A 57,671-nucleotide genomic window follows, 5' to 3' on the forward strand; every position below is an offset into this window, starting at 1 on the left:
AAAAACTGGCGAGAACAAAAATACCAAGGCGAAACCATGGGTAGCGCATCAGTAGTTCTTCCTCAGATCAAGGCCACTATAAAGAGAAGCGACTTCCTCTGCGTACCCATTGAACATCTGCGTGTCGCGCACATTCGGACTGAACAGCCCACTCGGCAACCGACGCTCACGCGCCTGCGTCCAGCGTGGATGATCAACCAGAGGGTTCACATTGGCATAAAAGCCGTACTCATCCGGCGCAATGCTTTGCCACGTGGTTTTCGGCTGCTGCTCAACGAGACTGATGCGCACGATCGACTTAATGCTCTTGAAGCCATACTTCCACGGCACCACCAACCTGAGAGGCGCACCATTCTGATTAGGGAGCTCCCGCCCATACATACCAACAGCCAGTATGGCCAACGGATTCATGGCCTCATCCAGACGCAACCCTTCTACATAAGGCCAGTCAATCAAGGCAAAGCCTGAGCGTTGGCCAGGCATGCTTTTCGGATCCTGCAGCGTTTCGAAGCGGATGTAACGCGCTTTGGATGTTGGCTCCACCTGCTTGAGCAGAGCGGACAACGGGACCCCCAACCAGGGGATCACCATCGACCAAGCCTCTACACAGCGCAGCCGATAGATGCGCTCCTCCAACTGATAGGGCTTGATGAAGTCTTCCAACGCATAACGACCGGGCTTTCCGACCTCGCCATCGACTACTACCGTCCAAGGCGCCGTTTTCAGCACAGCCGCGTTTTGCGCCGGGTCTCCTTTATCAGGGCCGAACTCATAGAAGTTGTTGTAGTGGGTTGCATCTTTGAATGGCGTAATGGCCTCGCCTGGCGCCGTCACCGCCTGCCATTGAGTTCCACCAAGTTTCTCGCTGAACCAACCGGGCGCGGAACCGGCATCGACATCCGGGTAACGCGAAACATCGGCGGCACTGGCCAAACGCGGCAGGGCTGAAACAGCCAACGCAGCCAAGGACCCGCCCAGCAGTTGACGACGAGAGACATAGATAGATTCGGGGGTGACCTCTGACGCTTTGCAGTCAGAGGCCTTGGACATCTTGATCAGCATGATGACTCCGTAGAACGGGTGGACTGATGCACCAGTAGACTACGGAGTCTTGCAGAAATTACATCACTCGGCGCCTTTACGCCGACGCATGCGCAACAGGTACTGGATAGGGCCCGAAGCGGCATAAGCAAGGAAAATCAGCAGCAGAATACGTGGCGGATCACTGAAGACCACAGCAAACACGAGCACCACGGCGAGAATCGCCACGAAAGGTACACGCCCCTTCAGGTCGAGTTCCTTGAAGCTGTTGTACTTGATGTTACTGACCATCAGCATGCCGGCGGCAGCAACCAACAGCGCCACCAGGAATGACAGCTTGGAACCCTGGATACCGTAGTCACTGAATGCCCAGACAGTACCGGCTACCACACCCGCCGCAGCCGGGCTGGCCAAACCGATAAAGTAGCGCTTGTCCGCCTTGCCGACCTGGGTATTGAAACGCGCCAGACGCAACGCGGCACCAGCCACATAAATGAAGGCCACCATCCAGCCGACTTTACCCATGTCGCCCAGCGCCCAGCCGAACGCCAGCAATGCCGGGGCCACACCGAAAGCGACCATGTCGGACAGGGAATCGTACTCGGCACCAAAGGCGCTTTGAGTGTTGGTCATGCGCGCAACACGACCATCAAGGCCATCGAGCACCATGGCAACAAAAATGGCGATGGCGGCGAAGGCAAAATACTTGCTCGCTTCGCGAGGATCACCAGCACTCAATGCGCTTTGTGCGCTCATCGAGCTGATGATGGAATAGAAACCGGCAAACAGGTTGGCGGTAGTAAAGAGATTGGGCAGCAGATAGATACCACGATGCCGCACCTTGCGTCCTTCGGCATCATGCCCTTCTTCAACATGCTCATCGATCGGTAGCAGGCTTTCGGCGTCGGAGGCCTTACTGGGCTCTTCTGGACGTTCGCTCATGGACATTACCTTGCAACGGTTTGGAAAGTTTCGGCTGTTGTTTGCAGCGAGAGATCGTGCACACAGTGAGCTTTATACCAGAAGCTGACCCTCTAAACGAAAAAACGCGGCCGAAGCCGCGTTCTTATCGCATCAAGGCAAGATTAGTTCTTGGCTTTGTCTACGATTTTGTTCGCCGCGATCCAAGGCATCATCGAGCGCAGTTGCTCACCGATGACTTCGATACCGTGTGCAGCGTTGTTACGACGACGAGCAGTCATCGATGGGTAGCCAGTGGCACCCTCGCTGATGAACATCTTCGCGTACTCGCCGTCCTGGATGCGCTTCAGAGCGTTGCGCATGGCCTGACGGGACTCAGCGTTGATAACCTCTGGGCCAGTTACGTACTCGCCGTACTCGGCGTTGTTGGAGATCGAGTAGTTCATGTTGGCGATACCGCCTTCGTACATGAGGTCAACGATCAGCTTCAGCTCGTGCAGGCACTCGAAGTAGGCCATTTCTGGCGCGTAGCCAGCTTCAACCAGTGTTTCGAAACCGGCTTTGACCAGCTCAACAGTACCGCCACACAGAACAGCCTGCTCACCGAACAGGTCGGTTTCAGTCTCGTCCTTGAAGGTCGTTTCGATGATGCCGGTACGGCCACCGCCAACGCCTGCGGCGTAGGACAGGGCAACGTTCTTGGCGTTACCGGAAGCGTCCTGGTAGATCGCGATCAGGTCAGGGATACCGCCGCCCTTGACGAACTCGGAACGTACAGTGTGGCCTGGTGCTTTAGGGGCGATCATGATCACGTCCAGGTCAGCACGTGGCACAACCTGGTTGTAGTGAATCGCGAAACCGTGGGAGAACGCCAGGGTAGCGCCCTTCTTCAGGTTAGGCTCGACTTCGCTCTTGTACAGCTGAGACTGGAACTCGTCTGGGGTCAGGATCATGACCAGGTCAGCAGCGGCAACAGCGCTGGCCACGTCAGTGACTTTCAGACCGTGCGCTTCAGCCTTGGCAACAGTAGCCGAGCCTTTACGCAGACCAACGGTAACATCCACACCCGAATCTTTCAGGTTGCACGCTTGGGCGTGACCCTGAGAGCCGTAACCGATGATGGCAACTTTTTTGCCCTGGATGATCGAAAGGTCGCAGTCTTTGTCGTAATAAACTTTCATGAAACACCCCTTATCTCGGCCTTTCGAGGCCATTCGCTAATTTTTTGAGTTAGATGCTAAGAACTTTGTCGCCACGGGCAATGCCGGTGACGCCACTGCGTACGGTTTCGAGAATGGACGCGGTACCGATAGCCTGAATGAAACTGTCCAGTTTGTCGCTGGTACCGGTCAGTTGAACGGTATAGACACTGGCACTGACATCGACGATCTGCCCCCGATAGATATCGGTGGTGCGTTTGATCTCGGCACGCTGTGCGCCCGTGGCCTTGACCTTGACCAGCATCAGTTCACGCTCGATATGCGCGCTTTCTGAGAGGTCGACCAACTTGACCACTTCAACCAGCTTGTTCAGGTTCTTGGTGATCTGCTCGATCACTTCATCATGGCCGACTGTTGTCAGCGTCAGACGCGACAAGGTCGGGTCTTCAGTCGGAGCAACCGTCAGGCTTTCGATGTTGTAGTTGCGCTGGGAGAACAGGCCAACCACGCGCGACAAGGCACCAGGTTCGTTTTCCAACAGCAGGGAAATAATGTGCCGCATGATTAGGTACGCTCCGTCTTGCTCAGCCACATATCGCGCATCGAGCCATCCTTGATTTGCATCGGATAGACGTGCTCGCTGTTGTCGACCTGGATATCGATGAACACCAACCGGTCTTTCATGGCAAAGGCTTCCTCGAGCTTGGGCTTGAGGTCCTTCAGGCTGGTGATGCGGATACCCACATGGCCATAGGCTTCGGCCAACTTGACGAAATCAGGCAGCGATTCCATGTAGGAGTGCGAGTGACGGCTGTTGTAGGCCATGTCCTGCCACTGGCGGACCATGCCCAATACACCGTTGTTCAGGTTGACGATCTTCACCGGCAGGTCGTACTGCAGGCAGGTCGACAACTCCTGAATGTTCATCTGGATACTGCCCTCACCGGTGACACAGGCAACATCCTGGTCAGGGAAGTTCAGCTTGACGCCCATGGCGGCAGGGAAGCCAAAGCCCATGGTGCCCAGGCCACCGGAGTTGATCCAGCGGTTTGGCTTGTTGAAGCGGTAGTACTGCGCCGCGAACATCTGGTGCTGGCCGACATCGGAGGTAACGAAGGCATCGCCTTTGGTCACTTCGCAGAGTGTCTCGATAACGGTCTGTGGCTTGATGACACTGCCATCACCCTTGTCGTAAGGGAACATGCCGCGGTCGCCACGCCACTCTTCGATCTGCTTCCACCAGGCATCCATTGCCGCCTTTTCAGGCTTCTCACCGATTTCCTTGAGGATCGCGACCATCTCGGTCAGAACGCTTTCGACAGGCCCGACAATAGGCACATCGGCCTTGATCATTTTGGAGATCGACGCAGGGTCGATGTCGATATGGATGATCTTGGCGTTCGGGCAGAACTTCGCCGGACCGTTGACGACCCGATCATCGAAACGCGCGCCAACAGCAAGGATCACGTCGGCATGGTGCATCGTCAGGTTGGCGGTGTAACTGCCGTGCATGCCCAGCATGCCGAGGAATTGACGGTCAGTACCCGGATAGCAACCCAGGCCCATCAGGGTATTGGTGACCGGCAGGTTCAGCATCTGCGCCATTTCAGTCAGGGCTGCGGAGCCACCGCCGAGGATGACACCACCACCAGCGTACACAACCGGACGTTTAGCCGAGAGCAGCATTTCTGCGGCTTTGCGGATCTGACCCGAGTGCCCACGAACCGCCGGGCTGTACGAGCGCAGCTTGACCTTCTTCGGATAGACGTACTCGAACTTTTCAGCCGGGTTGGTCATGTCCTTCGGAATGTCGACGACAACCGGGCCTGGACGGCCGGACTGCGCGAGGTAGAAGGCCTTTTTCAGAACTTCAGGGATTTCCGATGCATGCTTGATCATGAAGCTGTGCTTCACGATCGGCCGGGAAATACCGATCATGTCGGTTTCCTGGAAAGCATCCGTACCAACCATGGTGCTAGGCACCTGACCGGAAAGGATGACCATCGGAATGGAGTCCATGTAAGCGGTGGCAATACCGGTAATGGCATTGGTCGCCCCAGGACCGGAGGTCACCAGAACTACACCAGCCTTGCCGGTAGCACGGGCGTAACCATCCGCCATATGGGTTGCAGCCTGCTCATGACGGACCAGAATGTGACTCACTTCCGGTTCTTTGAACAGAGCATCGTAAACATGAAGAAGAGCACCGCCTGGGTACCCATAGATGTGCTTAACGCCTTCGTCACGCAAAAAGCGGACGACCATTTCAGCGCCAGATAAAAGCTCCACGTTGTTCACCTCTAAAACGCCAGAATACCGTCCGATGGGAACGGGTCTTAATAGGTTTACTGCCAAGCAGAGCATGAGCGACGAAATCGCCGACTACGTCAGCACTGACTGAGCAAGTATTGGGAGCGCCCCAGAGTGTTGCGGGGTTTTCCCACCCAGCGCGAGGTAACGCGTTGCGGGGTGTAACAGGTCGGCGCGGGTGTGCGCCTCATGATCTGCTTAGCGGGTCTGCTTCTGGCAGTCCCTCTACAGCGGACTTTGGATTGTTCTGATTCGAACTGCTCAAGTCAAGTGATCTTCGCGGTTAATTCACCATAAGCCACTCTTGAGCAAGCAGAAAAACGTTTGCCTGAGCATCTGAAGCATCAGGCAACGAGCGTGCGGGGCAGACGAAGCTGCCCCGGAAGGAGAAACTCAGGAACTCAGCGAGATGAGCGAATCAGTTCGTCAAACTCGGACAACAGTCGACGCAGCCGCGTACTTTCCTGCACCCGATCCACATAAACCATCTCGGCCATCTCGAGAATACCGGAGGCGTTAGGCAGCGGCAGGTCATGCTCAAGAATCATCTTCATGCGTTGAAGGAAGATCCACTGCAGCCACTGCTCAAAAGACAGCGTATCGACCGCAAAGGGTTCAACACTGGCCAGCGCCTCGGCACTCGGCGCCCTCTCCTCCCACCATCCAAGCGAGCGCAGTTCCTGCTCGATCAACAATAGATGGTCGGCGACTGACGGAACCCGCTTGTCCATTACGAGCTCACCCGCGCTTTCTGACGGGCCAGCGCAGCGCCAGCAGCGTCACCTTGCTTCTCCCGTGACTGGGCGATGATGTCCCACAGCCCGGCTTGCAAATCAGGTCGACCATTGGCATAGGTCAGCGCTCGTCGAGCCAGTTGCTCGGATTGGGCGGCATCCCCTTGGGCCAGGCGCACTTGGGCCAAACGGTAAAGCACTTGCGGCTCACGCGGTGCAATGCGCTGCGCACGCTCCAGGCTGGACGAGGCACCGTTGTAATCACCGCTGCCTTGTTGTTGCTGCGCAGTGGTCAGCAACGCCAGCACCGGACCATCCAGTTGTTCATCTGCGGACAAGCCACCCCCATTGCTGCGCGGGATGCCTGTTGGCGCACTTGGCATGCTGTAACCGCCAGAGCTGATTGATGCGGTCGTCATCGGCTCCGATGTCACCGGGCCTGGCGTAATCGGCCCCGGTGTAATTGGTGCTGCGCTGGTCGACGCCGGGAACGTCTGGATCGGCGCCGCACCAGCCCCCTGCGGCACCATGACGGTTACGGCATCGTTCTGAGGTATTGCTTGAGCCTGACGCGCACCGCTGGCGGCAGCGTTATAGCCACCGCGGCTGGCCGTTACTCGCTCACTGTTAGAAACACGCGTGCCTGACTCGACAACAGGGATCGAACCACGTTGCACGCTGGCACAGCCATTGAGTAGCGCCAGTGCCGTCAAGGCAGGAAACCACCACTTATTCACTTCACACCCTCTTCGCTAGTGCTCAATTCATCCAACCCTTGACCCAGTCCATTACCGATTCGGCTGGCGCGGATTCACCACCACAGGCAGGACCGGGGGGCGGTTCGCTGCCGCGAATATACGGCATCTGGACCGCGCCCGGGCAGCTTGCGTCCGACCCTTGCCCGGAATGGGCATCAACCCAGGCCAGCACCACATTATCTGGCTGCGGCATATCCAGAGGAAGCGGGTCGGCCTTGCGCATGAAACTGGTCCAAACCTGCAATGCGCCGGTGGCCCCCGTGAACGGCGTCTTGCCATTGTCGTCACGCCCCAACCAGACGACTGCCAGCAGGTCCTGACTGAAACCTGCGAACCAACTGTCTCGCGAGTCGTTACTGGTACCGGTCTTGCCGGCCAAAGTCAGAGAGCTTGGCAAGACACTGTAAACCGAACGTCCGGTGCCTTCACGCATGACCCGTTGCATGGCGCTCTGCACCAGATAGATGGAGCCTGGATCAAAACGCTGCTGGATCTGGAACGGGTAGCGCTTGAGTGGCTCACCCTCAGCCGTCAGTACGCTGCGAATACCGCGCATCGGCGTATTGAAACCACCATTGGCCAGGGTCTGGTACATGGTAGCAACCTGCATCGGCGACATGCCGCCCGCCCCCAGCAACATCGACGGGAACGCCGGCCAATCGACTTCGACACCCAAACGGCCAATGGTTTTCAACACATTGGGTACACCCACTTCCAGACCAAGTTTGGCCGTGGAAAGGTTGTAAGAGTTCGCCAGCCCCTGATAGAGGTAGATGGTGCCATGGGATCGCCGATCGTAGTTCTGCGGCTTCCATACCTGGCCGTCGGCACCTTTGACCGAAAAGGGCTCATCCTGGACCCAGCTCGTGAGCGTGTACTGGCTGGGTTTTTCCAACGCGGTCAGGTAGACGGCCGGCTTGACCAGAGAGCCAATCGGCCGAACAGCATCCACAGCACGGTTGAAACCGGCAAAACCGGGCTGGCGACTGCCTATCAGCGCCTGGACCTCACCGGTTTCCGGATTGGTCACCACCATGGCTGCCTCGACTTCATCCGCCCCCTTGCGCCCGGCAAGGCGCTTGAAGGTGTCAGTGACCGATGCCTCCGCCTTCATCTGCAGAATCGGATCGAAGCTGGTAAAGATCCGCAGGCCTTCTTCGGTCAAGTCTTCGTCACGATAGTCCTGACGCAGTTGGCGTTTGACCAGGTCAAGGAAGCCCGGGAAGGAACTGTCGGCCAGGCTGCCACGCTTGGTAACGCCCAACGGCATTTTCTTCGCAGCCTCGACGGCCTCCGGGGTTGCAACGCCCTGCTCGGCCAGCAAGTCGAGCACCAGGTTACGCCGCACCGTTGCACGCTCGGGGTAGCGCCGCGGGTTGTAGTAGGAAGGCCCCTTGACCATGCCCACCAACAACGCGACCTGATGCAGCTTGAGCTCTGACAACGGCTGACTGAAGAAAAACTGGCTGGCAAGACCAAAGCCATGCACCGCGCGCTGACCATCCTGGCCAATGAACACCTCGTTGAGGTAGGCCTCGAGGATCTCGCGCTTGTCGTAATGCAGCTCAAGCAACATCGCCATCAGGGCTTCCGTCAGCTTGCGACTGAGGCTGCGCTCATTGGTCAGGTAGAAGTTCTTGACCAACTGCTGGGTCAGGGTACTGCCACCCTGACGCATGGCACCGGATGAGGTGTTGACCCAGATGGCCCGTGCAATCGACTTGGGCGAAACACCAAAGTGCGAATAGAAGTCGCGGTCTTCCACGGCAACCAGGGTTTCAAGCAGGTACGGGGGCACCTGATCGAGTTTTATCAGGATGCGGTCTTCAAGGTTCTTCGGATACAACCCGCCGATCAGCAGCGGCTCCAGGCGAACCACGGCCAGTTTCGAGCCATTGGCTCCACTCAACCCGGCAACGTAATCGCCCGAGAAACGTACTTGAACCGCCTGGGCCTGCTCCAGACCTTCATAGAACTGGAAGCCACGGGTATTGATATCGACGGTATTACCACTGACAGCAGCGGCACCAGGCCCATTGGCGACGCTCTCGCGCCGATAGCCCAAGGCATCAAGCTCGATAAGGAAGTCGTCCTTGCTGAGTTTCTGGCCGACGAACAGCTCCAGCGGCCGGGCATATACCTTGGCCGGGATCGTCCAGCGCTTGCCAGAGAATTTCTCCTGGACTACCGCATCGAAATAAATCGCAAAGCCCGCGAGCACGACGAGACCGACAAGGCTGAGCTTCAAAGCCCAGCCCAGCAGGGCGCGCGCACGGCCAGAGGGACGTTTTTTGGGGGTACGGGAAGATTGGGTACGAGTCATGGCCGCGGATTATACGCACTTTATTGTTCGTCGACAGGCGCCCTCCGGCGGTTTGCACGGGGGCCGCTTGTCGCCATAATGGGCGCTTAGACTCTTCACGACTCCAAAGGATCGCCCGTGAGCCAAGCCTTGATTGCAGCCCTGCAAAACCCAGCCCTGTACCCTCATCCGGTGAGCGGTTTCCAGGTTATTGAGACACACATTTCCTGGGTTCTGCTCACTGGCGAATTCGCCTACAAAATCAAGAAGCCGATGAACTTCGGCTTCCTCGACTTTACCGAACTGGCCCAGCGCAAGCACTTCTGCAATGAAGAGCTGCGTTTGAACCAGCGCCTGACCCAGGGGCTGTACCTTGACGTACTGCCAATTACCGGAAGCGCCGAAGCCCCACAATTGGGCGGCACAGGCGAGCCGATCGAGTACGCCCTGAAGATGCGTCAGTTCCCGCAGAGCCAGATGCTTAACACGCTGCAGGCCAATGGCGAGCTGACGGCAGAGCATATCGACCAGATGGCCCACCAGATTGCCCAGTTCCACCTGAGCGCACCGCGCGTGGCCGTGGATCACCCGCTGGGCAGCCCGGAAAGCGTGATGGCCCCGGTTGAGCAGAACTTTGAGCAGATACGCCCCTTCCTGAGCGAAAAGGCTGACCTGCAACAACTCGATGCCCTCCAAGCGTGGGCACGCAGCAGCTTCGACCGCCTTCATGGGTTGCTGGAAGCTCGCAAGGCCCAGGGGTTCATTCGTGAGTGCCACGGTGACATCCACCTGGGCAACGCCACCCTGATCGATGGCAAGGTGGTGATCTTCGACTGCATCGAATTCAACGAGCCGTTCCGCCTGACCGATGTCTATGCCGACGCCGCGTTCCTGGCGATGGACCTGGAAGACCGTGGCCTCAAGTCGCTGTCCCGCCGTTTCATCAGCCAGTACCTGGAACTGACCGGCGACTATGAAGGCCTTGAGCTGTTGAACTTCTACAAGGCCTACCGTGCACTGGTGCGTGCCAAGGTTGCCCTGTTCAGCATGCCGGCCAATGCCGACGGCGTGCAGCGTGCCACAACCCTGCGCCAGTACCGCAACTACGCAACCCTGGCAGAGAGCTACAGCGCTATTCCTTCGCGCTTCCTGGCGATTACCCACGGTGTGTCGGCCGTTGGCAAAAGCCATGTCGCCATGCGTTTGGTCGAAGCACTTGGCGCTATCCGCCTGCGCTCGGATGTAGAGCGCAAGCGCCTGTTCGGCGAGCAAACGCCCGAAAATGCAGGCAACTTGCAAGCTGGCATCTACAACCAGGACTCCAGCCAGGCGACCTACGCACGCCTGCATACACTGGCAGGCATTGTCCTGCGTGCAGGCTTTCCGGCTGTCATCGATGCCACCTACCTCAAGCACGCACAACGTCAAACCGCCGCGGGCATTGCGGGTGAAACGGGCGTACCGTTCCTGATACTCGACTGCAATGCACCTGATGCGGTCATCGCAAGCTGGCTCAAGCAGCGTCAGGCCGACCAGAATGACCCGTCCGACGCCACGCTTGAGGTGATAGCCGCACAGAAAGCCAACCGTGACCCATTGAGCGCCGAAGAACTGCTACACAGCAAGCGCGTAGAAACCAACGAAAGCGGCAGTCTCGACGAACTGGTCAAGCAGATTCGGCAAAAACTGCCTGGCTTGTAAGCAACCCCCGGACGTGAAGCAGTCGACACTTCTCGGCAGTGGGTTCGCGCCTCCCAAGTGATGGCACTATAGTGTCATCACAATCACATAAGGAGGCCTACCATGAACCAGCCCCGGCAAATCGACTCTGCGCTGTATGCCTTGGTGCGTAACGAAGAGGTAGCGGCTTTCAATCAGGAAAGGCCGAAAGACGCCAGCATCGATTTTAGTCATGGCGACTTTCGCGGTCTGGACCTGCGCGAATTGGACACCACAGGCATAGATTTCACTGGTGCCTACTTCCGGGCGGCCGACCTGCGTGGCCTGGATCTGCGAAACTGCTCCATGGAAGGCGCCAGCCTGGCCCATGCCCAGATTTCCGGCGTGTACTTTTCACCAGACCTGAGTGCTGACGAAATTCTCATGTCAGTTAATTTCGGAACGCGTCTGCGCTACCGCACACGTTAACAGACTGTAACCCTAGGGCCCGCCGACTCACACTTGACGGGCCATAGGGCGCCGCCGCCCCCCATAAGCGCCAAAATGCCGCTTATTTTCCAACTGCCGCTACACTCCCCTTGGTATGCCTGCGATTCCCCTCGACCCGTTCAGCCGTCGCAAGGAGGCTTGATGAACGACGAACTCCAGCATCTGAAGAATCTTGGCAAGACTTCTGCGCAGTGGTTGCATGCAGTCGGCATTCACAGCGCCTCTGACTTGCGTCGCATGGGCGCGGTCAATGCGTATCAGGCCGTGCGTACTCGTGGCTTCAGGGCATCGAAGGTACTGCTCTATGCCATCGAAGGCGCCTTGCTCGACATGCACTGGAATGACATTCCAGTCGAGCGCAAGGAAGCCCTGAACCAGCAACTCGACGCAAGAGCGCCGCGGAAAAACAACTGAGAGCCGATACAGCAGTTGACATGCAAATGATAATTGTTATTATTGGAACCACTGGCCGCAAGGCTGGTTGGATAAGCTGAAAAGCCTCGGTTCGGGCTCTCAAATTATCTCCTCATCAGGCTAATCACGGTTATTGACCCGGCACATTTTGCCGGGTCTTTTTTTGCCTGCTCACTCAGTGTTTCTTGCGCAAACTCGCGCAGTAGTCCTGAGCCGGCAACGCTGCGGTAAACCAGACATAATCCGCCATGCCCGGCTCAACCACCTCGCCTACCTGGGCCAGCATCAGCACCTGCGGTGCGTCTTGCACGCCAAGGTCAGCCAAGTGCTGCGGCACACCGATATCTTTGCGCACGTGATAGCCGCCCGCGAACAACAGGCTTGGCGTCGGCGCCGCAAGCAAGCGCTCGGCTATTCGTCGGTCACGCTGCTGCTGCACCGCAAGCATCGCTGGCAATTGCGAGTCTGGCAGCAAGCCACAATGGGAGTCGCGTACCTGCTCAAGTAGCGCCTGACGAACAGCCGTTGATGTCGAACGATTTCCAGACAACACCGGCGGCTGTCGATAGATCCGTCCCACTTCATCATCGTCAAGATTGGCGGCCAGCAGTGCATACGGTTGTCTCAGGGCCTCCTCTACGATCGGCCCATACAGGGTCCAATCCCAACCTTTTTGCCAACGCAAAGCCCCGGGTACATCAGCAGGTAATGATGCTTGCTGGCGCACTACCTCGACCCGCGCCTGCTGTACAGGCTGAAGCATCTCCAGTAGCAGGCTACCTTGGGGGCGGTATTGGCCGAGAGCCTTTAACAACCACAACTGCAGCGCATGATGGTCAGGATTATCGTGTTGCTCTCCCACCAGCACACGGGACGCACCCGCCAAGCGAGCGACCAGTTGCTCAGGGCTCAGGACTCGACCACTGGCCAGCTCACGTATCTGCCCCAGCTCAGCATGCCCCAGCCCCTCAGGGCTCTGCCAGGCCGGCAATGGCGGCAGCGCTACGCGGGTCTGGCAGCCTGACAGGCACAGAAGCAGTGCGAGTACGGCATAACACAGCAGTCGGGGCATCAGCAGTTCTCCTCTCGAGCCAGCATCAGCAGGCGACTGCTGGCCAGCGGCGTCGGCTTTCCTAGGGTCAATCTGCACGGTATAAAACGTGCCTCAGGGTTGAACGCTCGTGTCAGTCGAGCCAAGCCCATCATTTTGAGTAAGCCATGCGCATGCACTTCCTTTGCCCGTCCTCCGACCTTCGTGAAGGCCACAGTCGCGGCTTTAGCCTCGACAACACCCACCTGCTCGCCGTTCGCCGGCAGGGTAAGGTCTACCTCTATCGCAACCGCTGCCCCCATCGAGGCATTCCATTGAACTGGCAGGCTGACACGTTTCTCGACAGCAGTGCCCAATTGATCGCCTGCGTGCATCACGGCGCACAGTTTCTGATCGAGTCAGGCGAGTGCGTGGCAGGCCCTTGCGAAGGCGACGCCCTGGAAGCCCTCAACTGCCACGAAGACACCGGGGGCATCTGGCTCACGGATTGATCAGTACCGGCAAGCGACGATCGACTTCAATCTGCTCACCCTCCAGACGCACTCCGTACGCCAGCACTTCCACACCATCCGCAACGGCCTCACGCAGTGCTGCCGCATAAGCAGGGTCGATTTCCTCGGCCGGACGAACCGCATCAACACCACTGAGGTTCACGCAATATAGCTGTACGGCGCGCACACCTTGACGAGCCAATGCGGCGAGCTCACGCAAGTGCTTGGTGCCCCGTTGAGTCACCGAGTCGGGAAACGCTGCAGTAGTCGAATCAGAAAAACCCAATGTCACGCTTTTGACTTCGACATAAGCCGGGCCGTCAGGAAACTCCAGGCGAAAATCCACTCGACTGTTTTCTTCACCGTAAGGCACTTCGCGCCTGAGCGCGCTAAACCCGGCAAGCTCCTTGATCCGCCCGGCATGCAGCGCTTCTTCGACCAGTGCATTGGCGCGCCCCGTATTCACGCACGCCAGCCGTCCCTGAGGCGTTTCGCTGATTTCCCACGTGCCAGGGAGCTTGCGCTTGGGGTCATTGGAGCGGCTGAACCAGACCTTGCCACCCTCGATCATGCAATTGAGCATTGAGCCGGTGTTGGGGCAGTGGATCGTCAGTTGCTCACCACTGGCCAGTTCTATATCTGCCAAGAAGCGTTTGTAGCGACGCAGCAAGCGCGCTTCCTCAAGTGCCGGTGAAAAGCGCATCAGCCTTGCCAACTCCGCAGGCCACGCTCAATTCGCTCTACAGCCTCCTGCAAGCGCGGCATGCTCTGGGTGTAGGCAAAACGCACATGGTGCCCGGCCTGATAGCGCCCGAAATCCAGCCCCGGGGTAAACGCGACATGCTCGGTTTCCAGGAAATGACGGCAGAAAGCGAACGCATCGCCGCCAAACGTGCTGATATCGGCATAGAGATAGAAAGCACCCTGAGGCTCGACTGCGATACCAAACCCCAGCTCACGCAGGGCTGGAAGAAGAAAATCACGTCGCCGACCAAATTCCTCGCGACGCTCTTCTAAAATAGCCAGCGTTTCCGGCTCAAAGCAGGCCAATGCAGCATGCTGAGCCATGCTCGGCGCACTGATGTAAAGATTCTGGGCGAGCTTTTCCAGATCAGCCACGGCTGCGGGAGGTGCGACCAGCCACCCCAGACGCCATCCGGTCATGCCGAAATATTTAGAGAAACTATTCAGGACGAAGGCCTGGTCTTCAACTTCAAGCACGCTCGGCGCGTCCATGCCGTAGGTCAGGCCATGGTAAATTTCGTCTACCACCAGATGCCCGTGACGCTCCCGAACTGCCTGCGCGAGGCTGGCCAGTTGCTCACGGTCGAGCACCGTACCTGTTGGGTTTGCCGGTGAGGCAACCAGTGCACCAACGCTGTCCTGATCCCAGTAACGCTCTACCAGATCAGCGTTCAGTTGGTAGTTGACCTCAGGGCCGACCGGCACCAACTGTGCAGCCCCTTCTACCAGGCGCAGGAAATGCCGATTGCATGGATACCCTGGATCGGCCAGCAACCAGTGCTTACCAGGGTCGACCAGCAAGCTGCTGGCCAGAAGCAGCGCGCCAGAGCCTCCCGGGGTGATCAGGATACGCTGAGGATCAATGCTCAACCCGTAACGCGTGGCATAGAAGCCCGCGATCGCCTCGCGCAATGCCGGGAGGCCACGCGCGGCGGTGTAACGGGTTTCCCCATTGGCAAGCGCCGCCTGCCCCGCCTTGATGATCGGCGCCGCCGTGGTGAAGTCCGGCTCGCCGATTTCCAGATGGATGACGTCATGGCCTGCAGCTTGCAGTTCGTTGGCTCGCGCCAGCAAAGCCATCACATGAAAGGGTTCGATGGCGCGACTACGCGCACTGTAGGGCTGAGCCATTAGCCTTCTCTCAAATGGGGTGTAAACTAAAGATTCTACCCAAGAGCCGGAACTAGCGGGTGGTAAAACCTGCAATCACGGGGAGTAGCATCCCCTGATTCTATCTGGTAAGTTCGGCGGCTCGCAGTCGCAGGGCCGGCGGGCGCCGGAGATGGAGCAGCCTGCGCAATGGATTAGAAGAGTGAGAGGCGGTCAATTCATGCCCACCAACGAAAAGCAACAAAGTAGTCAACTTGTTCGCGGCTTCGAACCCTATAGAGAAACCCAGGGCGAGGAGTACATGGGCAAGCCCATGCGTGCTCACTTCACCGAGCTGCTGAATAAATGGAAGCAGGAGCTCATGGTCAGCGTCGATCAGACCGTGGACCACATGAAAGACGAAGCGGCCAACTTCCCTGACCCGGCCGATCGCGCCAGTCAGGAAGAGGAGTTCGCCCTGGAGCTGCGCAATCGCGACCGCGAGCGCAAGTTGATCAAAAAGATCGACAAGACGCTGCAGCTGATCCAGGACGAAGAATACGGCTGGTGCGAGAACTGCGGCATCGAGATTGGCGTACGCCGCCTGGAAGCCCGCCCTACCGCCGACCTGTGCATCGACTGCAAGACACTGGCGGAAATCAAGGAAAAGCAGGTCGGCAAAGCCTGACCTGAAAAAATGGGGCGCTTATAGCGCCCCATTTCAATTATGGTTGTACGACTTTTCCTGATTACCCGCGCGTTACCATGAACAACCCCAGCTATGTCGGGCGCTTCGCCCCCACCCCCAGCGGTTTTCTTCATTTCGGCTCACTGGTAGCCGCCCTGGCCTCCTACCTGGATGCCCGTGCGGTTGGCGGTCGTTGGCTGCTGCGCATGGAAGACATCGACCCTCCCCGTGAAGCGCCTGGCGCACAGGCAGCTATCCTGCGCACCCTGGAATCATATGGTCTGGAGTGGGATGGCGAGGTGGTTTATCAAAGCCAGCGCCATGATACCTACGCCGAAACGATCCAACGCCTGTTTCAGCAAGGCCTGGCCTATGCCTGCACCTGCTCGCGCAAACAGCTGGAGCCTTATCATGGAATCTACCCAGGCCTGTGCCGGAACCTTGGCCATGATCAGCACGATGCGGCCATCCGTGTACGCGTGCCAGAGCTTGCCTATCACTTCATTGATCGGGTGCAAGGCCGTTTTGAACAACACCTGGGCCGCGAGTCAGGCGACTTCATTATCCGTCGTCGAGATGGGCTGTATGCCTATCAACTGGCCGTGGTGCTAGACGATGCCTGGCAGGGCGTTACCGACATTGTGCGAGGCGCCGACCTGCTCGACTCAACACCACGCCAACTGTATCTTCAGGAGTTACTGGGGTTACGCCAGCCGCGCTACCTGCATGTACCGCTGATTGTGCAACCCGATGGTCATAAGCTGGGCAAATCCTATCGCTCCGCCCCGCTGCCCACAGACCAGGCCACCCCGCTACTGCTACGTGCCCTGCGTGCCCTGGGGCAACCGACCGATCCGGCTCAGGCGTACGCCACCCCGCAAGAGGTGCTGACACATGCTTGCCGGCACTGGAACGTCGACGCAATCCCCAAAAGCATGACCCTGGCCGAGGCAACGCTGCGCTGAAGCCTTGCCGAACGCAAGAAAGCCCAATAGATTCAATTCCTTGGGGCAGAATGCGAAGTCCATTTGCAGCCTTGTCGCCATCCGCTACCATCGCCACCGCCGATTTGCGCCAATAATAACTTCAGGCACGCAGCGGTTTAACCAGTGAGGCCCACATGTACATCTATCGTTTGGTCCTGCTTCTGGTCGTGGGGATCTATTTGTTCTCCCCTGCCATCATGGACTGGTGGATCGAACCGACCGGGGCCTGGTATCGCCCGTACCTGCTCTGGCTGATCCTGATCGTCGTGACCTTTATCCTGCAGAGCCAACGTGATGCCGATGAGCTTTAGCCTGACCCAGATGATCCTGATCAGCGCCGCCTACCTGCTGGTGCTGTTCGGCGTGGCCTGGATCAGCGAACGCGGCATGATCCCACGCGCGATCATCCGTCACCCGCTGACCTACACCTTGTCACTGGGTGTTTATGCCAGTGCCTGGGCGTTCTATGGCACGGTCGGGCTTGCCTACCAGTATGGGTACGGTTTCCTGGCCTGCTACCTGGGGGTTTCCGGGGCCTTTCTATTGGCGCCCGTGCTGCTTTACCCGATCCTCAAGATCACCCGCACCTACCAGCTGTCATCCCTGGCCGACCTGATTGCTTTTCGCTTTCGCAGCACCTGGGCCGGCGCGCTGACCACCGTTTTCATGCTGATTGGCGTACTGCCTCTATTGGCGCTGCAAATTCAGGCGGTGGCCGACTCAATCGGCATTCTCAGCGGCGAACCGGTTAAAAACCGGGTGGCACTGGCCTTCTGCGCAATGATCACACTGTTCACCATTTTCTTTGGCTCGCGGCATATCGCGACCCGTGAGAAGCATGAAGGACTGGTGTTCGCCATTGCCTTCGAATCGGTGATCAAACTACTGGCGCTAGGGGGGATTGGCCTCTACGCGCTTTACGGCGTGTTCGGCGGCCCCCACCAACTGGAAGTCTGGTTGCTGCAAAACCAGACAGCCCTCGCTGCATTGCACACGCCACTACAGGAAGGCCCGTGGAGAACCCTGCTGCTGGTGTTTTTCGCCTCGGCAATCGTCATGCCGCACATGTACCACATGGCCTTTACCGAAAACCTCAATCCGCGCTCACTGGTCAGCGCCAGCTGGGGCTTACCGCTGTTTCTGCTGCTGATGAGCCTGGCGGTCCCCCTGATCCTCTGGGCGGGCCTGAAACTGGGCGCCAGCACCAGCCCGGAGTACTTCACCCTGGGCCTGGGCATTGCCGCGAACAACAAGCTATTGGCACTGCTGGCGTACATCGGCGGGCTCTCAGCCGCCAGTGGCCTGATCATCGTGACCACCCTGGCGCTGTCCGGCATGGCCCTGAACCATCTGGTACTGCCGCTATACCAGCCACCAGCCGAAGGTAATATCTACCGCTGGCTGAAATGGACCCGACGGGCACTGATCGTCGCCATCATCAGCGCAGGTTTCGGCTTCTATCTGTTGTTGGGCGCTCAGCAGGACCTGGCCAACCTCGGTATCGTCGCCTTTGTCGCAACACTGCAGTTCCTGCCCGGCGTGCTCTCGGTACTCTATTGGCCAACCGCAAACCGACGTGGCTTCATCGCCGGATTGCTGGCGGGGATCAGCGTCTGGCTGGTAACCATGCTGCTGCCACTGGTTGGCAATCTGCAGGGCTTTTACATCCCGCTGCTGAACATGATCTATGTGCTCGACGACACCAGTTGGCACATGGCAGCCATCGCTTCACTGGCAGCCAACGTCCTGTTGTTCACGCTGATTTCGCTGTTCACCAATGCCAGCCCTGAAGAGGTTGGCGCCGCGGAAGCCTGTGCGGTGGACAATGTGCGCCGGCCGCAGCGTCGCGAACTGCATGCGGCCTCGCCGCAGGAGTTTGCCACCCAACTGGCCAAGCCCCTGGGTGCCAAGGCCGCACAGAAAGAAGTTGAACAGGCACTGCGCGATCTCTACCTGCCCTTTGATGAGCGCCGGCCTTATGCGCTACGCAGGCTGCGTGATCGAATAGAGGCGAACCTGTCTGGCTTGATGGGGCCTAGCGTGGCTCAGGACATGGTCGAGACCTTCCTGCCCTACAAGTCCGGCAGCGAGAACTACGTTACCGAAGACATCCACTTCATCGAGAGCCGCCTGGAAGACTACCATTCGCGGCTGACCGGCCTTGCCGCTGAACTCGACGCCCTGCGCCGCTACCATCGCCAAACCCTGCAGGAACTGCCGATGGGCGTCTGCTCGCTGGCCAAGGATCAGGAAATCCTGATGTGGAACCGGGCCATGGAAGAGTTGACTGGCATTGCCGCCAAGCACGTGGTGGGCTCCCGCCTGACAACCATCAGCGAACCTTGGCGCGGCCTTCTGCTCGGCTTCATCAATGTTCCGGATGAACACCTGCACAAACAACGGTTGGCGCTGGATGGCCAGCCGCGCTGGTTGAACCTGCACAAGGCGGCCATCGACGAACCGCTGGCACCGGGTAACAGTGGCTTGGTACTGCTTGTTGAAGACTTGACCGAAACTCAAGCGCTTGAAGACAAGCTGGTGCACTCCGAACGTTTAGCGAGCATCGGCCGGCTGGCCGCCGGGGTGGCCCATGAGATCGGCAACCCGATTACCGGCATCGCCTGCCTGGCGCAAAACCTGCGGGAAGAACGCGAGGAAGACAGCGAGATCACCGAGCTGAGCAGCCAGATCATTGAACAGACCAAGCGTATTTCGCGCATCGTTCAGTCACTGATGAGCTTCGCCCACGCCGGCGGTAGCCAACAGAACAATGAAGAACCCGTATGCCTGGCAGAAGTGGCACAGGATGCAATCGGCTTGCTGGCCTTGAACCGGCGCAATTTTGAAGTACAGTTTTTCAATCTGTGCGACCCGGAGCACTGGGTAGACGGCGACCCCCAGCGGCTCGCCCAGGTATTGATCAATTTACTGTCCAATGCCCGCGACGCCTCGCCACCCGGCGCTGCCGTGCGGGTCAGAAGCGAAGCGAATGAACACACCGTCGACCTGATTGTCGAGGATGAAGGGAGCGGAATCCCGAAGAACATCATGGACCGATTGTTCGAACCGTTCTTCACCACCAAGGATCCGGGTGAAGGGACAGGACTAGGGCTCGCTCTGGTCTATTCCATCGTGGAAGAGCATTATGGACAAATCACCATCGACAGCCCGGCCGATATCGAAAGCCAGCGTGGCACCCGGATCCGAGTGACCCTACCGCGCCATGTCGTAGCGACGTCCGCTGTGAACTGAGACCGTCGAGAGAATTGAATCAATGCCGCATATTCTGATCGTCGAAGACGAAACCATCATCCGCTCAGCCTTGCGTCGCCTGCTCGAACGGAACCAGTACCAGGTCAGTGAAGCCGGCTCGGTACAGGAGGCTCAGGAACGCTTCAGCATTCCGACCTTCGACCTGATCGTCAGCGATCTGCGCTTGCCAGGCGCCCCGGGTACCGAACTGATCAAGCTTGGCCAAGGAACGCCTGTGCTGATCATGACCAGCTACGCCAGCCTGCGTTCTGCGGTCGACTCCATGAAGATGGGGGCGGTCGACTACATCGCCAAACCCTTCGACCATGACGAGATGCTGCAGGCAGTGGCGCGCATCCTGCGTGATCGGCAGAGCGCTCCGGCGGCACCTTCCGAACGTGTAAATGGCAAGCCAGCCGCCAGTGACAAGGCCGGCAGTGAAAGTGCCAATGGCGAGATCGGCATTATCGGCTCGTGCCCACCGATGCAAGATCTCTACAGCAAGATCCGTAAAGTCGCGCCCACCGACTCCAACGTCCTGATTCAAGGCGAGTCGGGTACTGGTAAAGAGCTGGTCGCTCGCGCCCTGCACAACCTGTCGCGACGCGCCAAGGCGCCGATGATCTCGGTAAACTGCGCAGCGATTCCGGAAACCCTCATCGAGTCCGAACTCTTCGGCCACGAGAAAGGCGCGTTCACCGGCGCCAGTGCCGGGCGCGCAGGCCTGGTTGAAGCCGCCGATGGCGGCACGCTTTTCCTGGATGAAATTGGCGAGCTGCCGCTGGAAGCCCAGGCTCGCCTGCTGCGTGTATTGCAGGAAGGCGAAATCCGCCGGGTCGGTTCGGTACAGTCGCAGAAGGTTGATGTGCGCCTGATCGCCGCTACCCACCGCGACCTGAAGAACCTGGCCAAAGTCGGCCAGTTCCGTGAAGACCTTTACTACCGACTGCACGTCATCGCCCTGAAGCTGCCTGCGCTGCGGGAACGGGGTGCCGACGTCAATGAAATTGCCAATGCCTTCCTCGCTCGGCAGAGCGCACGTATCGGCCGCAATGACCTGAGGTTTGCTCACGACGCAGAAATGGCGATACGTCACTACTCCTGGCCAGGTAACGTGCGTGAACTGGAAAACGCCGTGGAGCGTGCCGTCATCCTTTGCGAGAGCCCAGAGATTTCTGCCGACCTGCTGGGTATCGATATCGAGCTGAGCGATCTGGAAGACGACGATGAGAACTTCGGTGGCCTGCCAGCAGCCGGCACGCAGGCCAACAACAGCCATGAGCCCATGGAAGACCTGTCGCTGGAAGACTACTTCCAGCACTTCGTGCTCGAGCACCAGGACCATATGACTGAAACCGAACTGGCACGCAAGCTGGGGGTCAGCCGCAAGTGCCTGTGGGAACGACGCCAGCGCTTGGGAATACCTCGACGCAAGAGCAGCGCAACCAACGAGGGCTGATACGCTTCAGCTGTCACCGTGCCATTGGGCAGGTAACATAAGATTCACGTGACAGACTGTTACCGCAACATGAAGACGTAACAAAAACCGGGGCTTACGGTAACGAAACCCCGGTTTTTTTTCGGCGGCAAAACGGACCAAAACCGGCGTAAGCCCTTGTTTTACTGGGTTTCACAAAAGTTGGCACGGCACCTGCTATATGTTTGGTACAAGAACAATAACAAGCACTGCAAAAGACAATAAAAATAAGACGAATCGGCTCACGCACAATAAGAACAAGACGGCGGAGGCGCAGCTAACTGATTCTTTTGGAGAGGAGTTGTGTTTTGGGGCTTGCCCCACAACCAGGCAGAGAACAACAAAAACTGCACTAAAGCAGCGCCTACACTGGTTGGATCGACAGATCACCGCAACCTCAGCGACCAAAGCAATCCGTTTGCTCTTGGCCCCCGAATAGGGGGACGCTCTACAAGCCTCGGCTTTGTAGACAGGGCACTCAACAAAAACAAGAAGCCCAGAAGAAAAATAAAAAGAGCACGCAACTACATTCCAGGGGAGCTTCGGCTCCCCTTGTAGTTTTCCTACCTGTCCCCCCTCATGCTGTTGCCTACACCATTCCCAGAGTAAATGCTAGAATCCCCGCCTATCATGCGGCCATTCTTCGTTTATGGCTGAAAATTCCTTCAAACAGTGCATCCCATGCTGAAGAAGCTGTTCCAGTCGTTCCGTCCCCCCGTTCGTGGCCCGCACCACCAGCGCACCACGCCTGAAGTGATTAATAGCAGTCAACATTCGCTGCAACGTGGCCAATTCAGTCGTCATGCGGTGAGCATCGTCGAGCGTCTGCAAAACGCCGGCTACCAGGCCTATCTGGTCGGCGGCTGCGTGCGCGACCAGCTTCTGGGCATTACGCCGAAAGACTTCGACGTCGCCACCAGCGCCACCCCCGAGCAAGTGCGTGCGGAGTTCCGCAACGCCCGAGTCATTGGCCGTCGCTTCAAACTGGTTCACGTCCACTTTGGCCGTGAAATCATTGAAGTCGCGACCTTCCGCGCCAATCACCCCGAAAGCGAAGAGGAAAACAGCCACCAGTCCTCACGCAACGAGAGTGGGCGCATCCTGCGCGATAACGTCTACGGCACATTGGAAGAAGACGCGCAGCGCCGCGACTTCACCATCAATGCGCTGTACTACGATCCGATCAGCGAGCGCATTCTCGATTATGCCAACGGCGTACACGACATTCGTAACCGCTTGATCCGCCTGATTGGCGACCCGACCCAGCGCTACCAGGAAGACCCGGTACGCATGCTGCGCGCGGTGCGCTTCGCCGCCAAGCTGAACTTCGGCATCGAGAAGCACACCGTCGCACCGATTCGCCAACTGGCGCCGATGCTGCGTGAGATTCCGTCTGCACGCCTGTTCGAGGAAAGCCTCAAGCTGTTCCTCTCCGGCCAGGCCGCCGATACGTTCGAGATGCTGGTCGACCTGCAACTGTTCGATCCACTGTTCCCGGCCAGCGCCCAGGCACTGGAAGACCATCCGACCTACACCCATACGTTGATCAGCCAAGCGTTGATCAACACGGATCTACGGGTCAAACAAGGCAAGCCGGTAACCCCGGCCTTCCTTTTCGCTGCCATGCTCTGGCCTGCCCTGCCAACACGTGCGCTGCATTTGCAGAGCCGAGGCATGCCGCCTATCCCGGCCATGAACGAAGCGGCGCACGAACTGATCAGCGAACAGTGCCAACGCATCGCAATCCCCAAGCGTTTCACCATGCCCATCCGTGAAATCTGGGACATGCAGGAGCGCCTGCCACGGCGCAGCGGCAAACGTGCCGACCTGTTACTGGACAACCCGCGCTTCCGAGCCGGCTATGACTTCCTGCTGCTGCGCGAAAGTGCGGGCGAGGACACCGATGGTCTTGGCCAATGGTGGACTGACTATCAGGAGTGCAACGAAAGTGAGCGTCGCGACATGATCCGCGAACTCGGCAGCCGCGATGAGGGGGCTGGCGCAGGCCCACGCAAACGCAAGCGCAGTGGCAGCAAACGCAAGCGCGCCGACGGCGCTGCGGGCGAGTAAACATGCCTCGCGTCTATATTGGTCTGGGCAGCAACCTGGACGATCCCCGCCAGCAGCTTGAGAGCGCCCTGCAATCGCTCGAGCAGCTGCCAGCGACTGATCTGGTTGCCGTGTCCAGCTTCTACACCAGCGACTCGCTCTCACCAGGCCAGCCACGCTACACAAATGCCGTGGCGGCACTGGACAGCGCGCTGGAGCCTATTGCCCTGCTCGATGCCCTGCAATCCATAGAAAACGCCCAGGGCCGCGTTCGTAAAGAGCGCTGGGGGGCACGAACCCTTGACCTGGATATCCTGCTCTACGGCGACCAGGTTATCGATGAACCACGGCTCAAGGTGCCGCATTACCACATGCAGGCGCGTCCGTTCGTGCTCTACCCGCTGGCAGAACTGGTACCTGCCGACTTCCTGCTGGCCGACCAGCGCCCGCTCGCCCAACTGCTGGCCGATTGCCCGTTCGTCGGTCTGGAGCGCCTGTAACCGGGCGTTCCCCCACACGGTAACGCCCGTAACAGTGCATTCGTAACAATGCGGTAACAGGGTAATTGACTTAAGCCCCCTCGCTCACGACTATAGGCGTCCCGTGGCGCCCAAGCGCCGCAAAAAGGCGTATATAGGCCTGGAACAGGTCGTATTTCAAACACCACAATCGATGATGTGCTGTTCCAGAAGATGAATACACGCGTTGTACGCAGTCGTTTTTCACAGCGCCTGAACGAGGATTCCTTTTCATGCCAGATGTAACCCTGACCACCCTGCAGAGCCTAAAGCTCAAGGGTGAGAAAATTGCCATGCTGACGTGCTATGACGCAACGTTCGCCCAGGCATGCTGCCGCGCCGGCGTAGAAATACTGCTGGTAGGCGACTCGCTGGGCATGGTCCTGCAGGGCCACGACAGCACCTTGCCCGTCACCAACGCCGAAATGGCCTACCACGTAAGCAGCGTCAAACGTGGTAACGAAGGCGCACTGATTCTGGCCGACCTGCCGTTCATGGCGTATGCCACCACTGAACAGGCGTTCGCCAACAGCGGCGCACTGATGCAGGCCGGCGCCCATATGGTCAAAATCGAAGGCGCAGCCTGGCTGGCTGACACCATTCGTCTGCTGGCCGAACGCGGTGTACCTGTGTGCGCACATATGGGCCTGACACCACAAGCGGTGAACATACTCGGCGGTTACAAGGTCCAGGGTCGCCAGGAAAACCAGGCCCGACAAATGCGTGCCGATGCCATTGCCCTGGAACAAGCCGGCGCCGCGATGCTGCTGCTGGAGTGTGTCCCAAGCGAACTGGCCGCCGAAATCACCCAGGCAGTAAAAATACCCGTCATCGGTATTGGCGCAGGCAGTGCCACCGACGGCCAGGTACTGGTCATGCATGACATGCTCGGCCTATCCCTCAGTGGTCGTGTACCCAAGTTCGTGAAGAACTTCATGGCTGGCCAGAGCGATATTCAGAGCGCCTTGCAGGCGTATGTCAAAGAGGTCAAGGACGTCACTTTCCCAGGCAGCGAACACGGGTTCAGTGCATGAATACAGTCAAAACCGTCCGCGAGCTGCGCGCCGCCGTAGCGCGGGCACGCAGCGAAGGCAAACGCATTGGCTTCGTACCGACCATGGGCAACCTGCACAGCGGGCATGCTGCACTCGTGGCCAAGGCTGCTCAGCGGGTTGATTTCGTGGTTGCCAGCATCTTCGTCAACCCGCTGCAGTTCGGCGCGGGCGAAGACCTCGACAAATACCCTCGCACGCTTGCCGCCGACCAGGAAAAGCTGCTGGAAGCAGGCTGTCATCTATTGTTTGCCCCTTCCGTCGAGGAAATGTATCCCGAGGGCATGGCAGGACAAACCCGTGTTTCTGTTCCACAGCTGTCAGAAGGCCTTTGCGGCGCAAGCCGACCAGGGCACTTTGAAGGTGTAGCCACCGTGGTCAGCAAGTTGTTCAACATGGTTCAGCCAGACCTGGCGGTGTTCGGCCAGAAGGACTTCCAGCAACTGGCCGTGATCCGCGCACTGGTCCGTGATTTGAACATGCCGATCCAGATCATCGGCGAACCCACTGTGCGTGCCCCTGATGGCCTGGCGCTGTCGTCACGCAACGGTTACCTGAACGATGAACAACGCGCCTGTGCACCCGCGCTGTACCGCACCCTGACGCAGATGGCCGAAGCCATCAAACAGGGCTCGTGCGATTTCCAGGCCCTGATTGCCCAGGGCCAGGAGCAACTGCAAAAGGCCGGTTTCCGTCCCGATTACCTTGAAGTTCGCCATGCGATCAGCCTGCGCCCTGCCACCGCTGAAGACCGTGACCTGGTGATCCTGGTCGCTGCGTTTCTGGGCGCAACCCGCTTGATCGACAACCTGCACCTGAATCTCGACGACAAGCCTTAGCGCCATGTTGCCCGGCCCCCTGGGTTCGGGCACACTGCCGCCGCTCGCGGGGCCGGGAGGCTCCGTGTACCCGCGCGAGAACCTGACCAAGGAATCCCCCCCATGCACGCCATCATGCTCAAGGCCAAACTGCATCGCGCAGAAGTCACCCATGCCGTACTCGACTACGAAGGCTCCTGCGCCATCGACGGGCTCTGGCTGGACCTGGCCGGTATTCGTGAGTACGAACAAATCCAGATCTACAACGTCGACAACGGCGAGCGCTTCACCACCTACGCCATTCGCGGCGAAGAAGGCTCCCGGATGATCTCGGTCAATGGTGCAGCTGCACACAAGGCCAAAGTCGGCGACCGCGTAATCATCTGCGCCTATGCCCATTACAGTGAAGCAGAACTGCACAACTTCAAACCGCGCATGCTATACATGGCGCCAGGGAATGAGCTGAGCCACACCAGCCATGCCATTCCGGTTCAGTTGGACTGAGCCACCGGCTCAGCCAGGCCAACGGCAGGTTCGTGTGCAATCTTTTCAGACGAACCTGCAAACGGACCGACCTTTTCAGTGTCCAAGGCAGTTCCAGCAATAAGGAAAATCTGCAGCGATGGCGTACTACCGCACCCCTCATGACGTTACCGCCCTGCCGGCCTGGCAGGCGCTCCAGCAGCACCGCGAAGCCATGCAGAATTTCAGCATGCGCGAGGCCTTCAACGCCGACCCACAGCGCTTCAACCAATTTTCTCTGAGCTGTTGCGGGCTGTTCCTCGACTACTCGAAAAACCTGATCAACGCCCAGACCCGCAACCTGCTGGTAGGGCTGGCCGATGAAGTGGGCCTGCAGGATGCGATAAAGTCGCTGTTCGCCGGCGAGATCCTCAATGCTTCGGAGGGTCGTCCAGCGCTGCACACCGCGCTACGCCGTCCGGTAGGCGACAAATTGAGCGTCAACGGCGCCAACATCATGCCCGAGGTGCATAAAGTCCTTAACCAGGTAACCGAACTGGTTGGGCGGATTCACGACGGCTTGTGGCGTGGTTATACCGAAAAGCCGATTACCGACGTTGTGAACATCGGCATTGGCGGGTCCTTCCTTGGCCCCGAACTGGTCTCTGAAGCCCTCTTGCCTTATGCCCAGCGGGGCGTGCGCTGCCACTACCTGGCCAATATCGACGGCAGCGAGTTTCATGAGCTGTCGGCCAACCTGCGCGCCGAGACCACACTGTTCATTGTCTCGTCAAAGTCTTTCAACACCCTCGAAACCCTGAAAAACGCCCAGGCCGCACGCGCTTGGTACTTGGCCCAGGGTGGCTCGGAAGTAGAACTTCACCGGCACTTCATCGCCGTTTCCAGTAACAAGACAGCAGCCATCGCTTTCGGCATCCGCGAAGAGAACATCTTCCCGATGTGGGACTGGGTAGGTGGCCGTTATTCGCTGTGGTCGGCCATCGGCCTGCCTATTGCGCTGGCCATTGGCATGGCCAACTTCAAGGAGCTGCTGTCCGGTGCCTACACCATGGACCAGCACTTCCAGAGCGCCCCGTTCGAACAGAACATGCCTGTGCTGTTGGCACTTCTGGGCGTCTGGTACGGCAACTTCTGGGGAGCGCAAAGCCACGCGATCCTGCCGTACGACCACTACCTGCGCAACATCACCAAGCACCTGCAGCAGTTGGATATGGAGTCCAACGGCAAGAGCGTGCGCCAGGACGGAACCCCGGTTAACCACGATACCGGCCCCGTCATCTGGGGTGGCGTCGGTTGCAACGGTCAGCATGCCTACCATCAGTTGCTGCACCAAGGCACCCAACTGATTCCAGCGGACTTCATCGTCCCGGTGGTCAGTTTCAACCCGGTTGCCGACCACCACCAGTGGCTGTACGCCAACTGCCTGTCGCAGAGCCAGGCCCTGATGCTCGGTAAGACCCGCGCTGAAGCCGAAGCAGAACTGCGCGAGAAAGGCCTGGCCGAAACCGAAATCCAGAAGCTGGCGCCGCACAAGGTGATCCCGGGCAACCGTCCGAGCAACACCTTGGTTGTAGAGCGTATCAGCCCACGCCGTTTGGGTGCGCTGGTGGCCATGTATGAACACAAAGTGTTCGTGCAGAGCGTCATCTGGGGTATCAATGCCTTCGACCAGTGGGGTGTTGAATTGGGCAAGGAGCTCGGCAAAGGCGTCTACCAGCGCCTCACCGGTGGCATCGAAGAGCCTGCTGAAGATGCCTCGACCCAAGGCCTGATCAACTACTTCCGCGGCCGCCACCGCGGCTGATCACCCTTCCTGCCCCTGGTCGTCAGTGCGACCGGGGGCAGTGAAGCGCACCGCAACGACGGTGCCGCAAGGACGTTATGGAAGCCCTTCGTCGCCGTATCGAGACCCAACTGCTTAGCATGACCGGCCTGGCGCTGGGGCAACTGGACCTGGAACACCCCAAAGGTGATCCCGGGCTGTTTGGCCCAGACAGTGTCTGCTGGCGCGTGCATGGCGACTTTCCCAGCATGCTGATCGGTGGCATCAGCGCCCTCCTGTTGCAAGTCTTGCACCCACTGGCACTGGCCGGGGTCTGGGACCATTCGAACTTTCGCCAAGACATGATCGGCCGTCTGCGCCGTACCAGCCAGTTCATCTCCGGGACGACATTCGGCTCAACCCGCGACGCCGAGTGGCTGATCGATAAAGTACGGACCATTCATCTGCAGGTCGTCGGCACCACCGCCGATGGGCGCCCCTATGCCGCCAGCGATCCCGACCTGCTGACCTGGGTACACGTCGCCGAAGTCAGCAGTTTTCTCGCCGCACACCTGCGTTACCGTAATCCTCGGATGAGCCTCGCTGACCAGGATGCCTACTACGACGAAATTGCCTTGGTCGCCGAACGCCTGGGCGCACGCAATGTGCCCCGCTCACGTCAGGCTATTGCCGAATACCTGCACGCCATGCGCCCACAACTGGCGTGCGATGCACGCAGCCGCGAAGTGGTTCGCCTGCTGCTTGATGCCCCTGCGCCGAGCCGGCAAGCCAAGCCCGTTGGCGCCATGATGATGCGGGCAGGCATCGACCTGTTAGCGCCATGGGCCAGTGCCATACATGGATTCTCACCGAGCCTGCTAGAGCGCCGACTGGTCCGCCTGGGGGTTGCCGGTGTTGCCCCGGTGCTACGCTGGGCCATGCGCGACAGCTCCAAGCACCGTGCACACCGACGCATGGGACTCAGCTGAGCGTCAGCCAGCGGGCGTGCACGCCTCATACTTTGGTGATTGGCAGGCGCCTGGCCATCTGTGCCACCATGCCTACCAACAAAGCCCAAAGCAGGCTTTTGCCGTTCCGATACCACATCCAACAAGACTAAGGACCTGTGCCATGCAAGATGTTGTGATCGTTGCCGCCACCCGTACCGCCATTGGTAGCTACCAAGGAGCACTGGCCGCTATTCCAGCCGTTGATCTGGGGGCTGCGGTTATCAGCCAGCTGCTGACACAGACCGGCCTGGACGCCGAACTCGTAGACGAAGTCATCTTCGGCCAGGTTCTGACCGCTGGTGCCGGTCAGAACCCTGCCCGCCAAGCCGCGATCAAGGCCGGGCTGCCCCACGCCGTGCCCGCCCTGACACTCAACAAGGTATGTGGCTCTGGGCTCAAAGCCGTGCACTTGGCTGCGCAAGCGATTCGGTGTGGCGATGCCGACGTGGTCATCGCGGGCGGACAGGAAAACATGAGCCTTGCCAACTATGTCATGCCTGGTGCGCGCACCGGCCTGCGCATGGGCCACAGCTCATTGATCGACAGTATGATCAGTGATGGCTTGTGGGACGCTTTCAACGACTACCACATGGGCATCACCGCCGAAAACCTGGTCGAAAAGTACGGCCTGAGCCGCGAGGAGCAGGACGCCTTCGCAGCGGCCTCCCAGCAGAAAGCCAGCGTAGCCATTGAAAGCGGTCGTTTCATTGAAGAAATCACCCCGATCCTGATCCCGCAACGCAAAGGCGATCCGATCGCGTTCGCCACTGACGAGCAGCCCCGCCCAGGCACTACCGCTGAGTCGTTGAGCAAGCTCAGGCCCGCCTTCAAGAAAGATGGCAGTGTCACGGCGGGCAATGCGTCGTCACTCAATGATGGTGCTGCCGCCGTGCTGCTGATGAGTGCTGCTAAAGCCCAGGAACTGGAGCTGCCGGTACTGGCCCGTATCACCGCCTATGCAAACGCCGGCGTTGACCCTGCAATCATGGGCATTGGCCCTGTAAATGCTACTCGACGCTGCCTTGAAAAAGCCGGCTGGTCGTTGTCAGACCTGGACCTGATCGAAGCCAACGAAGCCTTCGCCGCCCAAGCGTTGTCCGTCGGTAAAGAGCTGGGCTGGGATGCCGCCAAGGTCAATGTCAACGGTGGTGCCATTGCATTGGGGCACCCTATTGGTGCTTCCGGTTGCCGGATACTGGTCACCCTGTTGCACGAAATGATCAAGCGTGATGCCAGGAAAGGGCTGGCAACGCTGTGCATCGGTGGGGGGCAGGGTGTGGCCCTGACGATCGAACGCTGATGCACACCGGAGAGGCTCACCCTGGGCCTCTCCTGTTAAACTGCAGCCCCGCATACCAAGGCTACGTGCATGTCCCTCTTGAATCAGGCGCTGCGCGCCGCCCTCGACTCCCGCAACGGCCTTCTCGCCGAACTCCATGCCCAAGGGACCGACTGCTACCGGCTGTTCCATGGTAGCCAGGAAGGCGCTGCCGGCCTGACCGTAGACCGCTATGGCCCGCAGTTGCTGGTACAGAGCTTTCACCAGACCCTCGATCACGATGCCTTGCTCGACCTGCATGCTACCGTCGAGCAATCACTTGGCCTGGAGCTGCTGCTGGTCTACAACGACCGCTCCCAAGGCAACAGTCGCATCGACCGTCGAGACCCGGCCTACCAGGCCAGCGAGGCGGCCTTGGCCGATCATGTCGGCCATGAATGGGGGCTGAACTATCGGGTACGTGGCCGTCACTCGGGGCAGGATCCGCTGTTGTTTCTCGATTTGCGCAATGCCCGTGGCTGGATCAAGCAGCACAGCGCCGGCAAGCGCGTACTGAACCTGTTTGCCTATACCTGTGGGGTTGGCTTGAGTGCCGCCGCAGGGGGTGCCCGTGAAATCTGCAACCTGGATTTCGCCGAAGGCAACCTGGCTGTAGGTCGCGAAAACGCAGCCCTGAACCCAACGCTTGCGCCCATGGAGTTCATACAGTCCGACTACTTCCCGGCGATCCGCCAGTTGGCCGGGCTACCCGTCAGCCAACGACGCGGTCACAAACTGCCGCCCTACCCGCGACTGGAACCACGGCAATTCGATCTGGTATTTCTCGACCCGCCTGCCTGGGCAAAGAGTGCCTTCGGCACCGTCGACCTGTTGCGAGACTATCAAAGCCTGCTCAAGCCGGCGCTGTTGAGCACTGCCGAAGGAGGTGTGCTGGTCTGCTGTAACAACCTGGCCAAGGTCAGCCTCGACGACTGGCGCGCACAGGTGCTGCGCTGCGCCGAGAAAAACAACCGGCCAGTGCGCGAGTGGCAGGTTCTGACACCGGCTGCCGACTTCCCGTCCATGGATAACCAACCACCGCTAAAGACCTTGATTCTGCACCTTTGAAATAGACGTTTACGCACGAAAGAGGTGATTTGGCGCTATCTTCGGAACCGAATTATCGTGCCATACTCCAACCACTTCCGTTAGATACAGACGACGCCGCACATGCCCAAAGGAATGAAACGCGCCCTCGGCGCCTTGTTGGCCGCTCTGGCCCTTTACAGCCTGCTTGGATTCCTGATTCTCCCCGGCGTCGCCTTGCGAATTGCTAACCAGCAATTAGCCAACTACGCCACGCTACCAGCCAAGCTGCAGCGCGTGGAACTCAACCCGTTCAGCCTGGAGCTGACACTCTGGGGCTTGCAGATCGGTGAGCCGGGCAAGGAGCAGGTCGGCTTTGAACGTTTGTATGCCAACCTGCAGCTCGACAGCCTGTGGAGCGGCGCGCTTCACCTGGCGAACGTCGAACTGGACAAGCCACGTACCGAACTGCTGTTTGCCAAGGACGGCAGCCTCAATCTGACCCAACTCTTCAAGCTGCCACCCAGCCAGCCAAAAGCCGAAACGCCTGCGAGCGAGCCCTTCCCGCTGCGTATTGGCAGCATCAAACTCAACGCCGGTTACCTGCATTTCGAAGACCTGCGCCCCAGCGAACCCATCGAATTTCTCTACGACTCGATGGACCTGGAACTGAAGAACCTCAGCACCCTGCCCGACGACAGCACGGACATGACCCTGGTCGCCGCAGGCCCCAAGGGCGGCCGGATCGACTGGCAGGGTACGTTCAGCCTGGTGCCCATCGCCTCTGAAGGCACGCTGAAGTTTACTGACGGCAAGATGAAGCTCGTCTGGCCTTATGTCCGAGATATAGTGCCGTTGGTACTTGAAGACGGGCGTGTCAGCTTTGAGACCCACTACAAACTGAACCTGTCCAAGGAAACCGAGCTGCTGCTCGACAACACCTCGCTTCAGATCGCGCCGTTTGCAGTCAATGCGCCCGATGGCAGGCCATTGGTACGCCTGGCCAGCCTGTCGGTCAGCGAAACGTCGATTGACCTGGCCAAGCAGTTGGTCACCGTTGGCAAGATTCGCAGCGAGAAACTGGAAACCTGGGCAGCCCTTGAAGCCGATGGTCAGCTCGACTGGCAGAAGCTGTTCGCCAGCCAGCCAGCCAAGGCAAAACCTGCAGAGAAAACTGAACCGGCCACCGCAACGCCGGCCACCAAAGAGACGACAGGCACCAATACCCCAAGCAAACCATGGCAGGTGTTACTGCGTGACGTTCAGTTGCGCAACTATCAGGTTCATCTGGCTGACCGTACCCACAAGGAACCGGTGGCGCTGGAGGTGGGCCCACTTAACCTGGACCTGCAGAACTTCGACAGCCTCAATCAGTCGCCCTTCACCCTGAAGCTCGATACCGGAGTAGGCAAGCAAGGCAAGCTGCAGGCCTCGGGTGACGTCAATCTGGCACCTGTCAGCAGTAAACTGAATGTCGTTACGCGGGATATCGACCTTCGTGTCGCACAAGCCTATATCAGCCCATTCATTCGCCTTGAGCTACGCAGCGGCATGCTCAACAGCGATCTCGACGTCGACCTCAAGAACACGGCACCGCTGGCCTTCAGTATCACGGGCAAGGCTCAGGTCAATCAGCTGCACACGCTAGACACCATCAAGAACCGCGATTTCGTCAAATGGCAGCAGTTGAATCTGGATGGCCTGGAATATCGTCATGGGGATGCGCTATCGATTGCAAAGGTCAACCTGCAACAGCCCTATGCGCGTTTTATGATCAATGAAGACCGTACCACCAGCGTCGATGACCTGTTGATACCACAACCCGCTGGAAGCCCGCAGAAAGCCCGCAATACGTCCACCAGCAGCGCCAAGCCGCTGGGCATCCACATTGGTGAAATCGCGATCAACGACGGCTCGGCCAACTTCGCCGACTTCAGCCTGACACCCAACTTCGCCACGGCGATCCAGCAACTCAACGGCCGGATCGGCACCATCGACAACCGGCAACCGAAACCTGCCAATGTCGATATCAAAGGTAAGGTCGACCGCTATGCGCCCGTCACTATCAAGGGCGCGCTGAACCCCTTCGACCCCATGGCCAGCCTGGACATCGCCACCAGCTTCAAACGCGTCGAGCTGACCACCCTGACCCCTTACTCGGGCAAATTTGCCGGCTACCGCATCCGCAAGGGTCGCCTGAATCTGGACCTGCATTACCTGATCACCAAGGGCCAGCTCAAGGCCGAGAACAAACTGGTGCTTGAACAACTGCAACTGGGTGAAAAGGTAGACAGCCCTGATGCCGTAGACTTGCCGATTCGCCTTGCCGTCGCACTGCTCAAGGACACCGAAGGCAAAATCTCCATTGAGTTGCCAATCTCCGGCGACTTGAACAACCCTCAGTTCAGCGTGATGCCGATTGTCTGGCAGACATTACGAAACCTCGTCATGCGAGCCGCCCAGGCACCGTTCAAGTTCATTGGCGGGCTCGTCAGTGGCGGCGACGCCCAAGACCTCGGAAGCGTCGCCTTTACTCCAGGCTCAAGTGACTTGAGCAGCGACGCCAAAGGAGCCCTGGACAAACTCGCCAGCGCACTCAAGGCGCGCCCGGAATTGCGCCTGGAAATCGAAGGTACCAGCGCCCAGAGCAGTGACGGCCCGCTGATTGCCGAGCAGCGTCTGGAGCGCGAGTATCAGGCTACCTACTACAAGATGCTGCAACGGCGAGGCGACAAGGTCCCGGCACAAGCCACTCAACTGCAGGTGCCAGATGATGAGAAACCCGCGATGCTTGAGGCGATCTACCGCTCGCGCCTCAAACAACAACCGCCCGCGCAGTGGGAGCAGTTGAGCCGTAAAGAGCGCACAGACAACCTGCGCAACGCGGTGATCACGTCGTGGGCTGAAAGCCCCCTGTTGCTGCGTCAACTGGGCCAGGCGCGCGCCAGCAGCATCAAGGACTACCTGGTCGACCAGGGCAAGCTTGAAGACCAGCGCGTGTACTTCGTCGATGCCACGCTGGGGCAAGCCGAAGCCGATGGCCGGGTAATCTCGCAGTTGCATCTGGACTCCGAGTAAGCGCTCCTCAAACGCCTGTCTAAAACCCCGGCTCAATGGCCGGGGTTCAGCTTAATAGGTTCTCAGGCCTTCAGCCGATACCGCCTTAACCCCCTTTATTTTTTTGGCAATCGAGACTGCTGCGTCTTTCTGGGATTGGGTCAAAGGCACCTTTGACGACAGGGAAACTACGCCGCTGTTGGTTTCTACAGAGATGTCCGAACCCGGCACCCCCTTCTCCGTCATCAGGTCTGCTTTGACCTTCGTGGTGATCCAGGTATCGGAAGTAGCCTCTGTTGCCTTGGTCATCTCACCCGCCGCAACCGTCAGCGGCGCTTGAGCAAAGGTCACGTTGGCCAACATCAGCGCGGTAACAGTAGCGGCAGCAATAACGAACTTCTTCATACTAGACACTCCTTTTTGAAGCATGCAGGATGCAAGCACGTACACGGCGAACTCCGCCCATAAAAAAAGGACCCCGTAGGGTCCTTTCTTCAACGCTTTGAGCTTAGACGCCCGAAGCCTTGGCTGCTGCAACATCTTTGATCGACAGCTTGATACGGCCGCGGTTGTCCACGTCCAGTACCAGTACTTCAACTTCCTGGCCTTCTTTCAGGATGTCGGTCACTTTCTCGACACGAGCATCGCTCAGCATCGAGATGTGAACCAGACCGTCCTTGCCCGGCAGGATGTTGACGAAGGCACCGAAGTCAACGATGCGCTCAACCTTGCCGACGTAGATCTTGCCGATCTCGGCTTCGGCAGTAATGCTCAGTACGCGCTGGCGAGCCGCTTCTGCCGCATCCTTGGTTTCACCAAAGATCTTGATCGAGCCGTCGTCTTCGATATCGATCGAAGCCTTGGTCTCTTCACAGATAGCACGGATGGTCGCGCCGCCTTTACCGATAACATCACGAATCTTGTCGGTATCAATCTTCATCGCGATCATGGTCGGAGCATTTTCCGACAGTTCGCTACGGGACTGACCAATGACCTGGTTCATCTGACCGAGGATGTTCAGGCGCGCTTCCAGGGCTTGGCCCAGAGCGATTTCCATGATCTCTTCGGTGATGCCGTTGATCTTGATGTCCATCTGCAGCGCGGTAACACCTTTGGCGGTACCGGCTACCTTGAAGTCCATGTCGCCCAGGTGGTCTTCGTCACCCAGGATGTCGGTCAGGATGGCGAACTTCTCGCCTTCTTTAACCAGACCCATGGCGATACCGGCAACCGGTGCCTTCATCGGTACACCAGCGTCCATCAGTGCCAGCGATGCACCACAGACCGAAGCCATGGAGCTGGAACCATTGGACTCGGTGATTTCCGAGACGACACGAATGGTGTACGGGAATACGTCGGCAGCTGGCAGCATGGCCTGAACCGAACGGCGAGCCAGACGGCCGTGACCGATTTCACGACGACCTGCACCACCCATACGACCACACTCACCTACCGAGAACGGAGGGAAGTTGTAGTGCAGCATGAAGGGGTCTTTTTTCTCGCCTTCAAGGGTGTCCAGCAGCTGCGCGTCACGGGCAGTACCCAGTGTTGCAACAACCAGAGCCTGGGTCTCGCCACGGGTGAACAATGCCGAACCGTGAGTCTTCGACAGTACACCGACTTCGATGTTCAGCGGACGTACGGTCTTGGTGTCGCGACCGTCGATACGTGGCTTGCCATTGACGATGTTTTCGCGAACGGTGCGGTATTCGATTTCGCCAAAGATTTCTTTGACTTCACCAGCGCTAGGCTGACCTTCTTCACCGGAGAACTTGGCGACAACCTGGTCACGCAGTTCGCCCAGGCGAGCGTAGCGATCGGCCTTGACGGTGATGGTGTAAGCCTGGGAAACGGCTTCGCCGAACTCGGCGCGGATTGCGTTCAGCAGTTCGGTGTTGGCAACCGGTGCTTTCCAGTCCCAGGTAGGCTTGGCAGCTTCGGCAGCGAGCTCTTTGACGGCCTGGATAACAGCCTGGAACTCGTCATGAGCGAACAGCACAGCGCCCAGCATCTGGTCTTCGGTCAGCTCTTTGGCTTCCGATTCAACCATCAGTACCGCGTCGGAAGTACCGGCAACGACCATGTCCAGGCTCGAGGCAGCCAGTTGCTCGTAAGTTGGGTTCAGCAGGTAGCCGGTGCTTTCGTGGTAAGCAACACGGGCAGCGCCGATCGGACCATCAAACGGAATACCGGAGATCGCCAGGGCAGCCGAAGTACCGATCATCGCAGCGATGTCCGGATCGGTCTTCTTGCTGGTGGAAACGACGGTGCAGACAACCTGCACTTCGTTCATGAAACCTTCTGGGAACAGCGGGCGGATCGGACGGTCGATCAAACGCGAAGTCAGGGTTTCTTTCTCGGAAGGACGGCCTTCACGCTTGAAGAAACCACCAGGGATCTTGCCGGCGGCGTAGGTCTTTTCCTGATAGTGAACGGACAGAGGGAAAAAGCCCTTGCCTGGATCAGCCTGTTTGGCACCGACCACGGTCACCAGTACGGTGACATCGTTGTCGACGGTGACCAATACGGCGCCGGAGGCTTGACGAGCAATACGGCCCGTCTCGAGGGTAACGGTCGATTGACCGAATTGGAATTTCTTGATTACCGGGTTCACGGTTTCCTACCTTTTTTCAGTGGCTCTAGGGGAACTTGTTCTTGCGAATTCTTGGGCAGAACGGGGAATCGGCCCCATTGACCGTCCAGATAAAACTAGAGGTTGGGAGCCTGCCCTGACTGCGCGGAAACCGCTCAGGCAGAACAGACAGCCAACCTCATAGATACGCGCGGCGTGTTCATCAACCCAGGTACAACGTACCGTGGCTGAAGAATGCAACACGCCGAGCACACCACTGGCCAGGACGCTATTAGCGACGCAGACCCAGACGACCGATCAGGGCGCTGTAACGAGTGGCGTCTTTACCCTTCAGGTAGTCCAGCAGCTTACGACGCTGGTTTACCATACGGATCAGACCACGACGGGAGTGGTGGTCTTTGCCGTTGGCCTTGAAGTGGCCTTGCAGCTTGTTGATGTTGGCGGTCAGCAGTGCAACTTGCACTTCTGGCGAACCGGTGTCACCGGCTGCTTGCTGGTATTCGCCGACGATTTGAGCTTTTTCTTCAACGCTGAGTGCCATCTGGCTTCTCCAAATCAAGGGAAACCGAAACCGGTTTCCAATAGGCCAGGGACGGATCCCTGTATTCATAAAAGTGAGGAGTAACCGTGCCTATTAACAGCCATCCTCTGTCCCGCAGGCATCACGCCGAAGCTTGATACCGTTGGTTTCGATCATTCAGATCGAATCAGTCGACGCGGCGCGATTCGCCCGTCTTCGCTCACTTCACCAATACCGATGAAGCGACCGTTGTGATCCTGTACGCGGACCATGCCGAATTTCGGCGCGTCCGGAGCCCTTACCGGCTGACCATGCAGCCAGTAGAAGGCACTGTGCTCGGAAAACTTGAGCAGAGGCCAATCTTGCAGACCGCTATCGGACGGTAACAGAAAGCGATCAACCGCTTCATTACCGCCTTCGGCGTGAACCTGCTCGAGTTCTTCGAGGGTCACAGTCTGTGCCAGGCTGAATGGCCCGGCATGCGTGCGGCGCAGTTCTGCAACATAGGCGCCACAGCCCAACTGCTCGCCGATGTCCTCGACCAGGGTACGGATGTACGTACCTTTACTGCAGCCCACCGAAAGACGAGCGCGGCTACCTTCACACTCAAGCAGTTCCAGGCGATCAATAGTAACAGAACGTGCTTCACGCTCCACTACTTCACCTGCGCGTGCCAGCTTGTACAGCGGCTGCCCGTCACGCTTGAGCGCAGAGTACATCGGCGGTATCTGACTGATTTGACCACGAAATTGTGGCAAAACAGCTTCGATATCGGCGCGACCAACGGTCACTTCGCGAGTCTGCAGCACTTCACCTTCAGCATCGGCAGTGCTGGTGGTCATGCCCAATTGCATGACCGTTTCGTAACCCTTGTCAGAATCGAGCAAGTACTGGGAAAACTTCGTCGCCTCACCGAAGCACAGCGGCAATACGCCACTGGCCAGTGGGTCGAGGCTCCCCGTATGGCCTGCCTTTTCAGCATTGAGCAGCCAGCGCACCTTCTGCAAAGCGGCGTTGGAGGTAAACCCCAGCGGCTTGTCGAGCAGGATGATGCCACTGACGTTACGACGGATACGCTTGACCTGAGCCACCGCTTACTCCTTGGTGTCCAGGGAAGTACCGCCATCCTGATGCTGGCTGTCTTCTGCTACGGCACGCTCGATCAACGCCGACAGGTGGGCACCACGGGAGACGCTTTCGTCATAGTGGAAGTGCAGTTGCGGCACACTGCGCAACTTCATTTCACGACCGAGTTGCATGCGCAGGAAACCTGCGGCGGAGTTCAGAACTTTCAAGCTCTGCGCGATGTTTTCTGCACCATCCTGCCCCATCACGGTGATGAACACCTTGGCATGGCCAACATCACGACTGACATCGACGGCAGTAATGGTCACCAGACCAACACGCGGATCCTTGACTTCACGACGGATCAGCTGCGCAAGCTCACGCTGCATCTGATCGCCAATACGTTGGGTACGGCTATATTCTTTTGCCATGTTTGCTACCTGTAACTGAAGCGGCAAACGCCCGGCCAGGCTGAAGCCGGACCGGGCGTTGCGTTCAGAGCCGCTGCGGGCGCCTTGCGGCGATCAACATACGGCTCCCAAGCTCGCGGCTTAGAGCGTGCGAGCGACTTGGACTTTCTCGAAGACTTCGATCTTGTCGCCAACCTTGACGTCGTTGTAGCTCTTGACGCCAATACCGCATTCCATGCCGGCGCGGACTTCGGACATATCGTCCTTGAAGCGACGCAGCGATTCCAGTTCGCCTTCGAAGATAACGATGTCTTCACGCAGTACACGGATCGGACGGTTACGGTGAACCGTACCTTCGACCACCATGCAACCGGCGATAGCACCGAACTTCGGCGAGCGGAACACGTCACGAACTTCAGCGATACCGAGGATGTTCTCGCGAACATCGCTGCCGAGCATACCGGTCAGGGCTTTCTTGACGTCTTCAATGATGTCGTAGATCACGTTGTAGTAACGCATATCCAGACCTTCCTGCTCGACGATCTTGCGCGCGCCAGCATCAGCACGCACGTTGAAGCCGAACAGTACTGCATTGGAAGCCAGTGCCAGGTTGGCATCGCTTTCGGTGATACCACCGACGCCGCCGCCCACTACGCGCACTTGTACTTCGTCGTTGCCCAGACCGCTCAAGGAACCTTGCAGCGCCTCGAGAGAACCACGCACATCGGCCTTGAGGACGATGTTGAGGGTCTTCTTCTCTTCCTGCCCCATGTTCTCGAAGATGTTCTCGAGTTTGCCGGCATGCGCGCGAGCCAGTTTGACTTCGCGGTACTTGCCTTGACGGAACAGTGCAACTTCACGGGCCTTCTTCTCGTCAGCAACCACGCTCAGCTCATCGCCGGCCTCTGGAGTGCCATCAAGACCAAGGATCTCGACCGGAATCGACGGGCCCGCTTCCTTCACAGGCTTGCCGTTCTCGTCAAGCATGGCACGTACACGGCCGAAGTTCGAACCGCACAGAACCATGTCGCCCTGACGCAGAGTACCATCCTGAACCAGCACGGTAGCCACTGGGCCACGGCCTTTGTCCAGACGCGATTCAACTACCACGCCACGACCCGGTGCCGAAGGCGTTGCCTTGAGCTCGAGAATCTCGGCCTGCAGCAGAACGGCTTCAAGCAACTCGTCGACGCCAGTACCCATCTTCGCCGAGACAGGAACGAATGGTGTATCACCGCCCCACTCTTCGGAGGTAACGCCCTGAACAGACAACTCGTTACGGATGCGATCGAGATCTGCACCCGGCTTGTCGATCTTGTTCACGGCAACAACCAGAGGAACACCGGCAGCCTTGGCATGCTGGACTGCTTCAATGGTCTGCGGCATTACACCGTCGTCAGCCGCGACCACGAGGATCACGATGTCGGTTGCCTTGGCACCACGGGCACGCATTGCGGTGAACGCAGCGTGGCCTGGGGTATCGAGGAACGTGACCATGCCGCGGTCGGTTTCAACGTGGTAAGCACCGATGTGCTGGGTAATACCACCGGCTTCGCCAGCAGCTACCTTGGCACGACGGATGTAGTCGAGCAGCGAGGTCTTACCGTGGTCAACGTGACCCATTACGGTAACAACCGGCGCACGAGCGAACGACTCACCTTCAAACTTCAGGGACTCGGCCAGGGAATCTTCCAGGGCGTTGTCGCTGACCAGTTTGACGTTGTGGCCCAGCTCTTCAGCAACCAGCTGTGCGGTTTCCTGATCGAGCACCTGGTTGATGGTCACCGGAGTGCCCAGCTTGAACATGAACTTGACCACTTCAGCGGCCTTGACCGACATCTGTTGGGCCAGTTCAGAAACCGTGATGGTCTCGCCGATCACCACGTCACGGATTACCGGACCAGTCGGGCTCTGGAAGCCGTGCGCGTTACGCTTCTTCGGCTTGCCCTTGCCACGACCACCGCGACGGAAGCCATCGCTTTCTTCTTCGGTAGTACGCGGAGCAGCACGCGGCGTAGGCGCCTTTTCCTTTTCCTTGACCTTGACCGAAACACGTGGCGCTTCGTTGCGGCGCTCGCCACGACGATCGTCGTCACGCGCCTTGTCGCTACGACGGCTTTCGTCTTTCTTGCGATCGGCAACCGGTGCTGGAGCAGCGTCGGCCGGAGAAACAGCGGCAGGCGCTGCTGCGACCGGCGCGGCCGCTACGGCCTCAGTCGCTGCAGGCTGACGACGGGCTTCTTCCTGGGCACGTTGACGTGCTTCGGCTTCAGCCTTCTCACGTGCGGCGTTTTCCACAGCACGGCGTTCGTCCAGCTCGCGCTTCTGCTCGGCCTGGATCTCTTCCGGGCTGCGTTGCACAAATACTTTCTTCTTGCGTACTTCTACGCTGATGCTTTTGCTACCGGCAACACGCAGGGTACTGGTGGTCTTGCGCTGCAAGGTGATCTTGCGCGGTTCTTCCACTTTCGCCTTGTGGCTGCTTTTCAAATGAGTCAGCAGAGCCTGCTTCTCACTGTCGGTCACTACCTGACCGGCGTCGGTGTGCGGCAGACCTGCCTCACGCATCTGCTGCAGCAGGCGCTCTACCGGTGCAGCGACCTCTTGGGCCAATTCTTTCACCGTGACTTGCGTCATGCACTTCTCTCCTCAGGCCAGCCTAATTACTCGAACCAGTGGGCTCGGGCGGCCATGATCAACTTGCCGGCACGCTCTTCGTCGATGCCGTCGATGTCGAGCAGGTCGTCGATCGACTGCTCGGCCAGGTCTTCGCGGGTAACCACGCCGCGCACCGCCAGTTCCGCTGCCAGGTCGTTGTCCATACCCTCAAGAGAGAGCAGGTCTTCGGCCGGGTGGGCGTCTGCCAGTTTTTCCTCTGTAGCGATGGCCTTGGTCAACAGACGGTCCTTGGCCCGAGCGCGGAGCTCGTTGACGATCTCCTCGTCAAAGCCATCGATGTTGAGCATTTCTTCCAGCGGTACGTAGGCAATTTCTTCCAGGCTGGTGAAGCCTTCGTCAACCAGCACCTGCGCCAGCTCTTCATCAACTTCCAGCTCGTCGATGAAGTTACGCAGGATGTCGCCGGTTTCAGCTTGTTGCTTGGCCTGAATGTCCGACTCGGTCATCACGTTCAGCGTCCAGCCGGTCAGCTGGCTGGCCAGACGCACGTTCTGACCGCCACGGCCGATGGCCTGGGCCAGGTTGTCCGCCGCCACGGCGATATCCATGGCGTGGGCATCTTCATCAACAATGATCGCCGCGACTTCAGCCGGTGACATGGCGTTGATGACAAACTGCGCCGGGTTGTCGTCCCACAGGACGATATCCACGCGCTCGCCGCCCAATTCGCCAGAAACTGCCTGAACACGCGAACCACGCATGCCAATACACGCACCTTGTGGGTCAATGCGCTTGTCTTTGGAGCGAACGGCGATCTTGGCCCGCGAGCCTGGGTCGCGAGAGGCGCCCATGACTTCGATCAGGCCTTCGGCAATTTCCGGCACCTCAATGCGGAAAAGCTCGATCAGCATCTGTGGCGCAGTACGCGACAGAATCAGTTGCGGGCCACGGTTCTCGGTACGAATTTCCTTGAGCAGTGCACGCAGACGCACACCCACACGGAAGGTTTCGCGCGAAATGATGTCTTCACGGGCCAGCAACGCTTCAGCGTTGTTGCCCAGGTCGACGATAACGTTGTCGCGGGTGACTTTCTTGACGGTGCCGGAAATGATCTCGCCCAGACGCTCACGATAAGCGTCGACGACCTGCGCACGCTCGGCTTCACGCACTTTCTGCACGATAACCTGCTTGGCAGTTTGAGCAGCAATGCGGCCGAACTCAATGGATTCGATCTTTTCCTCGATGATCTCGCCAGCAACGGCACCCGGCTTTTTCGCCTGGGCCTGATCAACGGCAAGTTCAATCGCTGGATCGTCCAGATCTTCGTCTTCGACCACAGTCCAACGACGGAAAGTCTCGTAGTTACCCGTGTGGCGGTTGATTTCCACACGCAGGTCGACTTCATCTTCAAAACGTTTCTTGGTTGCAGTGGCCAGAGCCACTTCCAGCGCTTCAAAAATTACGCCGGCCGGTACGCCCTTTTCGTTGGATACCGACTCAACAACCAGCAGTACTTCTTTGCTCATCGTACGCCTCGCCTTTCGCACGCCATTGGATCCGCGGACTACGCGGTATCCGGCACGTCTCAGTCAAAACTGGGAATAATGTTGGCCTTGTCGATCGAGTCGATCGGCAACAGGAACTCATGGCTATCCACCTGGACCACCACATCCTGCTCCTCCACTCCACGGAGAAGGCCCTGAAAGTTACGACGACCTTCAAAGGGCGTACGCAGCTTGATCTTCACTTGTTCGCCGGCATGCGAAGCGAACTGTTCCAAAGTGAACAGCGGGCGATCCATGCCAGGAGAGGACACTTCAAGGGTGTATTCGGAACTGATCGGATCTTCGACATCCAGAATGCCACTCACCTGGCGACTGACCACTTCACAGTCGTCGACCAGAATGCCATCTGCCTTGTCGATATAGATACGCAGTACCGAATGCTTGCCTTGAGAGATGAATTCGATCCCCCAGCATTGATAGCCAAGAGCCTCGACCACCGGGGCCAACAAGGCCTGCAACTGTTCTAGCTTGCTCGACACCTGAACCCCCTCGTGCATGCTATGCAAATAAAAAATGGGCAAAGCGCCCATCCCGGATACGCCGCTGAATACCGGCGCTAAGAACTGTCCAGCTAGCAAAAAGCCCCTGAAAAGGGGCTCCGCTTGGGACTGGTTGCGGGGGCTGGATTTGAACCAACGACCTTCGGGTTATGAGCCCGACGAGCTACCAGACTGCTCCACCCCGCGACAAAGCTGGGGCGAAAGTATACGACCGAACCCACCAAGGGGTCAATCTAACCTCCACCGACAAGAAAGCCCGCATGTAGCGGGCTGTCTTGTTTTAATTGGTACCGAGAAGGGGACTCGAACCCCTACACCCTATGGGCACAACCACCTCAAGGTTGCGTGTCTACCAATTCCACCACCTCGGCAATACTACATTTGACGCTTTTTACTTCTTCTCTTGAGCTGGAGGAACATCAGTATTACCGACATTACCTTTTTGCTCTTGAAGCACCGGCACATCATCTGCCGCTGGTTTTTTCTGAACTTCCAGAACCGCTGGATCTGGCAATCCTACCTGAGTCAGCTCATGAGCTTTCTCTTTAGCAAAGTATCCTAACCCAAGAGCAGTTAAGAAGAAAGAGGCAGCTAGTATAGCAGTAAACTTACTCAGAAAGGTAGCAGAACCTTGGCTTCCGAACACAGTATTTGAAGCACCTGCGCCGAAAGATGCACCAGCCTCTGCACCTTTACCCTGTTGCAACAACACCAGTACCACCAAACCCAGTGCGCCCAACAGATGCAAAACAACTACGACGGTTTCGAGCATTTCTCAGTTTCCTGCGGCGCGACAAATTGCACCGAATTCGTCTGCGTTCAGGGAAGCTCCACCTATGAGCCCCCCATCGATATCCGGCATGCCGAACAGCTCAGCCGCATTGGCCGCCTTCACGCTGCCGCCGTATAGAAGCCGCACATTTCCTGCGACTTCAGTATTCTCTGCCGCCAACTGCTCACGAATGGCTTTATGCACATCCTGCGCCTGCTGTGGCGTGGCCGTAAGGCCTGTGCCAATGGCCCATACAGGCTCATAAGCAATCACCGCTTTGGCAAAGGCACCAACACCGAGCTCCTCGATGATGCTACCCAGCTGACGCCCTACAACCTCAAGCGTCTTGCCCGCCTCGCGCTCTTCCAGGGTTTCCCCTATACACAACACTGGCGTCAGGCCACAGGCCTGAGCGGCTGCAAACTTGCGGTTGAGCGTTGCGTCAGTTTCGCCCATGAACTGGCGACGCTCCGAATGCCCAACCAACACAAAACTACATCCTGCATCGACCAACTGGCTCGGTGCAGTCTCACCGGTCAGCGCGCCCTGCATAGACTCCACTGCGGAGTTCTGTGCACCGACGGCTACCGACTTACCCTTCAACCCTTCAATCACTTGATTGATGTAGAGACAGGGCGGGAAAACCGCTACTTCAACACCGCTCGGCAGGGCTAAATCACTCAAGCCCTTGATCAGCTCAGCGACGCTGGCGCGGGTACCGTGCATCTTCCAGTTACCAGCTACCATAGGGCGACGCATGCTGTACCTCGTCGGTCAAAGTGGGCGCAGATCTTACCCAACCCTTTCAACGCTGGCAAGCGCTAATCAGACGCAAACTTCACCAACCAGCGCTGCCAGCTCTTCGGCATAACCACGCACCTGTGCTTCATCGTCACCTTCGACCATGACACGCACCAGCGGCTCAGTACCGGATTTGCGCAGCAATACCCGCCCACGCCCCGCCATTGCCTCTGTAACACGCGCACAGGCTTCCTTGACGACAGGGTGCTCAACCGGATCGACCTTGCTGTCACCAAAACGCACGTTGATCAGAACCTGTGGGCACTTGCGCAAAGCCTGACGCGCCTGAGCCAAGGTTTCGCCGCGACGCTTGAGCGCCAACAACACCTGCAACGCAGCAATAATCGCATCGCCCGTCGTGGTGTGGTTGCAGCACACGACATGCCCGGAGTTTTCGCCGCCAACCACCCAGTCACGCTCCAACAGCTCAGCCATGACGTAGCGGTCGCCAACCTTCGCCCGCACAAACGGTATGGAAAGCTCCTGCAAGGCCAACTCAAGGCCCAGGTTGCTCATCAGGGTACCTACCACACCACCCTGCAACTTGCCGCGCTCCTGCAGGTCACGCGCAATGATGAACAACAGCTCGTCACCATCGACGATCGCACCGGTATGGTCGACCATCAATACACGATCACCATCACCATCGAACGCGATACCAAGATCGGCATGCCCCACCAGCACTGCCGCCTGCAGCGATTCGATGTGCGTAGAGCCACAACCTTCATTGATGTTCAGGCCGTCTGGCTGCGCATGCAGCACCGTGACACTGGCACCCAGTTCGCGGAACACGCTAGGCGCAACCTTGTAGGTAGCACCATGGGCACAATCAACCACAAGCTTGAGCCCGGCAAAATCGGTACTGGTCGGCACACTGCTCTTGCAGAACTCGATGTAGCGCCCGGCAGCATCGTTGATGCGCGAGACCTTGCCCAGCTTGCTCGACTCCACCACGGTCATCGGCTGATCGAGCAGCTCTTCAATCATCAACTCGATATCATCAGGCAGCTTGGTGCCCTGGCCGGAGAAGAACTTGATGCCGTTATCATCGTGCGGATTATGCGAGGCACTGATGACAATGCCCGCTTCGGCGTGAAAGGTACGCGTCAGGTAGGCAATCGCCGGGGTCGGCATCGGCCCAAGCAGCATGACATCCGCACCGGCAGCAGAGAGACCTGCTTCCAGCGCCGACTCGAACATGTAACCCGAAATTCGCGTGTCCTTGCCCACCAACACCCTGCAAGCGCCCATCTTGCGAAAGGCCATACCCGCCGCCCAACCCAGCTTGAGCATGAAATCAGGGGTGATGGGGTATACACCGACGCGGCCACGAATACCGTCGGTACCAAAATATTTTCTACTCATAAATGCTCCGTCACTCTTATTCGGCGGCCTGTACCGCTGCGATCATCCGCACTACGTCGACGGTTTCGGCGACATCATGAACGCGTAAAATACTGGCACCTTTGGTCATCGCCAGCGCAGCCAATGCGAGGCTGCCGTAGAGCCGCTCCCCAACCGGGCGCTCAAGTGCCTGACCAATCATGCTCTTGCGTGAAACGCCGACCAGCAGAGGCCTGCCAAGGCGAAACAACGCTTCCATGTGCTTGAACAGGCTAAGGTTGTGGGCCAGGTTTTTTGCGAACCCAAAGCCCGGATCCAGGATAATGCGCTCCGCACCAATGCCCACCGCAGCACACGCAGCCATCCGTTCTTCAAGATAGCTCGACACTTCGACCGTGACATTCTGGTAATGCGGGTTGTTCTGCATGTCGCCTGGTTCACCCCGCATGTGCATCAAGCACACAGGCAAACCTGTGGCAGCCGCTGCATCCAGGGCGCCATCGCGACTGAGCGATCGCACATCGTTAATCAGCCCCGCCCCGAGACGGGCCGACTCGCGCATCACGGCCGGGGTCGACGTGTCGACGGAGATGATGACATCCAGCGCCTGGCTGATGGCCTCGACGATGGGCGCAACGCGCTCCAGCTCTTCGACAGGAGACACCGCTCGCGCGCCCGGCCGAGTGGACTCACCGCCCACATCGATCAGCGTAGCGCCTGCGGCAACCATAGCCTCCGCGTGGCGCAATGCCGCGTCACGCTGAGTGAAGCGGCCGCCATCGGAGAAGGAGTCTGGCGTGATATTGAGGATACCCATGACATGGGTAAGGGACAAATCAAGAACCCGGTTGCCGCAAGGCAACCGGGTCGGGTACTGCTTTGGAGTCATATGAATCCTTAGTGTTGCGCCGCCGGGCCACCAATCGGCGACTCGGGGCGGTCACTCTGCGAGACAGGTGTGCCCGAAGTACCCGATCCACCTTCCCAGTCACGCGGTTCGCGCGGGGTACGGCCAGCCATGATGTCGTCGATCTGATCAGCATCAATGGTTTCGTACTTCATCAATGCATCCGCCATGGCGTCCAGCTTGTCTCTATTCTCGGTGAGAATCTGCTTGGCGGTGGCATAGCACTGATCGATGATGCTGCGCACTTCGGAGTCGATCATCTTGGCCGTCTCGCCAGACACGCTAGCGTGCTGGGAACCCGCGCTACGCCCCAGGAAAACCTCACCCTCTTCTTCGGCATACATCAGCGGGCCGAGCTTTTCGGAAAGGCCCCACTTGGTCACCATGTTACGGGCGATCTGGCTGGCACGCATGATGTCGTTTGATGCACCGGTGGTGACACCATCAAAGCCGAGCGTCATCTCTTCGGCGATACGACCACCGTAGAGCGAGCAGATCTGGCTGATCAAGGCACGCTTGGAGAGGCTGTAACGGTCCTCTTCAGGCAGGAACATGGTTACACCCAACGCACGGCCACGAGGGATGATCGAGACTTTGTAGACTGGATCATGCTCAGGCACGATGCGACCGACAATGGCGTGACCCGCTTCGTGGTAAGCGGTGTTCTGCTTTTCCTTCTCCGACATGACCATGCTTTTGCGCTCAGCGCCCATCATGATCTTGTCTTTGGCCAACTCGAATTCTTTCATTTCGACGATACGCTTGCTGCCACGCGCAGCGAACAGCGATGCTTCGTTGACCAGGTTGGCCAGGTCGGCACCGGAGAAGCCTGGCGTACCACGTGCAATAACCGCCGGATTGACGTTCTCGCCCACAGGCACTTTACGCATGTGAACCTTGAGAATCTGCTCGCGACCACGAATATCCGGGAGACCCACCACGACCTGACGGTCAAAGCGACCTGGACGCAACAGCGCCGGGTCCAGCACGTCTGGGCGGTTGGTAGCGGCAATCACAATGATGCCGTCGTTCATCTCGAAACCGTCCATCTCGACCAGCAGCTGGTTGAGGGTCTGCTCACGCTCGTCATGACCGCCGCCCATACCGGCACCACGATGACGACCCACCGCATCGATTTCGTCGATGAAGATAATGCAAGGGGCATGCTTCTTCGCTTGTTCGAACATGTCACGGACACGGCTCGCACCGACACCCACGAACATCTCGACGAAGTCAGAACCGGAAATGGTGAAGAACGGTACTTTTGCTTCGCCTGCAATGGCCTTGGCCAACAGGGTTTTACCGGTACCCGGCGGGCCAACCATCAGCACGCCGCGAGGAATACGACCACCCAGGCGCTGGAACTTGCCCGGATCGCGCAGGAACTCGACGAGCTCGCCGACTTCCTCCTTGGCTTCATCACAACCGGCCACGTCGGCCAGTGTGGTCTTTACCTGGTCTTCCGATAGCAGGCGCGCCTTGCTCTTGCCGAAGCTCATCGGCCCGCCCTTGCCACCTGCGCCACCCTGCATCTGGCGCATGAAGAACATGAACACGGCGATAATCACCAGGATCGGGAAGCTGGCAACCAGCAGTTGAGTCCAGATGCTCTGCTGCTCGGGCTGCTTGCCTTCAACGACTACGTGATTGTCGACCAGATCGCCAATCAGGCCGTTATCCTGAATGGCCGGACGGATGGTCTTGAAGCTTTCGCCGTCCGTACGCTTGCCGGTGATGACATAGCCGTCGACTGCGACACGTTCGACCTTGCCATCCTTGACCTGTTGAATAAAGTCGGAATAGTTGAGGGTCTGCGGCTCGTTCGGGCTGGAGAAGTTGTTCATCACCGTCACCAGGACAGCCGCGATGATCAACCACAGGATCAAATTCTTTGCCATATCGTTCAATTAGCTACCCTCTGAAGCAGGCTGAGGCGCAGCCGTGCCTCGCATGATAATCACCGGCCTAACTTACTACATTACCTACACATCTGCAGGCGCCGTCTGTAACCCTTTGTGAAACTTAGACTACACGATGTTCGCCCAAGTCAGGCAGGGCAGTCGATTGGAAAAAACTATCGCAAACCCTGGAAGCTGCCGGCATGACGCTTTACTCGCCGCGAAAACCCCTTGCCAGCAAGTACTGCTCGCGGGAACGGTCCCGCGAAGAGAGCGGCTTACGCATCTGCACCTTGTCGAACTTCTGCCGAACGGTTTTCAGATAGGTATCAAACCCCTCACCCTGAAAGATCTTGATCAGGAAATCACCACCCGGACGCAATACGCGGGTAGCCAGGTCAAGGGCCAACTCACAGAGGAACATCGCCTTGGGCATATCCACCGCAGGCGTACCACTCATATTGGGGGCCATATCGGAAATCACAAGGTCTACTTCCGTATTACCTACCGCTTCGAGGATTTGCGCAAGCACCTCATCCTGGGTGAAGTCGCCCTGAATGAAGGTCACATCAGGAATGCTGTCCATTTCCAGGATGTCCGAGGCAATCAAACGCCCCTGCCCACCAATCAGACGACTGGTCACCTGAGACCAGCCACCTGGCGCAGCGCCGAGATCGATGACACTCATGCCCGGGCGGATCAGTCGGTCTTTTTCCTGCAGCTCCAGCAGCTTGTAGCTGGCACGCGAGCGATAACCGTCCTTTTGCGCCATCTTGACGTAAGGATCGTTGAAATGTTCTTTCAGCCAGTTATGGCTTGTCTTGGAACGCGCCACTGGGCACCTCGATGATAACGGTCGTGATTAACTGGGCGGATCCACGGGCCCTCGGGTAAAATGGCCGCCATTTTTACAGAATCAGACAAAGGGTCAGATTATGCCGCTCACTCAAGAGCAGAAGAAACAGTACAAATCCATTGGCCACGACCTCAAACCAGTTTTGATTGTGGCAGGCAATGGGCTGACTGAGGGTGTTCTCGCCGAACTCGAGCGTGCCCTGAGCGATCACGAGCTGATCAAGATCAAGCTCAACCTCAACGAACGCGAAGAGCGTGCCGAAGTGATCGCCGAGCTGTGCAAGGCTGGCCGTGCAGAACTGGTACAAACCATCGGGAAAATGGCACTGATTTACCGCAAAAACCCACAGCCTAACAAACAGCTGTCGAACATCCATCGCTACAAGTGATGCTCGCGCCGTGTCAGCGGCGCGCTCTGCGCGCCCTGCCCGGCTGGGGTTGTAGCACCAGCAATACACCGGTAAGGCCCAGCACCAAATAGCAGAGCAACTGCCAACGCATCAACCCTGGCAGCAACGTTCGCAACGCAAAATACACAACACACGCCAGCAACGCCATCAGCAGCAGTTGCCCTCGCCTGTCTTGCCACAGGCTGCGCAGGCCTTCAGCCTGCACCAGAACCAACACCTGCAGCCCCGCACAAAACGCTGCGAATGCTACCAGCAATGACGCCACCAGCTTGCCGATATCCTCGACAAGTAGCGGCGCCAGCCCAACCTTTGCAAGCGTCGGTAAAAGCCCGAAGTACAGCATCCACAGGCCGCCAACCCAGAGCACCTGGGTTAGCTGCCAGATCACAGCGGTCGCGGCAACGCCGCGACGCCGATTAAATATGGGCGACTTCGACAATCTCGTACTCGATCAAACCACTCGGGGTCTTCACCGACACGACATCACCCTCTTGCTTGCCGATCAGGGCGCGAGCAATAGGCGAACCAACCGAAAGCTTGCCAGCCTTGATGTCAGCTTCATCTTCACCAACGATCTGGTACTTCAGGCTTTCGTCGGTTTCGACGTTGGCAATCTCAACAGTCGTGCCGAAGATCACCTTGCCAGTGTGCGCAATCGAAGTGACATCAATCACCACCGCGTTCTGCAAGCGCCCTTCGATATCACGGATACGCGCTTCAACCATACCTTGCTGCTCGCGCGCAGCATGGTACTCGGCGTTTTCCTTGAGGTCGCCCAGCTCCCGCGCTTCACCAATATCCTGGCTGAGCTTGGGACGAACGACCTTGGTCAGATGGGTCAGTTCTTCTTCCAGGGCGCGAGCGCCCTGGACAGTCATAGGGTATTTATTCATCCGTTGAGTCCTGCATGGAGATCCTGCAAGCGGCGCACGGTCTTTTCCGGACCGAACTTCAGCGCTTCACAGATAGCTTCACCTGCCGCAATGGTGGTGGTGCAGTAGATTTTGTGCTGCAACGCATTGCGACGAATCGAGTAGGAATCAGCAATCGACTGACGACCTTCAGTGGTGTTGATGATCAGCGACACTTCATCGTTCTTGATCATATCAACAACATGCGGGCGGCCTTCAGTCACCTTGTTCACACGACGCACTTTCAGCCCGGCAGCCTCGATGATCTTGGCAGTGCCTGCAGTCGCGACGACTTCAAAGCCCAGGGCGATCAGGTCACGGGCAACGCCAGCCACTTGCGGCTTGTCGTCATCACGCACGCTGATAAACGCGGTACCGCCAGTCGGCAGCACTTCGCTGGCGCCCATCTGAGCCTTGGCAAACGCTTCACCGAAGCTGTCGCCAACACCCATGACCTCACCTGTCGACTTCATTTCAGGGCCGAGGATCGGGTCAACACCTGGGAACTTGGCGAACGGGAAGACCGCTTCCTTGACGCTGTAGAAGTTCGGAATGATTTCCTTGGTGAAACCAATTTCCTTCAGGGTCTTGCCGGCCATGACACGCGCCGCAATCATCGCCAGGGACGTGCCGATGCACTTGGAGACGAACGGTACGGTACGCGAAGCGCGCGGGTTGACTTCAATGACGTAGATCTTGTCGCCTTGCAGCGCCAGCTGAACGTTCATCAGTCCGACCACGCCCAGCTCCAGAGCCATTTTCTTGACCTGCTCGCGGACTTCGTCCTGAACATGGGCTGGCAGGGAGTATGGCGGCAGCGAACAGGCCGAGTCACCGGAGTGAACACCGGCCTGCTCGATGTGCTGCATGATTGCGCCGATGACCACGTCGGTACCGTCGCAGACCGCATCAACGTCCATCTCGATGGCGCAGTTGAGGAAGTGGTCGAGCAGCACAGGGCTGTCGTTGGAAACCTGGACCGCTTCACGCAGGTAACGCTTGAGTTCGTCCAGTTCGTAGACGATCTCCATGGCACGGCCACCCAGCACGTAGGACGGACGAACCACCAGCGGGTAACCGATCACACCGGCAGCACGGATGGCTTCATCTTCGCTGCGAACGGTGGCATTTGGCGGCTGCAGCAGGTTCAGACGCTGAACCATCTGCTGGAAGCGCTCACGGTCTTCAGCACGGTCGATTGCATCAGGGCTGGTACCAATAATCGGTACACCGGCCTCTTCCAGCGCACGAGCCAGTTTCAGCGGGGTCTGGCCACCGTAGTGAACGATCACGCCTTTCGGCTTCTCGACACGCACGACTTCCAGCACGTCTTCCAGCGTCAGCGGCTCGAAGTACAGGCGATCGGAGGTGTCATAGTCGGTGGAAACGGTTTCCGGGTTGCAGTTGACCATGATGGTCTCGTAACCATCTTCACGCAGGGCCAGAGCCGCGTGTACGCAGCAGTAGTCGAACTCGATACCTTGGCCGATACGGTTTGGACCACCACCCAGGATCATGATCTTGTCACGATTCGACGGGTTGGCCTCGCACTCTTCCTCATAGGTCGAATACAGGTAGGCCGTGTCGGTCGCGAACTCGGCAGCGCAGGTGTCGACGCGCTTGTAGACCGGGAACACTTCCAGCTTGTGACGGTGACGACGCAGGTTCTTGTCGGTAATACCCAGCAGCTTGGCCAGACGCTGGTCAGAGAAGCCCTTGCGCTTGAGGCTGAGCATCAGGCCCTTGTCGATGTTGGCCAGGCCCAGGGTCTTGACGCGCTCTTCTTCCTTGATCAGGTCTTCGATCTGCACCAGGAACCAGTGGTCGATGCTGGTCAGCGCGAAGATTTCGTCGCGGGTCATGCCGGCACGGAAGGCGTCAGCAACGTACCAGATGCGCTCAGCGCCAGGAACGGTCAGCTCGCGCTTGAGGATGCTTGGGGTTTCCGGGTTAGCCAGGTCAAGCTTAGGATCAAGACCGCATACACCCACTTCCAGACCACGCAGGGCTTTCTGCAGGGATTCCTGGAAAGTACGGCCGATGGCCATGACTTCACCAACGGATTTCATCTGGGTGGTCAGACGGGCGTCGGCTTTCGGGAACTTCTCGAAGGCAAAGCGCGGCAGCTTGGTCACAACGTAGTCGATGGACGGCTCGAACGAAGCCGGGGTACGACCACCGGTGATGTCGTTCTGCAGTTCATCCAGGGTGTAGCCGACAGCCAGCTTGGCGGCAATCTTGGCGATCGGGAAGCCGGTCGCTTTCGAAGCCAGGGCCGAGGAACGCGATACACGCGGGTTCATCTCGATCACGACCATACGGCCAGTGTCCGGGCAGATACCGAACTGGACGTTGGAACCGCCTGTTTCAACACCGATCTCACGCAGTACCGCCAGCGAGGCGTTACGCATGATCTGGTATTCCTTGTCGGTCAGGGTCTGTGCCGGAGCAACGGTGATCGAGTCACCGGTGTGCACGCCCATCGGGTCGAAGTTTTCGATGGAGCAGACGATGATGCAGTTGTCCTTTTTGTCGCGGACCACTTCCATCTCGTACTCTTTCCAACCGATCAACGATTCATCGATCAGCAGTTCCTTGGTCGGCGACAGGTCCAGACCACGGGCACAGATTTCTTCGAACTCTTCACGGTTGTAGGCGATGCCGCCACCGGTGCCGCCCATGGTGAAGGACGGACGAATGATGCACGGGAAGCCCAGCTTCTCGAGAACGGCGTTAGCCTCCTCCATGCTGTGGGCGATGCCGGAGCGCGGGCACTCCAGACCAATGGCTTTCATGGCCTGGTCAAAACGCGAACGGTCTTCTGCCTTGTCGATGGTGTCGGCATTGGCGCCGATCATTTCCACACCGAACTTCTCCAGAATGCCTTCGCGCTCCAGGTCCAGGGCGCAGTTCAGTGCAGTCTGGCCACCCATGGTCGGCAGCAGCGCATCTGGACGCTCTTTCTCAATGATCTTGGCCACCGTTTGCCATTTGATCGGCTCGATGTAGGTGGCGTCGGCCATGGCCGGGTCGGTCATGATGGTGGCCGGGTTGGAGTTCACCAGGATGACGCGGAAACCTTCCTCGCGCAGGGCCTTGCAGGCCTGGGCACCGGAATAGTCGAATTCGCAGGCCTGGCCGATCACGATCGGTCCAGCGCCGAGAATCAGGATACTTTTAATGTCTGTACGTTTTGGCATGGGTTGTCACTCAAATCCGCAGGTCAGTCGGCAAGCCGTCTTGAACAATCTTGGCGGTCCCTGAACACGGCTTGCGCCGGTTCAGGGCCTTCTCACTAGGTGCTCAGCGGCGCTTGGCCATGGCATCGATGAAACGGTCGAACAGCGGCGCGACATCGGTCGGGCCAGGGCTGGCTTCAGGGTGACCCTGGAAGCTGAACGCGCTCTTGTCGGTGCGCTCAATACCCTGGAGGCTACCGTCGAACAGCGACTTGTGCGTGGCGCGCACATTGGCTGGCAGCGTCGCCTCATCAACGGCAAAACCGTGGTTCTGACTGGTGATCATCACAACGCCGGTGTCCAGATCCTGGACTGGGTGGTTGGCACCGTGGTGGCCATGACCCATTTTCACGGTCTTGGCGCCAGAAGCGAGTGCCAGCAGTTGGTGACCCAGGCAGATGCCGAACACCGGAATTTCGGTTTCGAGAATGTCCTGAATCGCCTTGATTGCATAATCGCAAGGCTCTGGATCGCCAGGGCCGTTAGACAGGAACACGCCATCTGGGTTGAGCGCCAGAACGTCGTTGGCCGGTGTTTGCGCAGGAACCACGGTCACGCGGCAGCCGCGCTCAACCAGCATGCGCAGGATGTTCAGCTTGACGCCGTAGTCATAGGCAACCACGTGGTATGGCAGCTCGGAAGCCTCGATAGTCGGGTGACTGTCGGTCTTCAGGTTCCAGACACTGGAACGCCACTCGTAGCTGTTCTGGGTGCTGACAACCTTGGCCAGGTCCATGCCTTTCAGGCCCGGGAAACCACGCGCAGCGGCGATGGCGGCTTCTTCAGTGATGTTGTCACCGGCCAGGATGCAACCATTCTGCGCACCCTTCTCACGCAGGATGCGTGTCAGGCGACGGGTATCGATGCCAGCGATCGCAACCACGTTGTTGGCTTTCAGGTAGTCCGGCAGCGACTGCTTGTTCCGCCAGTTGCTGGCAAGCAACGGCAGGTCGCGAATCACCAGGCCAGCCGACCAGACGCGGTCGGATTCGGCATCTTCCGGCGTGGTGCCAGTGTTGCCAATGTGTGGGTAAGTCAGGGTAACGATTTGCTGCGCATAGGAAGGGTCAGTCAGGATTTCCTGATAGCCGGTCATTGCGGTGTTAAACACCACCTCACCAACGGTCTGACCGTCGGCTCCAATGGCTTCACCGCGAAAAATGCTGCCATCAGCAAGGGCGAGTATGGCTGGCTTAGTCAAGAAGACCTCCCGTAAATCAAGCCTGAAGGGGCGATCGCAGGTTGCAAAAAAGCGGAATGACGTATAGACACGTCACCCCGCTTTCTTCGTCGAATTATCTGCGCGCTTTTAGTGGACACACTAAAGCTGTAGCTTACAGAAAAACGTATTTTTGGTCTACCGCTGATGTGCCTGAAAGGCGCAGAAATGCGACAGGACGTCGCCAGGATTCAGAAGCAACCCGCAAGACCGGCTCCAGTGAAGCCCAAAGAGCCGACTTGCAGGCACACTTTCAACAACGCTTAACGCAGTTCCAGCACGTCCTGCATGTCATACAGGCCAGGTTCGCGCCCTTCCAGCCACAATGCGGCACGCACCGCACCCTTGGCGAAGGTCATGCGACTGGAGGCCTTGTGGGTGATCTCGACGCGCTCACCCTCAGCCGCGAACAACACGGTGTGATCGCCAACCACATCGCCGGCACGCACGGTAGCGAAGCCAATGGTCTGCCGATCACGGGCGCCGGTCTGACCTTCGCGACCATAGACCGCCACTTCCTGCAGGTTGCGACCCAAGGCCTGGGCAACCACCTCACCCATGCGCAGCGCCGTACCCGAAGGTGCATCGACCTTGTGCCGATGATGCGCCTCGATGATCTCGATATCGACGTCATCACCCAGCACGCGGGCAGCAGTATCGAGCAGCTTCAAGCACAGATTCACACCCACGCTGAAGTTGGCGGCGAAGACAATCGGAATCTCCTTGCTCGCCTCTACCAGCAGTTGCTTTTCTTCAACATTGAAGCCGGTAGTACCGATCACCATGGCCTTGCCCGACTCACGGCAAAACGCCAGGTTTTTCAGCGTGACCGACGGGTGGGTGAAGTCGATCAGGACATCGAAGTCATCGACCACCTGTTCCAGACCACCCGACAGCGCCACGCCAATACGACCCAGCGCTGCCAATTCACCAGCGTCCGCACCGATCAGCGTACTGTCCGGACGATCCACAGCCGCGGTCAGGCCCGCACCCTGCGCATGCTGCACAGCTTCGATCAGGGTTTTACCCATCCGCCCTGCAGCACCCATTACCGCTATACGTCGCATGCCCTGTTCCTTCTTACAGATCGCCGAAGAAGCGCTTTACGCCTTCGAACCAGCCACTGGCCTTGGGAGAATGGGAGCTGTCACAGTCCAGCGAATCGCGTAGCTCTTCGAGCAGCTCACGCTGACGGCGACTCAGATTGACCGGCGTCTCGACTGCGACACGGCACATCAGATCGCCCGCCGCACCGCCACGCACCGGGGCAACACCCTTGCCGCGCAGACGGAACTGCTTGCCGGTCTGAGTACCCTCAGGGATCTTCAGCTTGACCCGACCATCAAGGGTCGGCACTTCAAGC

At 58.4% G+C, this 57,671-nt stretch carries 52 protein-coding genes and 2 tRNA genes (2 of these 54 running past the window's edge); 20 read left to right on the forward strand and 34 right to left on the reverse strand.

Features of this window, described 5'->3' with window-relative positions; all coding sequences use genetic code 11:
* The 9 genes from msrQ to mrcB all read right to left on the reverse strand — a co-directional run.
* Nucleotides 1-49, reverse strand: partial view of a protein-methionine-sulfoxide reductase heme-binding subunit MsrQ gene (gene msrQ / locus CS390_RS20750; protein WP_099775794.1) — the beginning only. 572 nt of this gene lie to the left of the window's left edge; only the first 49 of its 621 coding nucleotides appear in the window; the start codon lies at nucleotides 47-49; its stop codon lies off the left edge, out of view.
* Nucleotides 49-1,062: a protein-methionine-sulfoxide reductase catalytic subunit MsrP gene (gene msrP, locus CS390_RS20755; RefSeq protein ID WP_099775795.1), complete on the reverse strand. Its 1,014-nt coding sequence runs from the start codon at nucleotides 1,060-1,062 to the stop codon at nucleotides 49-51. The genes msrQ and msrP overlap by 1 nt, the downstream gene beginning before the upstream one ends.
* 63 nt (nucleotides 1,063-1,125) lie before the next feature.
* On the reverse strand, nucleotides 1,126-1,983 hold the full coding sequence (gene pssA, locus CS390_RS20760) for a CDP-diacylglycerol--serine O-phosphatidyltransferase (protein WP_099775796.1): 858 nt from the start codon (nucleotides 1,981-1,983) through the stop codon (nucleotides 1,126-1,128).
* A gap of 143 nt (nucleotides 1,984-2,126) precedes the next feature.
* A complete protein-coding gene (ilvC, locus tag CS390_RS20765; protein ID WP_065758296.1) occupies nucleotides 2,127-3,143 on the reverse strand; it encodes a ketol-acid reductoisomerase in 1,017 nt (338 codons plus the stop codon).
* A gap of 49 nt (nucleotides 3,144-3,192) precedes the next feature.
* Complete coding sequence (ilvN, locus tag CS390_RS20770) at nucleotides 3,193-3,684, reverse strand: acetolactate synthase small subunit (RefSeq protein WP_042125802.1); 492 nt, start codon at nucleotides 3,682-3,684, stop codon at nucleotides 3,193-3,195.
* A 2-nt stretch (nucleotides 3,685-3,686) separates the two neighbouring features.
* Nucleotides 3,687-5,411 carry an acetolactate synthase 3 large subunit gene (locus CS390_RS20775; protein WP_065758302.1) on the reverse strand — a complete coding sequence of 575 codons (1,725 nt, stop codon included), beginning with the start codon at nucleotides 5,409-5,411 and terminating at the stop codon, nucleotides 3,687-3,689.
* A 422-nt stretch (nucleotides 5,412-5,833) separates the two neighbouring features.
* Nucleotides 5,834-6,163, reverse strand: a complete 330-nt coding sequence (locus CS390_RS20780) for a YqcC family protein (protein ID WP_099775797.1) — start codon at nucleotides 6,161-6,163, stop codon at nucleotides 5,834-5,836.
* A complete protein-coding gene (locus tag CS390_RS20785; RefSeq protein WP_099775798.1) occupies nucleotides 6,163-6,903 on the reverse strand; it encodes a M48 family metallopeptidase in 741 nt (246 codons plus the stop codon). The genes CS390_RS20780 and CS390_RS20785 overlap by 1 nt, the downstream gene beginning before the upstream one ends.
* A 22-nt stretch (nucleotides 6,904-6,925) precedes the next feature.
* Nucleotides 6,926-9,247 (reverse strand): penicillin-binding protein 1B, encoded by a 2,322-nt coding sequence (gene mrcB / locus CS390_RS20790; protein ID WP_099775800.1) that lies wholly within the window; start codon nucleotides 9,245-9,247, stop codon nucleotides 6,926-6,928.
* Between the two features lie 117 nt (nucleotides 9,248-9,364).
* Between mrcB and CS390_RS20795 the strand changes: the two genes are divergently transcribed.
* The 3 genes from CS390_RS20795 to CS390_RS20805 all read left to right on the forward strand — a co-directional run bounded on the left by CS390_RS20795 (nucleotide 9,365) and on the right by CS390_RS20805 (nucleotide 11,809).
* Complete coding sequence (locus CS390_RS20795; RefSeq protein WP_099775801.1) at nucleotides 9,365-10,927, forward strand: bifunctional aminoglycoside phosphotransferase/ATP-binding protein; 1,563 nt, start codon at nucleotides 9,365-9,367, stop codon at nucleotides 10,925-10,927.
* 102 nt (nucleotides 10,928-11,029) lie between these two features.
* Nucleotides 11,030-11,374, forward strand: coding sequence for a pentapeptide repeat-containing protein (locus CS390_RS20800; protein ID WP_065758291.1), 345 nt, complete (start codon nucleotides 11,030-11,032; stop codon nucleotides 11,372-11,374).
* Between the two features lie 162 nt (nucleotides 11,375-11,536).
* Entirely contained in the window at nucleotides 11,537-11,809 is a 273-nt protein-coding gene (locus CS390_RS20805) for a TfoX/Sxy family protein (protein ID WP_065758290.1), read from the forward strand.
* 175 nt (nucleotides 11,810-11,984) lie between these two features.
* On the opposite strand, the gene CS390_RS20810 is transcribed toward CS390_RS20805, so the two are convergent.
* Nucleotides 11,985-12,881, reverse strand: a complete 897-nt coding sequence (locus CS390_RS20810) for a ChaN family lipoprotein (protein ID WP_099775803.1) — start codon at nucleotides 12,879-12,881, stop codon at nucleotides 11,985-11,987.
* 152 nt (nucleotides 12,882-13,033) lie between these two features.
* Here CS390_RS20810 and CS390_RS20815 point away from each other — a divergent pair, with 152 nt between their 5' ends.
* On the forward strand, nucleotides 13,034-13,351 hold the full coding sequence (locus tag CS390_RS20815; RefSeq protein WP_065758301.1) for a Rieske 2Fe-2S domain-containing protein: 318 nt from the start codon (nucleotides 13,034-13,036) through the stop codon (nucleotides 13,349-13,351).
* Here CS390_RS20815 and sfsA read toward each other — a convergent pair.
* Together sfsA and CS390_RS20825 are read right to left on the reverse strand one after the other, a co-directional pair.
* Complete coding sequence (gene sfsA / locus CS390_RS20820) at nucleotides 13,341-14,054, reverse strand: DNA/RNA nuclease SfsA (RefSeq protein WP_099775805.1); 714 nt, start codon at nucleotides 14,052-14,054, stop codon at nucleotides 13,341-13,343. The two genes, CS390_RS20815 and sfsA, sit on opposite strands and share 11 nt — an antisense overlap.
* The gene (locus CS390_RS20825; RefSeq protein WP_099775807.1) at nucleotides 14,054-15,226 is read right to left on the reverse strand and encodes a pyridoxal phosphate-dependent aminotransferase; all 1,173 of its coding nucleotides are present in this window, start codon (nucleotides 15,224-15,226) and stop codon (nucleotides 14,054-14,056) included. The genes sfsA and CS390_RS20825 overlap by 1 nt, the downstream gene beginning before the upstream one ends.
* 199 nt (nucleotides 15,227-15,425) lie before the next feature.
* Here CS390_RS20825 and dksA point away from each other — a divergent pair, with 199 nt between their 5' ends.
* The 15 genes from dksA (at nucleotide 15,426) to CS390_RS20900 (ending at nucleotide 34,701) form a co-directional block, all read left to right on the forward strand.
* Nucleotides 15,426-15,872, forward strand: coding sequence for an RNA polymerase-binding protein DksA (dksA, locus tag CS390_RS20830; RefSeq protein WP_065758286.1), 447 nt, complete (start codon nucleotides 15,426-15,428; stop codon nucleotides 15,870-15,872).
* 77 nt (nucleotides 15,873-15,949) lie between these two features.
* Nucleotides 15,950-16,837, forward strand: coding sequence for a tRNA glutamyl-Q(34) synthetase GluQRS (gene gluQRS / locus CS390_RS20835; RefSeq protein WP_099775809.1), 888 nt, complete (start codon nucleotides 15,950-15,952; stop codon nucleotides 16,835-16,837).
* Nucleotides 16,838-16,992: 155 nt separating this feature from the next.
* Nucleotides 16,993-17,169 (forward strand): hypothetical protein, encoded by a 177-nt coding sequence (locus CS390_RS20840; protein WP_003250005.1) that lies wholly within the window; start codon nucleotides 16,993-16,995, stop codon nucleotides 17,167-17,169.
* On the forward strand, nucleotides 17,153-20,110 hold the full coding sequence (locus CS390_RS20845) for a sensor histidine kinase (RefSeq protein ID WP_177442424.1): 2,958 nt from the start codon (nucleotides 17,153-17,155) through the stop codon (nucleotides 20,108-20,110). The genes CS390_RS20840 and CS390_RS20845 overlap by 17 nt, the downstream gene beginning before the upstream one ends.
* Before the next feature lie 22 nt (nucleotides 20,111-20,132).
* Entirely contained in the window at nucleotides 20,133-21,569 is a 1,437-nt protein-coding gene (locus tag CS390_RS20850; RefSeq protein WP_099775813.1) for a sigma-54 dependent transcriptional regulator, read from the forward strand.
* A gap of 699 nt (nucleotides 21,570-22,268) precedes the next feature.
* Complete coding sequence (locus tag CS390_RS20855) at nucleotides 22,269-23,657, forward strand: polynucleotide adenylyltransferase PcnB (protein ID WP_065758282.1); 1,389 nt, start codon at nucleotides 22,269-22,271, stop codon at nucleotides 23,655-23,657.
* Nucleotides 23,658-23,659: 2 nt separating this feature from the next.
* A complete protein-coding gene (gene folK / locus CS390_RS20860; RefSeq protein WP_099775815.1) occupies nucleotides 23,660-24,136 on the forward strand; it encodes a 2-amino-4-hydroxy-6-hydroxymethyldihydropteridine diphosphokinase in 477 nt (158 codons plus the stop codon).
* A gap of 251 nt (nucleotides 24,137-24,387) precedes the next feature.
* Nucleotides 24,388-25,188 (forward strand): 3-methyl-2-oxobutanoate hydroxymethyltransferase, encoded by an 801-nt coding sequence (panB, locus tag CS390_RS20865; RefSeq protein ID WP_099775817.1) that lies wholly within the window; start codon nucleotides 24,388-24,390, stop codon nucleotides 25,186-25,188.
* Nucleotides 25,185-26,045 (forward strand): pantoate--beta-alanine ligase, encoded by an 861-nt coding sequence (panC, locus tag CS390_RS20870; protein ID WP_099775819.1) that lies wholly within the window; start codon nucleotides 25,185-25,187, stop codon nucleotides 26,043-26,045. Before panB ends, panC begins: the two co-directional genes overlap by 4 nt.
* A 102-nt stretch (nucleotides 26,046-26,147) precedes the next feature.
* Nucleotides 26,148-26,528 (forward strand): aspartate 1-decarboxylase, encoded by a 381-nt coding sequence (gene panD / locus CS390_RS20875; RefSeq protein WP_099775821.1) that lies wholly within the window; start codon nucleotides 26,148-26,150, stop codon nucleotides 26,526-26,528.
* A 118-nt stretch (nucleotides 26,529-26,646) separates the two neighbouring features.
* A complete protein-coding gene (gene pgi, locus CS390_RS20880; RefSeq protein WP_099775822.1) occupies nucleotides 26,647-28,311 on the forward strand; it encodes a glucose-6-phosphate isomerase in 1,665 nt (554 codons plus the stop codon).
* A gap of 77 nt (nucleotides 28,312-28,388) precedes the next feature.
* On the forward strand, nucleotides 28,389-29,258 hold the full coding sequence (locus CS390_RS20885) for an oxygenase MpaB family protein (protein ID WP_099775824.1): 870 nt from the start codon (nucleotides 28,389-28,391) through the stop codon (nucleotides 29,256-29,258).
* Between the two features lie 142 nt (nucleotides 29,259-29,400).
* Nucleotides 29,401-30,579, forward strand: coding sequence for an acetyl-CoA C-acetyltransferase (locus CS390_RS20890; protein WP_065758275.1), 1,179 nt, complete (start codon nucleotides 29,401-29,403; stop codon nucleotides 30,577-30,579).
* A gap of 69 nt (nucleotides 30,580-30,648) precedes the next feature.
* Nucleotides 30,649-31,665: a class I SAM-dependent rRNA methyltransferase gene (locus CS390_RS20895; protein WP_099775826.1), complete on the forward strand. Its 1,017-nt coding sequence runs from the start codon at nucleotides 30,649-30,651 to the stop codon at nucleotides 31,663-31,665.
* A 102-nt stretch (nucleotides 31,666-31,767) separates the two neighbouring features.
* Complete coding sequence (locus CS390_RS20900) at nucleotides 31,768-34,701, forward strand: DUF748 domain-containing protein (protein WP_099775828.1); 2,934 nt, start codon at nucleotides 31,768-31,770, stop codon at nucleotides 34,699-34,701.
* A gap of 51 nt (nucleotides 34,702-34,752) precedes the next feature.
* Here the strand turns inward: CS390_RS20900 and CS390_RS20905 are convergent, their stop codons facing one another.
* From CS390_RS20905 to rlmE, 16 genes are all read right to left on the reverse strand, one after another.
* Nucleotides 34,753-35,085, reverse strand: a complete 333-nt coding sequence (locus tag CS390_RS20905; RefSeq protein WP_065758272.1) for a BON domain-containing protein — start codon at nucleotides 35,083-35,085, stop codon at nucleotides 34,753-34,755.
* Nucleotides 35,086-35,188: 103 nt separating this feature from the next.
* Nucleotides 35,189-37,294, reverse strand: coding sequence for a polyribonucleotide nucleotidyltransferase (pnp, locus tag CS390_RS20910; RefSeq protein ID WP_065758271.1), 2,106 nt, complete (start codon nucleotides 37,292-37,294; stop codon nucleotides 35,189-35,191).
* 250 nt (nucleotides 37,295-37,544) lie between these two features.
* The gene (gene rpsO / locus CS390_RS20915; protein WP_065758270.1) at nucleotides 37,545-37,814 is read right to left on the reverse strand and encodes a 30S ribosomal protein S15; all 270 of its coding nucleotides are present in this window, start codon (nucleotides 37,812-37,814) and stop codon (nucleotides 37,545-37,547) included.
* Nucleotides 37,815-37,966: 152 nt separating this feature from the next.
* Nucleotides 37,967-38,884, reverse strand: coding sequence for a tRNA pseudouridine(55) synthase TruB (truB, locus tag CS390_RS20920; RefSeq protein ID WP_065758269.1), 918 nt, complete (start codon nucleotides 38,882-38,884; stop codon nucleotides 37,967-37,969).
* A gap of 3 nt (nucleotides 38,885-38,887) precedes the next feature.
* Entirely contained in the window at nucleotides 38,888-39,289 is a 402-nt protein-coding gene (gene rbfA, locus CS390_RS20925; protein WP_065758268.1) for a 30S ribosome-binding factor RbfA, read from the reverse strand.
* A 120-nt stretch (nucleotides 39,290-39,409) separates the two neighbouring features.
* The gene (gene infB / locus CS390_RS20930) at nucleotides 39,410-41,905 is read right to left on the reverse strand and encodes a translation initiation factor IF-2 (RefSeq protein ID WP_065758267.1); all 2,496 of its coding nucleotides are present in this window, start codon (nucleotides 41,903-41,905) and stop codon (nucleotides 39,410-39,412) included.
* A gap of 26 nt (nucleotides 41,906-41,931) precedes the next feature.
* Nucleotides 41,932-43,413 carry a transcription termination factor NusA gene (nusA, locus tag CS390_RS20935; protein WP_065758266.1) on the reverse strand — a complete coding sequence of 494 codons (1,482 nt, stop codon included), beginning with the start codon at nucleotides 43,411-43,413 and terminating at the stop codon, nucleotides 41,932-41,934.
* Between the two features lie 59 nt (nucleotides 43,414-43,472).
* Entirely contained in the window at nucleotides 43,473-43,931 is a 459-nt protein-coding gene (gene rimP / locus CS390_RS20940) for a ribosome maturation factor RimP (RefSeq protein ID WP_065758300.1), read from the reverse strand.
* Nucleotides 43,932-44,061: 130 nt separating this feature from the next.
* Nucleotides 44,062-44,138, reverse strand: a tRNA-Met gene (locus CS390_RS20945).
* Between the two features lie 99 nt (nucleotides 44,139-44,237).
* Nucleotides 44,238-44,323 (reverse strand) — tRNA-Leu (locus CS390_RS20950).
* A gap of 20 nt (nucleotides 44,324-44,343) precedes the next feature.
* Nucleotides 44,344-44,724 carry a preprotein translocase subunit SecG gene (gene secG, locus CS390_RS20955; RefSeq protein ID WP_065758265.1) on the reverse strand — a complete coding sequence of 127 codons (381 nt, stop codon included), beginning with the start codon at nucleotides 44,722-44,724 and terminating at the stop codon, nucleotides 44,344-44,346.
* Between the two features lie 3 nt (nucleotides 44,725-44,727).
* Entirely contained in the window at nucleotides 44,728-45,483 is a 756-nt protein-coding gene (gene tpiA / locus CS390_RS20960; protein WP_099775832.1) for a triose-phosphate isomerase, read from the reverse strand.
* 66 nt (nucleotides 45,484-45,549) lie between these two features.
* On the reverse strand, nucleotides 45,550-46,890 hold the full coding sequence (glmM, locus tag CS390_RS20965; RefSeq protein ID WP_065758263.1) for a phosphoglucosamine mutase: 1,341 nt from the start codon (nucleotides 46,888-46,890) through the stop codon (nucleotides 45,550-45,552).
* A gap of 16 nt (nucleotides 46,891-46,906) precedes the next feature.
* Nucleotides 46,907-47,758 carry a dihydropteroate synthase gene (gene folP / locus CS390_RS20970; RefSeq protein WP_099775834.1) on the reverse strand — a complete coding sequence of 284 codons (852 nt, stop codon included), beginning with the start codon at nucleotides 47,756-47,758 and terminating at the stop codon, nucleotides 46,907-46,909.
* Between the two features lie 8 nt (nucleotides 47,759-47,766).
* Nucleotides 47,767-49,674, reverse strand: coding sequence for an ATP-dependent zinc metalloprotease FtsH (gene ftsH, locus CS390_RS20975; RefSeq protein ID WP_099775835.1), 1,908 nt, complete (start codon nucleotides 49,672-49,674; stop codon nucleotides 47,767-47,769).
* Nucleotides 49,675-49,885: 211 nt separating this feature from the next.
* Nucleotides 49,886-50,509 carry a 23S rRNA (uridine(2552)-2'-O)-methyltransferase RlmE gene (gene rlmE / locus CS390_RS20980; protein ID WP_065758260.1) on the reverse strand — a complete coding sequence of 208 codons (624 nt, stop codon included), beginning with the start codon at nucleotides 50,507-50,509 and terminating at the stop codon, nucleotides 49,886-49,888.
* A 100-nt stretch (nucleotides 50,510-50,609) separates the two neighbouring features.
* Here rlmE and yhbY point away from each other — a divergent pair, with 100 nt between their 5' ends.
* Nucleotides 50,610-50,918 (forward strand): ribosome assembly RNA-binding protein YhbY, encoded by a 309-nt coding sequence (gene yhbY / locus CS390_RS20985; protein ID WP_099775837.1) that lies wholly within the window; start codon nucleotides 50,610-50,612, stop codon nucleotides 50,916-50,918.
* A gap of 13 nt (nucleotides 50,919-50,931) precedes the next feature.
* Here yhbY and CS390_RS20990 read toward each other — a convergent pair whose 3' ends face one another.
* The 6 genes from CS390_RS20990 to dnaJ all read right to left on the reverse strand — a co-directional run.
* Nucleotides 50,932-51,327: an MFS transporter gene (locus CS390_RS20990; protein ID WP_065758258.1), complete on the reverse strand. Its 396-nt coding sequence runs from the start codon at nucleotides 51,325-51,327 to the stop codon at nucleotides 50,932-50,934.
* Nucleotides 51,328-51,355: 28 nt separating this feature from the next.
* Nucleotides 51,356-51,832 carry a transcription elongation factor GreA gene (gene greA, locus CS390_RS20995; RefSeq protein ID WP_065758257.1) on the reverse strand — a complete coding sequence of 159 codons (477 nt, stop codon included), beginning with the start codon at nucleotides 51,830-51,832 and terminating at the stop codon, nucleotides 51,356-51,358.
* Entirely contained in the window at nucleotides 51,829-55,050 is a 3,222-nt protein-coding gene (gene carB / locus CS390_RS21000; protein ID WP_099775839.1) for a carbamoyl-phosphate synthase large subunit, read from the reverse strand. Before carB ends, greA begins: the two co-directional genes overlap by 4 nt.
* Before the next feature lie 103 nt (nucleotides 55,051-55,153).
* Nucleotides 55,154-56,290: a glutamine-hydrolyzing carbamoyl-phosphate synthase small subunit gene (carA, locus tag CS390_RS21005; protein ID WP_099775841.1), complete on the reverse strand. Its 1,137-nt coding sequence runs from the start codon at nucleotides 56,288-56,290 to the stop codon at nucleotides 55,154-55,156.
* Nucleotides 56,291-56,571: 281 nt separating this feature from the next.
* Nucleotides 56,572-57,375, reverse strand: a complete 804-nt coding sequence (gene dapB, locus CS390_RS21010; protein ID WP_099775843.1) for a 4-hydroxy-tetrahydrodipicolinate reductase — start codon at nucleotides 57,373-57,375, stop codon at nucleotides 56,572-56,574.
* 13 nt (nucleotides 57,376-57,388) lie between these two features.
* Nucleotides 57,389-57,671, reverse strand: partial view of a molecular chaperone DnaJ gene (gene dnaJ, locus CS390_RS21015; RefSeq protein WP_065758253.1) — the 3' end only. Its footprint extends 842 nt past the window's final position; 283 of the gene's 1,125 nt are visible here — the last part of the coding sequence; the start codon falls outside the window, past its right edge; its stop codon occupies nucleotides 57,389-57,391.

Origin of the sequence: Pseudomonas sp. HLS-6 (assembly GCF_002753995.1) — a bacterium.
GTDB lineage: Bacteria > Pseudomonadota > Gammaproteobacteria > Pseudomonadales > Pseudomonadaceae > Aquipseudomonas > Aquipseudomonas defluvii.

Coding starts and splice junctions, on each gene's coding strand:
- pgi (WP_099775822.1), top strand. CDS start 26,647: ATGGCGTACTACCGCACCCCTCATGACGTTACCGCCCTGCCGGCCTGG.
- mrcB (WP_099775800.1), bottom strand. CDS start 9,247: ATGACTCGTACCCAATCTTCCCGTACCCCCAAAAAACGTCCCTCTGGC.
- CS390_RS20895 (WP_099775826.1), top strand. CDS start 30,649: ATGTCCCTCTTGAATCAGGCGCTGCGCGCCGCCCTCGACTCCCGCAAC.
- CS390_RS20885 (WP_099775824.1), top strand. CDS start 28,389: ATGGAAGCCCTTCGTCGCCGTATCGAGACCCAACTGCTTAGCATGACC.
- CS390_RS20890 (WP_065758275.1), top strand. CDS start 29,401: ATGCAAGATGTTGTGATCGTTGCCGCCACCCGTACCGCCATTGGTAGC.
- CS390_RS20800 (WP_065758291.1), top strand. CDS start 11,030: ATGAACCAGCCCCGGCAAATCGACTCTGCGCTGTATGCCTTGGTGCGT.
- CS390_RS20855 (WP_065758282.1), top strand. CDS start 22,269: ATGCTGAAGAAGCTGTTCCAGTCGTTCCGTCCCCCCGTTCGTGGCCCG.
- tpiA (WP_099775832.1), bottom strand. CDS start 45,483: ATGCGTCGCCCTATGGTAGCTGGTAACTGGAAGATGCACGGTACCCGC.
- msrP (WP_099775795.1), bottom strand. CDS start 1,062: ATGCTGATCAAGATGTCCAAGGCCTCTGACTGCAAAGCGTCAGAGGTC.
- CS390_RS20780 (WP_099775797.1), bottom strand. CDS start 6,163: ATGGACAAGCGGGTTCCGTCAGTCGCCGACCATCTATTGTTGATCGAG.
- nusA (WP_065758266.1), bottom strand. CDS start 43,413: ATGAGCAAAGAAGTACTGCTGGTTGTTGAGTCGGTATCCAACGAAAAG.
- folK (WP_099775815.1), top strand. CDS start 23,660: ATGCCTCGCGTCTATATTGGTCTGGGCAGCAACCTGGACGATCCCCGC.
- glmM (WP_065758263.1), bottom strand. CDS start 46,890: ATGAGTAGAAAATATTTTGGTACCGACGGTATTCGTGGCCGCGTCGGT.
- CS390_RS20840 (WP_003250005.1), top strand. CDS start 16,993: ATGTACATCTATCGTTTGGTCCTGCTTCTGGTCGTGGGGATCTATTTG.
- CS390_RS20905 (WP_065758272.1), bottom strand. CDS start 35,085: ATGAAGAAGTTCGTTATTGCTGCCGCTACTGTTACCGCGCTGATGTTG.
- ftsH (WP_099775835.1), bottom strand. CDS start 49,674: ATGGCAAAGAATTTGATCCTGTGGTTGATCATCGCGGCTGTCCTGGTG.
- CS390_RS20850 (WP_099775813.1), top strand. CDS start 20,133: ATGCCGCATATTCTGATCGTCGAAGACGAAACCATCATCCGCTCAGCC.
- carB (WP_099775839.1), bottom strand. CDS start 55,050: ATGCCAAAACGTACAGACATTAAAAGTATCCTGATTCTCGGCGCTGGA.
- ilvN (WP_042125802.1), bottom strand. CDS start 3,684: ATGCGGCACATTATTTCCCTGCTGTTGGAAAACGAACCTGGTGCCTTG.
- panC (WP_099775819.1), top strand. CDS start 25,185: ATGAATACAGTCAAAACCGTCCGCGAGCTGCGCGCCGCCGTAGCGCGG.
- CS390_RS20845 (WP_177442424.1), top strand. CDS start 17,153: ATGCCGATGAGCTTTAGCCTGACCCAGATGATCCTGATCAGCGCCGCC.
- CS390_RS20900 (WP_099775828.1), top strand. CDS start 31,768: ATGCCCAAAGGAATGAAACGCGCCCTCGGCGCCTTGTTGGCCGCTCTG.
- panD (WP_099775821.1), top strand. CDS start 26,148: ATGCACGCCATCATGCTCAAGGCCAAACTGCATCGCGCAGAAGTCACC.
- CS390_RS20815 (WP_065758301.1), top strand. CDS start 13,034: ATGCACTTCCTTTGCCCGTCCTCCGACCTTCGTGAAGGCCACAGTCGC.
- gluQRS (WP_099775809.1), top strand. CDS start 15,950: ATGAACAACCCCAGCTATGTCGGGCGCTTCGCCCCCACCCCCAGCGGT.
- dksA (WP_065758286.1), top strand. CDS start 15,426: ATGCCCACCAACGAAAAGCAACAAAGTAGTCAACTTGTTCGCGGCTTC.
- pssA (WP_099775796.1), bottom strand. CDS start 1,983: ATGAGCGAACGTCCAGAAGAGCCCAGTAAGGCCTCCGACGCCGAAAGC.
- secG (WP_065758265.1), bottom strand. CDS start 44,724: ATGCTCGAAACCGTCGTAGTTGTTTTGCATCTGTTGGGCGCACTGGGT.
- yhbY (WP_099775837.1), top strand. CDS start 50,610: ATGCCGCTCACTCAAGAGCAGAAGAAACAGTACAAATCCATTGGCCAC.
- panB (WP_099775817.1), top strand. CDS start 24,388: ATGCCAGATGTAACCCTGACCACCCTGCAGAGCCTAAAGCTCAAGGGT.
- sfsA (WP_099775805.1), bottom strand. CDS start 14,054: ATGCGCTTTTCACCGGCACTTGAGGAAGCGCGCTTGCTGCGTCGCTAC.
- ilvC (WP_065758296.1), bottom strand. CDS start 3,143: ATGAAAGTTTATTACGACAAAGACTGCGACCTTTCGATCATCCAGGGC.
- CS390_RS20805 (WP_065758290.1), top strand. CDS start 11,537: ATGAACGACGAACTCCAGCATCTGAAGAATCTTGGCAAGACTTCTGCG.
- rbfA (WP_065758268.1), bottom strand. CDS start 39,289: ATGGCAAAAGAATATAGCCGTACCCAACGTATTGGCGATCAGATGCAG.
- dapB (WP_099775843.1), bottom strand. CDS start 57,375: ATGCGACGTATAGCGGTAATGGGTGCTGCAGGGCGGATGGGTAAAACC.
- CS390_RS20810 (WP_099775803.1), bottom strand. CDS start 12,881: ATGCCCCGACTGCTGTGTTATGCCGTACTCGCACTGCTTCTGTGCCTG.
- CS390_RS20825 (WP_099775807.1), bottom strand. CDS start 15,226: ATGGCTCAGCCCTACAGTGCGCGTAGTCGCGCCATCGAACCCTTTCAT.
- infB (WP_065758267.1), bottom strand. CDS start 41,905: ATGACGCAAGTCACGGTGAAAGAATTGGCCCAAGAGGTCGCTGCACCG.
- rpsO (WP_065758270.1), bottom strand. CDS start 37,814: ATGGCACTCAGCGTTGAAGAAAAAGCTCAAATCGTCGGCGAATACCAG.
- folP (WP_099775834.1), bottom strand. CDS start 47,758: ATGACTCCAAAGCAGTACCCGACCCGGTTGCCTTGCGGCAACCGGGTT.
- greA (WP_065758257.1), bottom strand. CDS start 51,832: ATGAATAAATACCCTATGACTGTCCAGGGCGCTCGCGCCCTGGAAGAA.